The organism is Mucilaginibacter sp. (genome assembly GCF_039925265.1).
Lineage (GTDB): Bacteria > Bacteroidota > Bacteroidia > Sphingobacteriales > Sphingobacteriaceae > Mucilaginibacter.
Window position 1 is genome coordinate 1 of record NZ_JBDSZG010000026.1, and the last position, 55149, is coordinate 55149.

Sequence of the window (55149 nt, forward strand, 5' to 3'; positions counted from 1 at the left end):
CACCATCTTCTATCGCACGGATCAGCTCTTCCCGTAAACCCTTCGGGAAATGAACCCCTGCGAAGAGCCGACCCGATCTTATTAAATCTTCATCCTCTATTTTCATACACCTTTTTTTAGTGTATAGCTATTTCAGGACGGGTCACACCATAAATCTTAAAACTTTTATTATAAACCAGTATAGAAATTAAATAAATACTGCTTTCTGATGGGCTATGCTCTTGAAGGGGAGGATGGGTGTGTTAACCTATATCCATTAAGTAAAATACATCATGCAAAACGCCGATATCACAGATCCGATCTTCCACCAGGCTGTTGAAGCTATAGACGGCGGCGACGCGGTTTTGCTCCAAAAACTAATTACCGATAACCCGCGCTTAATTACCGATAGGCTTTCAACCACCGAAGAGGGCTATTTTAAAGACCCTTACCTGCTTTGGTTTGTTGCGGATAACCCCATCAGGCATGAGAAACTGCCTGCCAATATTGTAGCCATCATAAATTTACTGGTAACCGAAGTAAAGGCCAAAGCGCCGGGTATCGCGCAGCAACAACTGGATTATACCCTTGGGCTGGTAGCTACGGGTCGCATCCCGCGCGAAAGCGGCATGCAGATAGCTATGATGGACGCCCTGATAAACGCCGGCGCACAACCAGGCGGCGGCATGGGTGCCCTGGCTCATGGTAATACCGAAGCGGCCAATTATTTGATAGAACGTGGCGGAAAAATAACCCTTGGCGTTGCCATGGGCCTGCAGCGAATGCCTGATATTAACCGCCTGCTGCAAACCGCCACTACCGACGAAAAACTGGCAGCGCTAACGGCTGTCTCCTTTTATGGCAAAGCAGATATGGTGAAATTTTTGTTGGAGCAAGGCGTTGACCCCAACGGCTATCCCAACCCGGAAAGCGGCTTTCATTCGCACGCCACACCGCTGCACCAGGCGGTTTTCGCAGGTTCTTTAGAAACTGTAAAACTGCTGGTGGAATCAGGTGCCCGGCTGGATGCTCCCGACAAAATTTACGACGGCACCCCGCTTGGCTGGGCAGAATATGCGCCATCAGAGGGTGGGGATGAGGCCATTTTACAAACCTTTACGGAGATTGGTAATTACTTAAGAAGCGTAGCTAACCACAATGCAGATGGTTAATTGCTTGTTTTATATACGATGTTTTTGATAGCCTGATCCAATTCGGTTACACTGTCTACCATCATATCGGTTATGCCCTTAAGGTTGTGATCAACCTCCATACTGCCGAGTACATTGGCCAGCCCGAGGATATTGGCCAGCGGCCTGCGCACAACGTGCGATTGTATAAATCCTATGTGGTTCAGCTTGCCCGTTTTATCCTCAATTTCGGCCATGGCATCTTCTAACTGATGTGTTACGGCCACGTATTCGGTAATGTTATGGCCCATACAAAATATGCCATAAGGCTGTCCTTCGTCGTCAAATATCGCTTTAAACTCCCATTGCGTTACTACAAAACCGCCTTTGCCGTCATGTTTGCGCAGTGTGGCCGGGAAAAGCTTGCCCGGGTTCTCAAAACACTTGCCTCCAACTTCTCGGCAAATTATAATATCGTCCGGGTGCAGGGTAATGTAAAACGGCTTGCCGACTAAAGATTCTTTCAAAAAATCAAAATTCCGGTTATAATGCTGGCTAACATGAATATACCGGTTATCCATCCCTATAATAAGCGAATAATAAAAATTAGATCGTTCTAATAGGTTGATGGTTTCGGTAAATGTTTCCATATGAAGTATTGGTATATAGATCAGAGGTCAGCAGGATGCAATCAATTCTTCTCCTACCTTCTAAATAACTAACCTCTAAACTAATGCTTATCTTTAACAATCCTCATGCTTAAACTGTATATGCGTATAAAAAGAATAATTATGCTGATGGTATTGCCGCAGCTGTTAACCCTGTTGGGTTGTAAACCAAAAACGATGTATGGAAACAACCCCGAAGCCGGGCGCTATTACCAAATAAACGGCGTGAAAATGTATGTGGAAGAGTATGGCAGCGGCAAGCCCCTGCTCATGATTCACGGGAACGGCGGTGACATGGGCGCCTTTACCGAAAACGTGCCTTACTTTGCCAAAAAATACCGTGTAATACTGGCGGATAGCCGTGCACAAGGCAAAACCGTTGATGCCAGCGATTCGTTGAGCTTTGAGCAGATGGCTGATGACTTCGCCGTGCTGCTGGATACGCTGAACGTGCCAAAAGCTTATGTGATTGGCTGGAGCGATGGTGGTATAAACGCGCTGCTGATGGCCATGCGGCACCCGGATAAGGTGATCAAGCTGGCATCAACGGGTGCCAATATCTGGCCCGACTCTACGGCGCTCGATCCGCAGGGCTGGAAACAAAGCGAAAAATATTACAACCAAAATAAAAATAGGATCTGGAAAACTCCAAGGGCAAAAAACGACTGGAAAATATTTATGCTCGACTGGAACCAACCTAATATTAAATTAACCCAGCTGCAACAAATAAAATGCCCTGCATTAATCATCGCAGGCGACCATGATGTAATAGTTGATAAGCATACCCGCCTCATTCAAAGTAATATACCGGGATCGGAATTGTGGATAGTGCCTAACTCGGGGCACGGTACATTGATAGAACATGCCAATGAATTCAACAAAAAAGTAGACGGGTTTTTCGAAAAATAGCGGGTTTTGTCACCGTTGCTTCATAAGTTAAGTGTTTAAACATTTAATTGTTCTAATCCCAATCCTTTATATATCTTTGGATCGTAAAAAATATTTAAACACAATTTTAAACAAAATGAAAAAGACCTTATTATTAGCCGCTGCCGCATTATTAATGCAAACGGCTGTATTTGCACAAACCACCTGGAAGAATGATAAAGCACATTCGCATGTAACTTTCACCATCACCCACTTAGCGGTATCTGATGTTGACGGTACTTTTAAAGATTTTGATGCAACTATTGTAGCTGCAAAGCCAGATTTTAGCGATGCTAAAGTTTCTTTTGTAGCACAAACCGCATCTGTAAACACAGAGAACGATCGCCGCGACGGTCACCTGAAAAGCGAAGATTTCTTCGACGTTGCTAAATATCCAACCCTTAGCTTTGTAAGTACAGGTATTGCACCTGCAGGCACTGGCAAATACAAATTAACAGGTAACTTAACACTGCACGGTGTTACTAAACCGGTTGTTTTTGATATGGTACACCGCGGTACCATCACCAACCCAATGAGCAAAGCGCCAGCAGCAGGTTTCAAAGTTACCGGTACTATCAAACGTTCTGATTTTGGTTTCGGTAGCAAATATGGTTCGCCAATGCTGAGCGACGAAGTTGAACTAAGCGCAAGCGGCGAATTTGGCCAGGCTAAGTAATGAATTTTCAATCCACATATAAAAAGCGCCCCGGGATAACCCTGGGGCGCTTTTGTAGTTTATAGCGTTTAGTTTTGTTGCTGTTAAATACGGTTAAACGTCATGGTTTTACCAATGAATTTAAAGTGCCAATAGCCTTTTACCTTTAGTGCGCCATCCTTATTTATATAAGCTGAAGAATTCCAGTGTTTGCCGTTTTGGGCGTCGTATATCATGCCATCCTCCCAGGAGTTGCTGTCACGGTCGTAAACCAGTTTTTCCAAAACATTCATGCCTAATAATTTGCGGCTGCGCAAAGTAGGGTCGGGGTTGTGCTTATCTGTCCAGCTTTCCATTGCCTTATTGCCTTCGCCATTATTAAACCAAATGATTTTTGCTTTAAACTCGCGGTCTTCCTTATACACCTGCACCACTAAATTTTTTTCCTGGTTTTGCCATTTACCGCAGATCTGCTCGTCGGCAGCAAGTGTGGCAACCGGTGCTTTGCCGCCGTTAGCGGTGAAGAGCAGCAGGCTAAAAAAGCTTAGTAAAAACGAATTACTCATAAAAAATAGTTGGCTAAGATATATGCTGTTGCCGGTACAAAAAAAATGCCAAAGAAAGTAGTGGCGGATGCAGTTCTAAATTAAGCATTTTACGGCATTGTTTTAATACATCATACGCAGAAACGCTGCCGGGTGATACTGTTTGTTGAACAATGGTGCTGTTAATTGTACACACCTAAACAATTTTGGCCACTTGGTTTTTGCCAGGGCCTATTTCGAGGCCCGGTGCGCCATCGCAAACGTTGTAGTATAAAAAGTTTCTCGTTGAGGTACCGGCGCTTAACTTTCTTTTATATTTGAGATGTAAACCAATACATCTCCTTTTAATGAAAAAACCACTGCTGCTGCTGTTGCTGCCATTCCTATCGTTATCCGCGTCGGCCCAACAAAAAAACATATACCATAAAGGCTGGGTAGATTTTAACAAGAACGGCAAAATGGACGTTTTTGAAGACCCATCGCAAACCATCGAAAAAAGGGTGAACGATCTGCTGAGCCAGATGAACGTTGAAGAAAAAACCTGCCAGATGACTACCCTCTACGGCTATAAACGCGTATTGAAAGATGAAATGCCCGTTCCCCGTTGGAAAACCGAGATCTGGAAAGACGGTATTGCCAATATAGATGAAGAGCTGAATAACCTTACATCCACCACCGACGATGCGCCTACACAATATTCGTTCCCCTTTAGCAAACACGCATCGGCTATTAACACCGTGCAAAAATGGTTTGTAGAAGAAACCCGCATGGGCATCCCCGTAGATTTTACTAACGAAGGGATCCATGGTTTAACGCATGATCGTGCTACCCCGCTGCCCGCCCCGATATCCATAGGCGCTACCTGGAACAAACAACTGGTGCGCCGTGCGGGCCAAACTGTTGGTCGCGAAGCAAAGGCTTTGGGTTATACCAATGTATACGCGCCGATATTAGATCCCGCGCGTGATCAGCGCTGGGGCCGCGTGGTGGAATGCTACGGCGAGAGCCCATTCCATATAGCCGAGATGGGCAAGCAAATGGTATTGGGTATCCAGGAAGAGGGGGTAGCATCTACCCTGAAACATTATGCCGTTTACAGCATCCCAAAAGGTGGCCGAGATGGCAGCGCCCGTACAGACCCGCATGTGGCCCCGCGCGAAATGCACCAGGTATACCTGTACCCCTTTCGCCGGGTGATACAGGAAGCCCACCCCATTGGCGTAATGAGCAGCTATAACGATTATGATGGCGTACCTATCACCGGTAGCTATTACTTTTTAACCCAGCTGCTGCGCCAGCAATTTGGTTTTGATGGCTACGTGGTATCTGATAGCGAAGCGGTAGAGTTTTTGTACTCTAAACATAAAGTAGCGGCTGATTATAAAGAAGCGGTAAGGCAGGCGGTAGAAGCCGGGCTGAACGTGCGTACCAACTTTACCATGCCGCAAACGTTTATTTTACCCCTGCGCGAGCTGATCAAAGAGAACAAGATCTCGATGAAGGTGATAGATAGCCGTGTGGCAGATGTGCTGCGGGTGAAATTTCGCCTCGGGCTGTTTAATGATCCTTACGTAAAAGACCCTAAAGCAGCCGATAAATTGGTTCATACCGAGGCCGACGAACAAATGAGCCTGCAAATGAACCGCGAGAGCATGGTACTGCTAAAAAATGAAGGCAACCTGCTGCCGCTGGATAAAAGCAAACTGAAGAATATTTTGGTTACCGGCCCGCTGGCGGTGGAGTCTAATTACACCATCAGTCGCTATGGTCCCTCGCATAACCCTATCATCAATGTTTATGATGGCATAAAGAAATACGCGGGTAGCAGTGCCAATGTAACTTATGTAAAAGGCTGCGATATTGTTGATGCTACCTGGCCGGAGAGCGAGATCATAGAAACGCCGTTAACGGCCGCCGAACAGGCCGGTATTGACTCGGCGGTTGCCCAGGCCAGACTGTCGGACGTTGTAATTGCAGTAGTTGGCGAAGATGTGCGCAGGGTAGGCGAGAGCCTCTCCCGCACCGGGTTAAACCTGCCGGGCCGTCAGTTGAAACTGATCCAGGCACTCCAGGCAACAGGCAAGCCGGTAGTAATGGTGATGATAAACGGGCAGCCGCTTACCATTAACTGGGAAAATAAGTATGTGCCAGCCATTTTAGAGGCATGGTTCCCCAGTGTGCAAAGCGGGCAGGTAATTGCCGAAACACTTTTTGGCGATAACAACCCCGGCGGTAAACTGGCCATTACCTTCCCAAAAACCACAGGGCAGATAGAGTTTAACTTCCCCTTTAAACCAAACTCGCAGGCCGGGCAGGGCGGTCAAAACAGCTGGGGCAAAACCAGTGTGAACGGCGCGCTTTATCCCTTCGGCTACGGCTTAAGCTATACCAAATTCGAGTACAGCAACCTAACGGTATCGCCCGAGAAAGGCAACTCGCAGGGTGATGTTACAGTAACGGTAGACGTTACCAACACCGGTGCCCGCAAAGGTGATGATGTGGTGCAACTGTACCTGAAGGATAACATCAGCACCGTAACCACATACGAGTTTGATCTCCGTGGCTTCGAGCGTATTGCCCTGGCACCCGGCGAAAAGAAAACCGTACAGTTCACCCTTCACCCGGACGACCTCGCCCTGCTGGATAAAAACATGAACTGGACCGTAGAGCCAGGCACGTTTACTGTAATGATAGGCGCGTCGTCGGAAGATATTAAGTTGAAGAAGGAGTTTGTGGTGGAATAAGGGGAAGATGTTGAGGTAATATATTTATTACTTTTATTTGTTTTAAGTAATAAATATATTACCTTTGATTATTAACCCTAATTAGATGGCATCTTTATAATAATGAAAACAAAAATCAAAGAAACGAATGAAAAGCTCAGAGCTTTTAAGGATTCTCCATCGGGATGGGTGGGTAAACAAGCGGCAAAAAGGTAGTCATATAACTATGACTCACCCTACTAAACAAGGCGTAATTGTAGTAACTGACCATGGAAGCGCAGAAGTTGGTAAAGGTCTTGCGAACAGTATCTTAAAACAGGCAGGGTTGAAATAAATGTACTGTTTCTTTATTCTTATATTTTTTATCATCACAAAAGTTTGAAAAGATGAAAAAAATTAATCTTATAGTCGAAAAGACTTCAACCGGGTTCTCTGCTTATGCAGAGAACTATCCGGTTTATACTGTTGGTGCCTCAATGACAGAATTGAAATCAAATATTCTGGAGGCGATGAATTTATACCAGGAAGAAACCGGGGGAGAGCCGGTCAAAGAAAGCGATATTAATATCACGCTTGACCTCCCTCAATTCTTCGAATATTTTAAAGTTATCAATGCCAAAGCATTGTCTGAACGGGTTGGCATGAATCAAAGTCTGCTGGCACAATATGTTGGCGGGCAAAAAAAGCCATCAAGTAAACAGGTGGAGAAAATTCTACTTGGGATCAGGGAGCTTGGCAAAGAACTGTCTGAACTTCAATTGGGATAGGCAATTCACCACAAAAACATTTCTCCCCCAAATCCCTTATACAAGCATGAATAACCACTTGATACTGGAAGATAACTGGACGGGTGCCGAAGGCTCCAACGCCGAGGGGATACCCGTGATGGTGCGTTACCGCCAAAATCTCCGCGGCTTTATTGACAGCGGCGATTACCCCACAAAAATAGAGATCCATTGGAAATATGATACCGACGAAGCATCCGAAATGCCCGCGCCCGGCGAAGCAGATATCATAGATGATTTTGAAACAGCGCTGATCTACGCCCTCGAAGACGACCGGCAAAGCATCCTAACATCCGTAATAACCGGCCAGGGCGAAAAACGCTGGGCCTGGTATACCTCCAATGCCGACAGCGCGCAGGAACGCATCGATACCGTCCTGCTCGATTTTGAGCGGCTCCCCATCACCATCACCAAAACAGAAGACCCTAACTGGGATGATTATTTTGCTTTTATTGCCGATTTCGGCGGGGCGGCGTAGTTAAGTCAAAAGTCAAAAGTAAAAAGGACTACGGTGTTTACGGTGGGCTGATTATATTTGACGAAATTGGTTACAATCTGTGAAATCATAAAATAAAATCGGTGTAATCAAAAAAATCAATGAGTACTATTACTACCCGCGAGGCTACTTTGGCTGATATGGATGCGTTGCTCCAGTTTGAGCAGGGCGTTATAGAAGCCGAGCGCCCTTTCGACTCGACTATCAAACCGCATCCCACTAAATATTACGACATTGATCTGATGGTGACCGCTCCCCACATTCACCTGGTAGTGGCCGAGCTGGATGGCCAGCCCATTGGCAGCGGCTACGCCCGGATACAAACCTCCAAGCCTTTTTTAAACCACCCGCAACACTGTTATCTGGGTTTTATGTATGTATTGCCGCAGCATAGGGGCAAGGGCGTAAATAATTTAATAATGCAGGCATTAAAGGATTGGGCCATCAACCAGGGCATAACAGAGCTGCAGCTGGAAGTCTATTACGATAACGCCCCGGCTGTAAAAGCTTACGAAAAAACCGGCTTCAGCAAAAACATGATCCAGATGCGCATGGGGCTTTAAATACTGCTATTGTAAATTTACCGGGCATCAAATAGTATCAGGCTGATATGTAATATCTTTACACTACAGCACTAATTTGAACCTCACATGAACTTCGCAAAATTTGCTTTTACCGATGGTATTAAGGCCCTGCAGCAACAATACGGCAGTCGCGACTCCTACGCCCGCATGGAAAACCGCGACGATACAGACGGACTAACCGAAGCGGAAGCCGATTTTATTGAACAACGCGACAGCTTTTACATGGCCAGCATTGGCGAAAATGGTTACCCATACATTCAGCACCGCGGCGGCCCGGCGGGTTTTATCAAAGTGATAAATGCTAATACGCTTGGCGTGGTTGATTTTAAAGGGAATAAGCAATACATTTCTGTAGGGAATGTGCTTACTCACCATCAGGTTTCTTTATTCCTGATGGATTACCCGCATAAAACCCGTTTAAAAATATACGCAGATGCCCGCATTGTAGAGTTGGCTGATGAGCCGGCCCTGTTTAAATTGTTGGACCCCGCCGATTACAAGCACACGCCCGAGCGCATGATACTGTTTGATGTAAAGGCCTTCGATTGGAATTGCCCCCAGCACATTACACCCCGCTATACCGAAGACGAAATAAAACGCGCCTTTGCCCCGCAAAACGAATACGTGTTAAAACTGGAGTATGAACTGGAGAAACTAAAAAAACAACTGGCCGGCAAATAAGCGGTTTATTGCTTAACGAAATATTGCGTACGGATGTAATGCACCCGGTAGTTTTTACCGTTTATACTGTAACCTGAATTGGTAATAATAGTTCCTTTCAGTTGCAGATCGGGGCCGCTCAGGGCCACTATCTCGTAATCAGTAGGGTTTATACCTACTATTTGGGTGCTGATGTAATTGCGTCCGTTCTCGCTATGCAGGCTGTAGGTATGTACGAGCGAAGTATTATACTGGGTATCGAAGGAAGTTACCGAGCCTGCGCCATCGAAAGTAAGGTCGGTCTCCAAGCCGTGGAGGTAGCTTACCCGGGTAAGCTCAATATCTGTGGCGTTATCAAATACCACATCTGTAGTTAAGTTAGATTTCCAGGAACCTTTTAAGCTGGCATCGGTGCTTGGCGCCGCGTTTTCTTTTTTGCAGGAAAATAGGGTGCCCGATAGGATAATTACAAGAAAGATCTTCTTCATCGGGCTGCGTTTTGGCCTTAATTGGTAAAGTAAATATACCATTATTTAATTAGGCGCTATACTTATTAAAATTAGCGGTGCTAAATGGCTATGTTATCAACGATGATGTTGTACTTTACCGCATTATTTATAATTTTATCAAATTATAAACCCCTGTTAAATAAAACCCGAACATTTATACTGAATGGAAATAAAAAGTAATGGCGTTAAAAGCGGCTGGTTAAAAAATATGATCATTAAACGCTTGTATTTTGATAATGCAATGTCGTGTGCCGGCTTAAGCCTGCTTTTTGATAAAAGCATCCCCTCTATAACAAAGGCCATAAATGAACTCATAAAAGAAGGCTTTGTGGTGGAAGAAGGGTATGCGCCCTCCAGTGGTGGCCGCCGCCCGCTGATGTACAACATCAATGCCAAGGCCATGTATATTTTAGCTGTGGCGATGGACCAGCTTTCGGCACGCCTGCAACTTATAGACCTGCAAAATAACCCGGTTGCCGAAATGGCCACCGTTGATATAAAACTACTGAACAACGAAGACGCGCTGCCAACGCTTATCAGCAGCCTTAACAATTATATAGCCGAGAGCGGCATCCCAAAAAATAAAATTGCGGGTATCGGCATTGGTATGCCTGGTTTCATCAACGCGGTTGAAGGGATCAACTACACGTACCTGGATGCCGGGGGACAATCGCTAAGCGATTATATTTCGCAAAAGACCAGCGTTGCCACTTACATTGACAATGATAGCAGCCTGATTGCGCTTGCCGAGCAAAAATTTGGCATCGCCAAAACGCAGCAGGAAGTAATGGTGATAAACCTGGGCTGGGGCATAGGCCTCGGGATGATCATTGATGGTAAGATCTTCCGCGGCTATAACGGTTTCGCGGGCGAGTTAAGCCATATCCCGTTATCAGACGATGGCGCGCTTTGCACCTGCGGCAAACGCGGCTGCCTGGAGGCCGAAGCCAGTATGCTGGTAGTAGCCGAGAAAGCTGAAGAGGGCATTAAAGAAGGGCGGGTAACCAGCCTGAAAACCACGCAGGGCAACTTTAAGCTCATGGGCGATGCCCTGATGGATGCCGCCAACCAGGGCGATCAGTTTGCACTGGAACTATTGTCTGATGCAGGTTACAAAATTGGCAAAGCCTTAGCAATCCTTATCCATATCATGAACCCGGCGAACATCGTATTAAGCGGCCGGGGGGCAAAGGTTGGTAAAATACTATTGGCACCTATACAGCAGGCATTGCACAAATATTGTATTCCGCGCCTGGCATCCGGCACCGAACTGCTCATATCTTCCTTAGGTTTCGACGCCGAACTGATAGGCGCTGCCGTATTGGTGATGGAGAATTTTGATAAGGAAGTAAAGGGGAAGTAGTTGGGTGGTGAGTGGTGAGTGGTGAGTAGTGAGTGGTGAGTAGAAAGTAGTGAGTGGTGAAAGTTGCTTTATTAAACCGTTATGCTATCACCTGGTTCGTATATCTCTATAAATTCGATGCCCGATTTTGCGAAGTGTTTAGCGTAGTTTTGAAAACGCGACTTTACGAAGAATGGCTTCGCGAACCCATCATGCACAGGCAAGATCCGTTTTGGTTTTACTTTATCGCCAAAACCGGCAATCCGCAATTCGTTTGCAAAAGGGGCCATGGTCACCAGCAGTAAAAGTTCTATGCCCTCGTATTCGGTGAGTTTATTTTCCATTGAATCTACCGGGTGCAGCACTTTATCATTAATAATAAAGCCGGTCATCTGCGGTATCGGGCTATCCAGTAAAGGTTCGTGTACCACAGGAATAGCCTTTAGCTTAAAAGGCCCTATTTTGTAAATACCCTCTTCTATCAGGTTATAATTTAAGCCCGATTTTTGGATAGCGGTCCCTACTTCCATATTAGCGTATACCGGGGCCTTGCTCAGCGCTACTATTTTCTTCAGGTTTTCAATATCCAAATGATCCGGGTGGGTGTGCGTGATAATGATGCTGTTAACATCGGCAAACGTTTCAGGCGTTACAATCCCCTCTGCAAAAGTAAAGTTCCCCGGGTCGAATAGCAGTTTGTGCCCGTCCAGTTCAAATAATAAGCAGGAGTGGATGTATTTGGATATTTTCATAACAGCGTTAGCAAATTTACCCAATAAACCTGTCTACATAAAAAAGGTTTGTAGTTAAAGTATCACCTTTAATTCCTCAAAGTTGTTTATGGTGGCAACTTGCCCGCTTTCTACCACACCAAACCCATAGGATGCAAATATGAACGGCACGCCGGCTTTGGTTGCGGCATCGTAATCGCCCATGGTATCGCCCACGTATACCGGTGCTTTCAGGTTATTATCGTTCACAATATCACGGATATTATCTGCCTTGGGGTTGCCTTTAGTACCAAAACACTGGTGCGCCAAAAAGTGGCTGTGCATGTTATTCAGATCTAAAAACAACTCTATGTAGCCACTCTGGCAGTTACTTACAATGTACAGTTTGTATTTTTCTTTCAGATGAATCAAAGTTTCTTCCAGCGTAGGGTATAGCGTACCACCTTGTTTGTGCAATATTTCCAGTTCGCTTAGCGAGCATAGTTTTTGCACTTCGGCGCGCTGGTCCGCAGTTAAAAATGGGAACAGTTTTTCAAATATCGCATCGTAGGTCATCCCCGTGATAGAGCGCACCCGCTCGCGGGTCATCACCTCGTGGCTCATGTAAGGCGCTTTGTTCAGCGCGGTTTGCCAGGCGCCGGTGATGGTATCGGTACTATCCCAAAGGGTGCCGTCGAGGTCGAAAATTATGCTGTCGTATGTGTCTTTTAGTGTGCTGTCCATTTTTGCAGTTTGTGCGGCAAAAATAGAAGTTTATTTTTAGGGAGCGTTTCTTATAACGATTAATTTATTGGGAATTGGCCTAAAGTAAATAATGCGGTTAAAGCGGGCACGGCCAGTATAAAAAATACGTGCGCCATTTGTACGGTATCGGCATCGCCTTTAACTAATACACGGTAAAGGTCGCTTTTTATGGTTGATAGGGTAGTTTTCATGTTTTAGCAATTAACATTCTTGTTGTTGTATTTCTATTATTTCGACGGGAAATGGGAGGGAAGGTTTAATGAGAGTTGGGAATTTGCAGCAGGCAGTTACCCGAAAAGCGTAATTCCGTAGCTGCAATATTTGAACGCGGTTATGCTCGGAATTTTTCAAAATATTTAATAAATTTGTAATGATTTGATTAACAAAGCATCAATGGGCGATAAACTAACACTTGCTAATAACGCATTAACCACCGGTAGTAAAACGGACGGTGGTGTTAAGCCTGTTAATAAAAAATTCAAATCTCATTTTGTAAAGGTTACTATCGAAGAAATTAATTCTATCAGACCATCTGTTTACAAATACCTGCTCCCTTAAGTGTTCAATTCTTATTACATTTTTCATAAAGTAGGGGTGGTAAAGCCACTTTCCAATAAGTATCTTAAAGAAATAATTACTTACAATTTTAAGTCTGAAAGCAACTATTATTTGGTTGAAGTTGAGCATTACGAACTTGATATTTATATTATTAAGTTCTATTTGAAAAAAGACAAGCGCAACAGTGATAAATATAACATCCTAACTAATGAGAATAAGTGTTCGAGAATAATCAATACTTGTATTAAAGTAATGCTCGAAATTTATAGCAAGGATAAGCTAGCAAGTTTTGGATTTGTTGGCGCTAATACAATAAGAAGAGACATCGGCTTTGAAGAACCAAAAGAGCAAACCAAGCGGTTTACTGTTTACAAGAGGGTTATGTATGCGCTATTAGGCGTACAAACTTTTACACATTATTACGACGCCTCAAATAGTACATATTTAATGTTGAATAACAAATCGGAATCTGTAGATCAGAAATTCGAAAATGCTAAAAAGATGTTTGAAGAGATATTCCCAATTCTATCGTAACTATTGCTGTATAGTTTTGTGCGTAAGGAAGACTCCCTTTTCAACTTTTTTTTTGGCTGATAAATTTTTATAGGTTAGGTTTGAGAGAAGTTAAAATCCCTGCGAATATTTATGAGTGCTGAACTGATACTGGAAACCATATCCATCACCAAAAACTTTTTTGGCGATAAATCTACAGGGGTAAACAACATCACCATTTTTATACCTAAAGGGAAGATCACCGCTATTGTTGGCGAAAGCGGCAGCGGTAAAACAACCCTGCTTAAACTGCTCAGCGGCAGCATGAAACCCGATTCGGGAGACGTATTCTTTCACTCGCAGGTATTAAAACAGCGGAGCGAGGGCTTCGCGCCCGAACATGCCGCCATTGCCATAGTAACGCAGGATAACCGCGATATGGATATGGGCGAATCTGTTTGGTACAACGTAAGCGCGGGCCTGCCCACCGGAGATATTAACTACCAGGTGCAAAAAACTACGCAGGCGCTCAATCTATTAGGTATTTACGGACTAAAAGAGCAATCGTTCGGTAAACTGAGCGGCGGCGAAAAACAACGTGTTACCATTGCCAAAGCCCTGATAAACCGCCCCGAAGTATTGATGCTGGATGAACCTTTTAACCAGGTGGATGCCAATTACCGGGACGCGCTGCAGCACGATATTCGCCAGATTGTAAAAGAGTGGGGTGTAACTGTAATACTGGTTTCTCACGATCCGGCAGAGTTGTTATCCATGGCTGATGAACTTATCGTGATAAAAGAAGGTGAGATTGTGGAGCATGGTACGCCCGAAAAACTTTATCACTCGCCCAAACTCTTATACACTGCCAAAATATTGGCGGCTTGCAGCGAATTAACCGCTGCGGAAGCTGCGGTTTGCGGCATCAAATCAAAGCGCGGTACCGTAGTTATTTATGCCGAGAACATCAGCATAAGTGGCATCGGCGCAGTCAAAAAATGGACGATCAAGCAAGTGCTGTTCAAAGGCTTTTTTGAGGAATTGGTTATCGAGCGTGATGAAGTTTCGCTCCGTGTGCTCAATTACAACAGTGCCAGGTACAAGGTTGGCAGTAAAGTAGGCATCAAAGTAGATAAGTACTACGAATTTGGCAAATGGCTCTCTTAGGGAGATAGAGTCAAGAGATAAGAATCAAGACGCAAGAGTTAAGACACAAGAATAATGCTCGTACTATTCAAATTCGAAATTGAACATTCGAAATTCGACATCCCTTAAATCTTAATTATCCGGCCGTCTTTCTTGGGTTTTGAGGTGTGATTCTCCGGTTTGGGGATATTGCGAACAATAGTAACCAGCGCGCTGCCGATAACTGCCATAGCCTTCACCCCGAAGCTTAAAAATGGCTTCATTACTTCCAACGCGTTATGGTTGTTACTCCGTGCTGCTTGGGCCTTGCCACTACCTATTTTCTTCTTTTCCATAATGGAATAAGGCGAAAAGAGGTGGAATTGTTTTCGTTTTCTGCGTTAGCTACAGGCTTAGCGGCACCGTTTTTAATCGGCCTTGGCCTGTTCGGCAACCACAGGAACTGAAACAGCATAACCATTCATAGAACAGGGCGCAGCTGAGAGTTTTTTCTTTGGTTCGTTTCTTTTTAGCGGAAAAAAAGAAATGAACTTCCACAGGCCTGACCTTACGCACACCCGTTGCTAACGGAGCACAGCTACGCCACTTTCTTCTTCAATGTTATCACCGTAATCTCCGGCCAAATACCCAGCCTGCCCGAGAACGCTAAAAAGCCGAAGCCGCGGTTTACGTACAGATAGCGGTTTTGGTGGTTGATGAGGCCGGCCCAATCCAGGTAGCGGTATTTAACGGGGCTCCATTTAATGCCCGCCGTTTCAATACCAAACTGTGCGCCGTGGGTATGGCCCGCCAGGGTCAGGTGAATATCGGTAGGGTTGTAGCGTACTTTTTCTTCCCAGTGGGTAGGGTCGTGCGATAGGAGGACCTTAAACGCGTCTTTATCCACACCGCGCAAGGCTTTTTCCAAATCGCCCATCTGTATAAAACCTTTACCCCAGTTCTCTACACCAATGAGCGAGATCTTTTGTCCGCCTTTTTCTATTACCACGTTTTCGTTAAGTAATAAGCGGTAGCCCAGCTCGCCGTGGTGGCGTTTTAGCTTTTGCAGGTTAGCGGCTTTTTCTTCAGGACTCGCCCATGGGATGTAGTCGCCATAATCATGGTTACCCAGGATAGAGAATTGCCCGTAAGGTGCTTTTAGCTGACTAAACCTGTCTATATATTGCTCAATTTCCCAGGCGGCGTTGTTTACCAAATCGCCGGTGAATACAAACAGATCTGATTTTTGGCTTTTAGCAAGGTCTATCCCGCGTTGCATGGCCGTCACATTATCAAAACTACCGGAATGGATATCAGACAGTTGGGTAATGGTGAAACCATCAAAAGCCTCGGGCAGGTCGTCATAGTAAATGGTGGTACGGTGTACTTTATAATCGTACTTACCCCTTATCATGGCGTATAAAAAGCCGGTAAACGGTACAGCGGCTATCAGCAACGCGGCCTGCACAATAAACTTGCGCCGCTCCGGGAAGAATGGCTGGTCTTCGGGCTTATCATTCATGATGTTATCGCCAACGCCATATAAGAACCTGCCGAGATCGCCCAGTGAAATAACGATGATGAAGAATAGTTTGGTGATGAAAAACGTGAGGAGCAGGCTCAGCATCCACTCGTGGAAGGGTGTCATCCCTTTTGCAGTGCTATAACTGCCAAAGCCGGCCATAAACACCACTGTTACGCCTATGGAAATAACCGCGTAACCCCAAAGTACAATTAAGCGCCATGGGCGCGATTGCCAATCGGCTGTTAAGCTGCGCAACCCGTGGATCACATACCAATCCATCAGCAGCGTTATTGCCGCTATAATTAAAAATACATTTAAAAAACCACCTCTATGCATAGTATAACCGGGTAAGGCCGCAAGATAAACAAGCTAAGGTAATTAGGGTGTAAAATTGAGTGGCCTATTCCGGGTAAATTCCTATTTTTAACCGCCAATTTAAATTTATGAAATACAACCTGCTCATCTTGTCAGCTTTATTGCTGTTCACCTCTGCATCCATCGCGCAGCAAACCCAAAAGGATACCCTGTTTTTTGAAGACTTTAACAGCAAAACCCTCAACCGCGGCAAATGGAATGTAGAAGTTACCGGGCAAACCGTGAACGATGAGCAGCAAGCTTATGTAGATTCGACCGGTACTATTTACATGGCAGAGGGCAAAACCGAAGGCGCGGCTAATGGTGCGCTGGTATTAAAAGCGGTTTACAAACCCGGGCATACCAGCAAGCAGCAAAAGAAATATGATTTTGTATCGGGCAGGATAAACACGCGCGATAAAATGATGTTCACCTATGGCACGTTTTCGGCAAGGATGAAGATTCCGGCGGGAGCGGGCTTATGGCCGGCGTTTTGGCTGTTAGGCAAAGGCAAATGGCCCGATTGCGGTGAGATAGACATTATGGAAACCGTGGGCGACAGCAGCTGGACGAGCAACGCTCTGCACGGCCCCAACTACTTTGGCGATACACCGTTGGCATACCGCGCGTTTTTCCCTAAAGGGGTTGATGTAACCCAATGGCACGTTTATACGGTTGAATGGACCGCCGCCAGCATTGTTTTCAAGGTGGATGACGTGGTGACCTACACCGTAACCAAAGCCATGGTAGAAAAATATGGCCGCTGGGCGTTTGATAACCCCAAGTTCATTATCCTTAATTTTGCGCTTGGCGGCGGCTATCCAAATGGGGTTAATAAGGTAAAACAACCTTATTTTGGGCTGTCGCAATCATCTGTAGATAAAATAAAGAGCGGAGATGCCAAAACCTATGTAGACTGGGTGCTGGTAACCAAATAAAAAACAAAAGCGCTCCCGAATTGCTGGGAGCGCTTTTGTTTTATGTAGAGGCGCGATACTTCGCGTCTTTTTTTATGGATTCTGTTAGCAGACGCAAAACATTGCGTCTCTGCGGTTATTAATAATGCCTAACCACTACCCGTTTGTATGGACGATGGTAAGCTACGGTTCTGCGGTATGCAGGGCGTGTAACTACCACTGCGCGGCGATATGGGCGGTGATAAACCACCGGGCGGGTTGCCACTACGGTGCGGCGGTAAGCATGGCGATAAACCGGGCGCGTGGTTACTACGGTACGTTGATGAACCGGTGCGCCTGCGCGAACTCTTACTACTGCCTGGGCTTTTGCGCCTTCAAAAGCGAATAAAGCGATGATAGTTACGGCTAATATTTTAAGGTATTTCATGATGTTTTTATTTAATTGTTGAATTTATTTGGGTTGATTTATTAATAGTTGTTATGGTTGTAACCGCCGTTGTTGTTATTGTCGCGGTTATGATAGCCATCGCGGTTATTATCGCGGTTGCGGTCGTGGTGCCTGTTGTTATTATACCTGCGATGAGTGCGGGTGTTGTCTATTGCACAGCTGGATAATGCGGCGGCTCCGAATAAAAGCAGGGCCATCATTTTTACTATTTCCTTTTTCATGGCGTTTATATTTAATGTTAATTTCTGTTTCTTTTATAGGTTAAACTAAGCCCGGAAGGCAAAGTTTAGTCCACAAAAACAGTATCACATAAACGTTACAAAAGGAAATAGGGGCGCGAGCCATAATCAGGAGAGTGAAACAGCCGGGAGATTAAAGCAGATAACTATGTCCCAAAATACCTGTTTATCAGTTTGGCAATAAAGATATACAGCATATCCATTATCAGGAACACAATGAGCAGACCCCCGATATTCAGGGCAACTTTTGGGTACCCATATTTGCCTGTATCTAAAAAGAAATAGGGGTAAAGGCCGCAAATGGCACCTCGTATTAAAATATACGCCAGGTAACATGCCGGGTACCAAAGCCAGGAAAAACCATCTTTCCAATTAATGTTATCCTTGGGCACAAACGCCAGCCAATAAATAATAAACAGTGCCGGTGTTATTACATGCACCAGCTCGTTGCTCAGGCTGGCTAAACCAACCGGATGATAGGTGGAGCGTAAAACCAAATTGAAAACAAGCGCAACGATGCTGATGTTTACGGCACCCGAGGTTAGCGTACCTCTCCGTTTAAAAAAGGCCGTTTGCGAATAGCCTACAGCTATCGCAGTAAAACAGATGGCTGCCAGTATATTGGTTTGGATGGTAAAAAAGCTGAATAACTCGACCAGTGTGCCGACTAACGTGCGTCCTTTTGCGAGGTAAGCAGGCACCGAAGTATAAAACTGAGAAATAACACCAAACCAGGCAACCATGCTTAATATTGCTGCCAGTGTTTTAATGTTTTTTACGATTGCCATGCGAGGAGTTTGCGGTCCGAGGTTTACATTACTAAGATATCCAAAATTGGTATCCATAAATATTTGCAAGTGTATTTGTTACAAATAAAATTATGAGATGGGCGCTGGTGCGTGTATATTTAGCGCATAAACCACCCGTATACCCATGCTTATAACCAATCGCCCTCAAAGTTTAAAGGTAAACGCTTTTAAAGCTGTTATCATATGTGTTTTTTGCTGTTTGCCATTTATAAGCCAGGCGCAAACTACATTTAACCACGCTGCGCTTTGCTCTGCCAACTTAAAGGTGAGCAATAAGTTTTATACCGAGGTGCTGCAATTAAAGATCATCCCAAATCCTTTTAAAGATACCGTACACACCTGGTACAGTATTGGTCCCAACCTGCAAATGCATATCATCCAGGCCAATTGCCCCAAGGCAGATTACCCCCGTGGCGTGCATTTGTGCTTTAGCGTACCATCCATTACCGCATTTGTAGCCCGCCTTGGCACCATGAACATCCCCTACAGCAACTGGAAAGGCGAAACCGGTAAAACCGAGCACCGCGTAGATGGTGTAAACCAAATTTACATTAACGACCCCGACGGTTACCTCATAGAAATTAACGACGCTAAATAATTAACAGTTGCTTCACAATTAATTTCCGTGTAGCACAACCATGCGGAGTGATTGTTGCGTATACATGAGTATGAAAGGCTACGTTAACATCCCGAAGTCTGTTTATTGCAAACCTTGCCGTGAATGCGGCGCGCCCCCCCTTATTGCGCACGCGGGTATTGAAGGGTATGTAGTTAAATGCCCCAATAACGATAATCATTATCAAACCACTCCCGGCATTATTGATATTGAAGACTGGAACATCCACAACACCCTGCTGTACGATAATGATTACGACCTGAAAATGATGAGTAGGTAGTTGATATTTTATCTATTAAATAATTTTCTAATATTGATAATAAATTAATCAATATTAAACTATTCCGGTTCTGTACCGTCAGAACCACCTGATTACCAATTAATAAATAAGGTTATGAAGGGTTATATCAACGTTCCGGAATCATTTAAATGTAAAGGATGCAAGCATTGTGGCTCGGCCCCAATCATTTCCCTTGCAGAACATGGGCTGTACCAGCTTAAGTGCCCTAATAGCGACAATCATTACCAAACCAACCCTGGTGAGATTGATATAGATGACTGGAACATCCACAACACCCTGCTGTATGATCATGATTACGACCCGAAAATAATTGCTGGAGATAATAACATCAGTCTCTAATTTTTATTATTGCAGGTTTAACATTCGGCGTGCTACATTTTAAACCGATCTGTTGTATTTAGGTAACTTAATTTGTTCAGGTTGCAAACAATTTCCCTGTAAACTGCATTGTCCACATTAATCAATGTAAACCTCAAAACCATGAATAGAACAATCGGAATAGTACTTATCGTAATTGGCGCGGCCATGCTGATATGGACAGGTTTTACCTATACCAAAAAGGAAAAAATAGTAGATGCGGGCCCCATCCAAATCTCGGCCGACAAACAAAAAACTGTAAACTGGCCACCATACCTGGGCGGTATTTTATTAGTGGGTGGTATAGTTATTGTGGCTACGGCAAAAAAATCGTAACCACGCTGTATCTTAGCCGCGATGGAACCAATCTTTTTTAAAACACAGGAGGAATTTCGCGCCTGGCTACAGCATAACCACGCTAACCACACCGAACTGCTGGTAGGTTTTTATAAAACCGGCAGCGGCAAGCCCAGTATTACCTGGCCGCAATCTGTAGACCAAGCGTTGTGTTTTGGCTGGATAGATGGCGTGCGTAAAAACATCAACGAGGATAGCTATAGCATCCGTTTCACCCCGCGCAAGCCCAAAAGTATCTGGAGCGCCGTCAATATCAAAAAAGTAGCCCACCTTACCGAAAACGGCCTGATGCAGCCCGCAGGCATTGCCGCCTATGCCAAACGCGAAGAAAAGCGTTCGGCTATCTACAGCTTCGAGAACGATGAGATGCCTTTCTCGCCCGCTTACGAAAAACAGTTTAAAGCCAATAAAATGGCCTGGGAATTTTTCCAGTCGCAGGCACCCTGGTATAAAAAACAAATGCAACACAGGGTGATGAGTGCCAAACAGCAGAAAACGCAACTGAGCCGGTTGGAGAACTTAATAAAAGCAAGCGAAGAGTGGAAAAGGATCGGGTGATTTAATTGGCAGCCTTATTTACAACAACTTACCTGTTTGCATTGCCGATTGCAGGGTGCGTACGCGCAATTTTGGGGTGTACCAGTGCTCGGCCAGTTGCTTTACCCAACGGCGTTTGTAGCCAAACAACATTTTAAGCATATTCACTTTAGCAGAGCCGGTTGGGTAACCGTATTTATACCAGGTAAAACGGGTGGCGTCTATTTTAAAATGTTCGGCAAATTCGTCTATAAAGAGGTCTATTTCAATGTCGAAGATATCCAAATCAAGGTCTATACTGGTATCCTGCGAGAGGTTTTCAACATCCACGCGCTGCACCTTATACTTGCTACAGTAATCAATAATGAAATTTTTTAACTGTGGGTGTATCTGCTCCATGCATGCGTCTTATATACTATAAGATGCATTTTTTGGAAAGAGGTTGCATCTAAATTGGAAATTTTGAAAAATTTCGGTGAGGGCACCGAAATGGGGGGGCGAAATTTTCGAAAGTAAATAAAATTAAACTCGCCTTTTTTGCGGTGTCCTCACCGGAAAACCCGTAAAGTACTTATACCGCCTTTTCCAGCTTAAACATATCCAAAGGCTGTTTCAATACACCAAATCTTTCGGGGATATCCAGGGGTACTATCTCGCCGGTTTTTTGGTAACCACGTCTTTCGTACCAGGCTAACAGTTCGGTGCGCACGGTAATAACCGTCATTACTATCGTGTGTATTCCTATTTCACGAGCGTATTCTTCGCCGGCAGCCAAAAGTTTTCGACCTACACCCTGCGCCTGCAGCAGGGGTGAAACGGTAAGTGTGCCCAGGTAAATTTTTTCGTTTTGTTTTTTGAGGTAAACGCAGCCGGTTATCGCGCCGTTGTCATCAGTATGTTTTAAGATTACCGCTTCCGGATCCGTCATTTGTTCCATCAGGTCGTCAGGCCCAATGCGCTGCCCATCTATCATATGGCCCTCTGTGGTCCATCCTTTCAAGGAAGTTTCTCCACGGTAGGCGGAGTTGATGAGTGCGGTAAGTTCGGGGATATCGGTAGTAGTAGCTTTAGTAATTGTAGACATAAGGCCGCAAATTTAACTTATCGCTACAATAATTTAAAATCTTCTCGCGGTGGACTAAATAGATCTATCAGTTTACAATCAGTTATAGCCAGCCCACCGTGCGGCACATTTGGCGGGATAATGGCAAACATGCCCTTCTCCATTAATTGGGGAATGCCGTTTACGGTGAGCTGAAATTGCCCTTCCAGCACAAAAGCGCATTGCTCGTGGATATGCTGATGCGGCGGCACCTCGCTGCCTGCATCCACCTCAATAAAATTAATAGTGTTGGCAGCCGTATGAATTATTTTGGAATGATAACCAGGCGCTATTTCCTTGGTTTCGATATCGTTAAAGTGATGAAATATAGATGTATCCATAAATTATAGCTCAAAATCTCTCTTAAGGTAGAGGCTTGGTTTGAAAATTCTGTTTATTCTAAAATCCTGAAAATCCTGATTCTGAAATTACCCCACAATATACTTGCTCCCCGGCAGGTACGATAATATTTTGATGAGCACATAGGTAGTAATAAAAGTGCTTACCGCCAATACCGGTATCACCAGCATACTATTATTGTGCAACCAGTTGTTTATAGGCCCAAACAGTACCACCAGCACCAAAATGTGCGCAAGATACATCCCATAGGTAAGTCCCGATACATTGGCGAAGAATTTCTCCAGCCCCGGGTTTTTAATTTTGATCAGGCTGAACAAGAAAAATAAGCCCGTTGCCATGCAGGCCACATTAATTGTTGGAAATGCCCAGCTCAGTTCCAGTTCGGGGAGATCTTTAGCGAAGGGTAGCTGGTGCGCGAAAACGAAGTGAGTAATAACATAGCCAACCACCACCAGCAACAAGCCAATTACAGCGGTTGCCGCTTTGGATAGGCGCACATGATCTTTAATATAATGCCCCAATATTAGGTAACCTATATAGCCGGAAAAATAATGCACGGCTGAGAACTTGTTCCAGAATGCCTCGCCCATAACCTCAGAATAAACCGTGCGGATGTAGGGGATAAAAAGCGTAAATACCCACACAGCCAAAAAGAAAAGCTTAAAGTTTTTCGATGCGGTTTGCACCCAGGGAGATATTACCGGGATAAACAGGTAAATGCCGATGAGCATGTAAACAAACCACAGGTGCCCGGCAGGCCCGTTAAAGTTCAGCGGGATAATGTATAGCCCCTGCCACATCTGCTGCAGAGTAAACTCGCCTTTAAAGTAAGGTACAATTGCATACATGGCCGACCAGAATAAAAAAGGGATAAGCAGCCTGGTAAAGCGTTTTTTGTAGAACACCTCCGGTGCCTCCTTTATCGGCAGAAGCAAATAGCCCGATATCATCACAAAAAGTGGCACACAGGCCCGCATAAAACTGCCATAGTTATTTACCCAAATATGGTGCGTACGAATAATGTTGCCCACCGGGCCTATGTAGAAAAATTCGCCGCTGTGTACCGTTAGTACCATTAAGCAGGCAAAAATTCGTAAAAGGTTAAGGTAAGCAGTGGGGCTGGGTTTAAACCCGGTGCGGGAATTAGTGATCGTAGTCATTACAGGGAATTGGTGCCGTAATTTATATAATCTTACCGTAACTTGGTACAGAATTTAAAACTTACTCCGCTTTTACAGGTTTAAGTTAACAACCTTTATTGCCATGGCTTTTATAGATTATTACAAGATACTGGGTGTTGGTAAAACCGCTTCGGATAAGGACATTAAAAGTGCTTACCGTAAGCTGGCCCGCAAACACCATCCCGACCTGAACCCCGACAATACAGAATCGAACAAAATATTTCAACAGCTAAACGAGGCCAACGAAGTTTTAAGCGATCCCGAAAAGCGTAAGAAGTACGATAAGTACGGCGAAAACTGGCAGCACGGCGAAGCACATGAACAAGCCCAGCGACAACAACGCAGTCAAAATAGCTACAGCGGTGGTGGCGCGCAAGATTTTGGTGGCGGCGGCGATTTTTCTGACTTTTTTAATTCTATGTTTGGTGGCGGGCCGCCGGGGGGCGGCGCAGGCGGCGGCAGGCAACAGCAGCGCTACCGCGGGCAGGATCTGAACGCTACCTATCAAATGAGCCTCCGCGATGCTATGGAATCGAAAAAGCAAACGCTCACCGTTAACGGTAAGAACATCCGCCTAACCATCCCCGCAGGGATAGAGAACGGGCAAACCATTAAAATAGCGGGGCATGGTGCTGCCGGTACAAATGGCGCACCTGCCGGCGACTTATATATTAAGTTTACAATACCAGATGATGCCGAGTTTAAACGAACAGGCAGCGATCTGCATAAAACGATTAACCTTGACCTGTATACCGCTATTTTGGGCGGAGAAATTACTGCCGATACCCTCACGGGTAAAGTGAAACTGAAGGTAGCCGCCGGGACGCAAAGCAATACCAAGGTTAAGTTGAAGGGCAAAGGCGTGCCGGTTTATAAAAAAGACGGACAAATTGGCGACCTGTACATCACCTATAATGTACAATTACCTACCAAGCTGTCTGCAAAACAGCGCGAATTATTTGAAGAATTAGCAAAATCCTGAAAAAAAATTTAAGCCAATGAAAACCGAGAACTTAATAACCGTAACAGATTTTTGTTTGTACCACAACGTGGAGTACGACTTTATAGATCACCTGCAGGAGGCCGGACTGATAGAGGTAACCATTATTAACCAAACTACTTGTATACCAGTGGATGAGATAAGGAAGGCAGAGCGGTTGGCCCGCTTGCACACCCAACTGGATATTAACGAACCGGGCATTTTAGTGATAGACAGCCTGCTGGATAAGGTGGAAAATATGCAACAGGAATTGGCCGTTTTACGCAGCCGTTTGCGGCTTTATGAAGGCTGATCTGAAAAAAAAGTGGCATAATTTTTAAACCCTTGGGGTTGCAGAGAGTCTTACCTGCAAAACAAACAGGAATTAGTAACTAATAATTACACGTCATGAAACTAATTAAATTTTCGATAATAGCCCTTGTATTAACCGTGTCGGCTCAGTTTGCAAAAGCCCAGGTAAGGGTAGGCGCAAGTATCCATATTGGTTATAACCAACCCCGCAGGGTAGTATATCCTGCCTATTATGAAGAACCTGCACCCGTTTATTACGAACAGCCGGTGTATGTTAACCGTCCCGTTTATTATCGTCCGGCTTATCGCAGGGCGTACTACAGGCCACAATACCGCAGAGAGGTTTATCGCGAAAATTATTACGAAGGCCGTGGCCGGGGTCGCGAGGATTATTATGAAGGTCGTGGCAAAGGTCATGGCCATGGAAACGGTTGGGGCCGTGGTGGCAGAAGATGGTAGTTATAAATTAGATAAAATATGTAGCCCCTCGGTTGAGGGGCTTTTTTGTTTTAGTTTCATCCTGAGCGATAGCGAAGGATCTAATAACGAATATGCATATCGGCTACCTGCTTGTCGGCGATCAGATTCTTCACTATCGTTCAGCATGACAAAGTGGGGCGATATCGAAGCATCTAATCCACACAAGGTTGATGTGTAATTTCCTTACTTCTTCAAAAAGCCATTTAAAGCCTGTTGGGTAAACTCCGATAGCACCAGTTCGCCACTTATTGCTGCACGGTCTAATAAAAGCTGATCCCAGTTTTCGGTGCCTTCCCAGAGGATCTGTTTTAGCCCAACAAGCGCCTCAGGATGATAGGAGGCCAGTTTTTGGGTTAATGATGCTATTGCTTCGTCAAGTGTCGGGATATCGACGCAAACCTCGTTATAAAGCCCTTTTTCCTGCGCCCATTGTGCCGACTGGAAATCTACCGCGCGTATGGTCAACTGCGAAAACGCAGGTAAGCCTATTTTGCGAATCACCGCTGGCGATATCACAAAAGGGCCGATACCTATGGCCAGTTCGCTTAATTTAATGGATGCCGCCTCGGTAGCCAGGCAATAATCTGCGGCTGCCGCTAAGCCAACACCGCCGCCAACGGCTTTGCCCTGGATGCGGGCTATGATGATCTTTGGCGATTTACGGCAGGCGTTTATCACATTGGCAAAGCCCGAGAAAAACTCCGCTCCCATTTGCTTGTCTTTTATCTGTAACAACTCATCAAAACTGGCCCCGGCGCAAAATGTGCGGTCGCCCTCGCTTTTAAGGAGGATAACACGGCTTGTGGAATCGACACCTGCAAAAGTTATCATTTCTGCCAGTTCCTTAAGCAGGCTTGCGGGCAGCGAGTTTTGAGCGGGGTGGTAAAAACTGATGGTAGCTACCCCATCATCGCCCAGGGTTAACGATACATTGCCATTATCGGTGTTGCTCATAATTGTTTTTTATGAATGTGTGAGGGCAATATCAGCAAATTTATGTTGCCTGCCAATTGTTGGCCGCAAGCCGGGATGCTTCCGCAACTGCGAAGGCAAACCAGCTTATCCCACTACCAGCGGCAGCTCCACATAAAAGGTGGAGCCTTTGCCCAGTTCGCTGTCTACACCGATGCGCCCGTTGTGGTTTTGAATAATTTCGTGGGATATATACAGCCCCATGCCCAATCCGCTGGTCATGTTCTTTTTATCTTCTACGCGGTAAAAGCGTTCAAATATTTTGCTTTTTTGGTCGTTGGATAAGCCAATACCCTGGTCGGTTACTGATATGCGTACATATCCATTGCGCTGCTCGGTACCTATAATTACCGTCTTGTTGACGTAGGAGTATTTTACAGCATTGTTCACCAGGTTCATCAATACCTGTTCCAGGCGCTCCTGGTTGCCGTATATTTTGTAGTTTTTGTCGGCCTGGTTCTCAAAAGTGTATAGTGGGTACATGTGTACCGCGTTTTCCATACACTGGCCCACAAGGTCGTTAGTATTTACGTCGTCAACGGCATATTCCAACCGGCCGGCCTTTATTTTACTTACATCCAGCAGGTCGTTAATAAGCGATTGCAGTTTGTTTAAAGACCCGCCCGCCTTGGATATGTAGTTTTTTATTACAGGCGGCAACTCCTCCTTGTTATATGCCGAGATTAATTGCAGGTAACCTTTCAAGCTGGTTAACGGAGTTTTTAGCTCATGGCTGGCTATCCCTATAAATTCATCCTTGCGCTCCATTTCGCGCTTTTGGTCTTCAATATCGGTAGCTGTGCCTACCCAAAAAATAATTTCGCCATTATCATTTTTTAGCGGGTTTGCCCGGTTCAGGTGCCAGCGGTAAACACCATCATGCCTGCGATAGCGGTTCTCTACCTCAAACATTTCGCCGCTTTGTAAGGAATGGTTGAATTTTTCCACCGTTTCAGCCAGGTCGTCAGGGTGCACCACTTCTTTCCAGCCAAAGCCACCTGTTGCCGCAAAGTTAAGCCCTGTATAGTCATACCAGCGTTGGTTGTATGAGCTAAATTTACCATCGGGCAGGTTGGTCCAGGTCATCTGCACAATATTGTTGGTAAGCAACTTAAAGTGCTCGCGGCTTATGGTGAGGTCGTGTGTGCGCTCCTTAACGGTAACTTCTAATGATTCATTCATCGTTTCGGCGGCTGTTCGGGCCTCCTCTAACTGGTCGTTACGCAACTTCAGCTCCTGTTCGGTAGCCTTAAGGATAGTAAGATCAGTAATGATGAGGCTAAGCGCGGTTCCACTATCCAAATCAATGGTATTGCAACTAAACATGCAATGCATATCCTTGCCGCCACCGTCTTCTAGCGTTATCTCGTCTTTACAATCCCCGTTCCAGCTCTTATCTATAAGCTTTTGCAGCCTGTCGCGGGAATCACGTGGCACAAAGGATAGTATAGGCATACCAATAGCCTCTTCCAGCGGAGTATCGGCCATATTGGCAAAGCGGGTATTGCAATACAGCACAATGCCTTCCCTATTAACAGTAACGGCACCTTCGTTCATTTTCTCGATAAAAACGCGATAGGTTTGATCGGCGGTTTTAAGGGTATATAGCTGATGGCCACCAGTGTCTTTAACCACCAAAGCATCCACCTGCCCAGTACGGATAGCGTGTATGGTATCGGTAGCCTCTTCCAGTTGTTGGCGCAGCTCTTCAATTTCGGCTAAAAAGCTGTTATTTGAATTTTTTTGCTCCATGATGTTTAACTTATTTCGGGCAGGCCAAGCCCTTTTAAAACTTTGTTGGTATCGCTCATATCGCCAATCATGCGCCTTTCGGTGCCGGGGGCCTTTTTTATGAGCAGGGGAAGGGCTATAATATCTTCACCCTGCGCCAATTCCGGCTGCTGGTGTATATCCACAATTTTTAGCTCATAATTACCACGCAGGTACTTTTCGCAAAGGATATTCAGATTCTCTACCGCGCGGATAGAGTTGGGCGATGCGCCTATGATAAACAAACGTAATACGTAGGCCGAAGCTTCCGCATTACCCTCATAATCGGTAAAATCTTTTTCTTTATCGGCCATGGTTATTATTCGAACAACTAAGCTGGGCGAATGTTCAGCCCTACCAGTACCTTTTCTTCGTTACTCAGGTCGCCAATTATTTTACGGATAGGCTCGGGCACTTTGCGTACCAGCGTGGGGATGGCCAGGATCTGGTCGCCCTCGGCCAGTTGCGGTTGTACCAGCAGGTCTATCACTTCTATGCGGTATTGGCCCTTAAGGTGTTCCTCGCAATATTTTTTGAGGTTACTTAGCGCCGTTACCGATTTTGGGGTGTTACCAGCTACATATAGCCTCAGTTCCCATTTTTTATCTTCTTCTGTTTCAATTTCCATTTTACTTTCCTCCGGTGGTTTTAGCTTGGGCAATTCCCCCTCTGCGTATGTTAGTTATCTCTTCCCGGTTTGTTTCTAAAATTTGTTTTTTCAGTTCATCTTCCAGGTAAACTTTGTTCAGCTCTTCCTCCACCGATTCGTATTCGCTGTTCAGGCTGGCAATTTTTGCTTCCAGTACTTTGCGTTTGCGCGCTATCTCGCGGTCTTTACGGCCAATGGAGTGGGCTTGGATGGCTTCGCCGGTTTGCTCCAGCAGCATTTGCTGTTTACGTGCCGAACCAGTGAGTACACCTTCGGGGCCCAGATAAACGTCTATCAGGTTCAATCCCTCATCAGATATTACAAACTCGCGCACCTGGTTGGAGTGTTTCATGCCCCGGGCCTTCATTACGTAAAGGCCACGGTTACGCTCGCCGTTAAACTCGATATCGCGCACCAGCAGCCACGAATCTACCAGGGATGATACCCCCTCGTCGGTTTGTTCGTTTACAATTGTATTGAGCGAGAGGGCGGTAAACATTACCGAGACCTGCTCATCCTGCAGGAAATCTATCAGACGCACCAGCATGTTCTTCACCTCGCTTACCGAGCCGATATTGATAAAGTTGGTTATCGGATCCATAATAACCACCTGTGGTTTGAATTTTTTGATGATCTTGTGGATGGCCACCAAATGCATCTCCAACCCATACATGTTAGGGCGCGACGCGTTGAACAACAACAAGCCTGAATCTACGTGCTTCTGCAGATCTGCACCTATCGAGCGCATGTTGCGGATGATCTGGTTGGGGGATTCCTCCATGGCAAAATATACACAGCGCTTGCCCCTGTTGCAGGTTTCGTTTGCAAAATAGGCCGAGATGCTTGTTTTGCCGGTGCCGGCTGTGCCCGATACCAGGGTACTGCCGCCCTTGTAAAAGCCTTTGCCGCCCAGCATTTCATCTAAAGCCGGAATACCAGTAGGTACCCTTTCGGTAGATACTTGTTTGGCCAGCTTTAAAGAGGTTACCGGTAAAACCGATATGCCGTCCTCGTCGATCAGGAAGGGGTACTCGTTGGTGCCGTGTACCGTGCCGCGGTATTTGATAATGCGCAGCCTGCGGGTAGAGATCTGGTTGATCACCCGGTGATCCAGCAGGATAACGCAATCTGAGACATATTCTTCCAGCCCCTGGCGGGTAAGGGCGTTGCCATCGCCGCGCTCGCCGGTGATAATGGCTGTTACGCCTTTTTCTTTCAGCCAGTGAAAAAGCCTGCGGATCTCGGCACGTAGCACCGCCTGGTTATTAAGGCCCGAGAACAGGTTCTCCAGTGTATCCAGCACAACGCGTTTGGCGCCGATGCTGTCGATAGCATAGCCGAGGCGGATGAATAGCCCCTCGAGATCGTATTCGCCGGTTTCTTCTATTTCGCTGCGATCGATGTGTACATGATCTATGCGTATTTTTTTGTCTTCCTGTAGTTTCTTAAGGTCGAAGCCTAAGGATGCTACGTTCATGGCCAGTTCGTCGCTTTTTTCTTCAAAGGCAACAAAAACGCCGGGTTCATTAAATTTCATGGCACCGCGTACGATAAATTCTATCGACATCAGCGTTTTGCCGCAGCCAGCCTGGCCGCATATTAAAGTTGGCCTGCCCGTAGGCAAACCACCCTCGGTAATTTCATCAAGCCCTGCTATGCCCGTTGGGGTTTTTGGCAGCGCGGGATAAGCAATGCTTGTGTTTTTTTTGGTGTCGCTCATTTTATTGAGTATTGTTTTTAATTGGATAGTTTCATGAAAAAATAAAATATTCCCTATGAAGCAATCTTATGGTTTAGTATCGGCTCGTTATATGTTATAATGTTGTTAATTTCTCTTATAAATTATTGACCAATAACTTCACAGATTTGCAATTGTTTTGATAGTCATATGCTTTTTACAATAATGCTGCCCAAATTAACTACCAATAAAATAACTTAAATGAAGGTTAGGGGAGGGGAGTTGTAACGCAATTTAGCTCGCATAAAGCCTCCAGTTTTTATTTTATGGACGTATTGTACGCACATGGACACCCCGTGGCGGGCTATTTGCAACAATGTGGTATTTCTCACAAAAAAAGTCTTTTTATCGAAAAATAAATAAGACACTCATTCGTGATTATATAATTTGGGCCTTAGGCGAAACTAAAAAAGCGAAGACGCATGTTTGCATCTCCGCTTTTACTGCCTGCTTAAAGGGGCATCAAATAAGTTTGGCGTTAGCAAGCTCACGCCGGCATTATTGTTCGCCGTAAGTGCTCCATTGGGCTACGCCTTTTGGTTCAGCGTTTTTAACTTCTGCGCTCTTTACTTTACTCATTTCTTTGTTTTGGGTTTCTGTTGCTTTTAATTCCTTGTCAAAATTTTGGGGCAGTTTGGTTTGCCCTTCGGTTTCCTGCGCCTGGGCCAACGGGTTCTCTACATAAACAAAATCCTTGCCCATACCTTTTATTTCGCCTTCATTCCATGGTCCACGAACGGTACCGTCAGATAAGTTATAAGCGTTTTGCAGGTAACGGGGATCTGCTGCCAATACGCCCGGAGGGAAATTCGGTTGAATGCTTTCCAACGCCGCCTCGAACATTTTGTAATGCGTTACCTCGCGGGTCATCAAAAACGAAAGCGTTTCGTGGATGTACGGGTCGTCGGTAAATTTCATCAGGTGCTCGTAAACCAGCTTTGCCCTCGATTCGGACGCCAGGTTGGTGCGCAGGTCAACGGTAAGGTCGCCATTAGAGTTGATGTACGATGCGCACCACGGGATGCCCTGGCTGTTACGTGGTGTTGGCCCGCCGCCAGTGATGATGGGGAACTGTGGGTTGGCAGATAAAGCTGCATGGATAACGCTTTCCTTTTCAGCCTTACCGTTCATGGCAACCATTATCTCGCTTTGTTCTGCAGCGTCCTTCAGGTCGCCGTTAACACCCTTCAATAACATCTGGATGGTGGCACCCACTATCTCCAGGTGGCTAAATTCTTCGGTAGCAATATCCATCAGCATATCGTACTTGTCGGGGTGTGGTTGCTTAGCACCAAAAGCTTGTGTAAAATACTGCATCGCGGCAGCAAGTTCGCCATTTTCTCCGCCGAATTGCTCTAATAAAAGGTTAGCAAAACGTGGGTCGGGGCTTGATACCCTGGCATTAAATTGTAGTGATTTAACGTGGTGGAACATAAAATAAGTTTTAATAAGTAAATGAAACAGTTGAGGATGGGCTAAGAAAAGGCGGGATCGGGTGTTTCTAATACAACTAAAAAGGATGCGCAATGTTTCAATTATAAATTAATAATATTTCTTATTTTTCAATTAAAAAATAATTTAGTTTCTATTTAGCTGTAATTCATTAAGTTTAAAATTAACAAAAAACAATGCAGGCATGGTAGAGGTAGTGGAGGGATTTATTTTTAATGACGATAACTCATCAGTTTTGGATGTAACTAATGTTTGTTTAACCGTTAATTTTTTTGGGAAAGAAAGGCAGCGTTACCCTGGCCCGATGGACGGAACTTAAAATGCTGCATGCTTATTATTAATATCGGAAAAACGAACCGCTTGTTTACCGTGAGAAACGGTGTAAACCAACTAAAGGATAGTGATCTTGCGCGGGGCAGGCAGTGAGTTAAACAGCAGAACTGTTGAGCAATTCATTCGAAAGTGCTCAGCAGCTCTATGTTTACTTTTGCAAAAGCGGCAATGATACAAAAAATGAACAGCCCAGATTTTTGCCTTGGCTTTCGGCCCAAATTTTACCGTTGTGCAGTTCTACCAATATTTTAGCTATGGAAAGGCCAAGGCCGTTACTGGTTTCTTTATTGGTGGGGATAGCGCTTAACCGGGCAAACTTGGTAAACAGCTTTTGCATATCCTCATCGGTAAGGCCTTGGCCCTGGTCGCGGAATTCTACAATAAGGTTGCCATCCTTTTCTTCCGAACAGATGGTTATTTCGCTATCGGTGTAAGCGTATTTTATGGCGTTGCTCAGCAGGTTTTCAAATACCTCCTGTATACGGTGTTTATCAAACCGGGCGGTTTTAAGGCAGTTAAGCTGTAAGGTAATCTTCTGGCGCTTTTGATTAGCCAGTATTTGCAGTTCGCCTACCGCCTTGTTTATCAGCTCAATGGTGCTTACTTCTTCAAAATGCAGCATCATTACGCCGTTATCTATTTTGGCGAGGCTAAGCAACTCGTTCAGGTCCTCCAGGATGCGTTTGCTGGCGCTTGTTATTTTGGTCGCCATTATTTTAACGGGCTCTTCTGTACTCTTCTGCTCTATAAGCTTGGCGTACAGGGATATTGCCGTAAGCGGGTTTTTAATATCGTGCACCGCAATATTCATCAAGTCAGTTTGCACACGTACAATGTTGCGGGTGGTTTGGCGCAGCTCCAACTCGTCTATAATGATCTCGGATAGATTCTTCAGCATCTCCAGCTGCTTTTTGGTTGCAACGTGTGGCACGGCATCAACTACGCTCACCGTACCCAACAGGTGGCCATCCAATGTTTTTATAGGGGCACCGGCATAAAAACGCACCACGTTATCGGGTACAACAAGCGGTGTGTTTTTTAACATTGGCTCCTGGTGAATGTCGCTAAAAACGGTAGTATCGGCGCTTAATACGGCAAGGGTGGCTATGGTAGCTTCGGGTAATTCGGACAGGCCGGCAACGGTGCCTATTTTGGCTTTAAAAAATACGCGGTCCTGGTCCACAAAGCTTACAAAAGCGCTGGGGGTATCAAAAACTTGGGCGGCAAGAATGGCTATCTTGTCGAAGGTTTTATCGGCGGGTGTGTCAAGTATTTCATATTTATACAGTTTCCTTAGGCGCTCTTCGTCATTTAGCGGGATAAGGGATACCTGTTTTAAAAACGGGTCCATAGGGTATAATCAAAGAGTAACTAAGTAGTATAAAAAAAGGTATATAAATGTACTGTTAATAAAGTTGGTATTGTTATAATTAAATTGTTTTAAATAAATAATGATTGTTGCTTAAACATGAGCTTTGTAGTTATGTTAATTTAACATGAGCGTTTTTACTTTGCATAACCAATAGCCAAAGTTTTTTCTATCCGATAATGGACCGCCAGTTATCAGCAGAGCCTTCAAACCGGGAATGTTTTTAAACCCTGGTAGAGGAATAGCCAGGCCCGGTTGGCCTTCTACGTTGGGCGCGAGCTGGTGATACGTCTGGTAAACAAGTGGTTTTGCCCAACGGCGAAGCCCCGTCCATTATAAATCCCACAAAAAACTTTTGAAAAAATCCTTAAGTTAACGGCTATGGTGACAACCAACAACGCCCAAACACCAATAACGGCAAAAAACTCCCCCTTCAGGGGGCTGGGGGGCTACGGCTCCCTTGTCAATCCTTTATTTTTATCTTCGCTTCTCCAAGCTTCATAATTAAGGCCGGGTGTAAGCCAGTAGAGCAACACCACCCGCGAGTAGCGGTAATTAAACGGCGACAATACAAATATCACCCCCATTAAAATACCAACGTACAGCCATGGCGAATTGGAGCCGGTAAGGAGGTAAGTAGCTACCGCGAAGGTGACCATTTGGGCCACGTTAAAAGCGTAGCTTACAAACATGGCTACATACCAGTATCCCGGTTCGCGTTCGTAATGCAGGCCGCAGTGCGAGCAGTTCTCATGCATTTTTTGCCCAAAAAGCTCGTAAGTACTGGTAGCAAAGATGTCGCCGCGGCGGCACCTTGGGCATTTGGCTTTTAAACAGCCTTCAAGGGCGGAGATGGGTTTGGCGGGTTTTATATTACTGGTTTCCATGAGTCAGGGTTTGTTTGCGAAATTCTTCGGGTGTTTGCCCGGCGTATTTTTTAAAAAATTTGGTAAAGTAGGAGTTGTCGGCAAAGTTTAGCTGGTCTGCAATAGCTGTGATGTTCAGGTCGAGATTTACCAGCAGGCGTTTGGCCTCCAGTATCACCCGGTTGCGAATCACTTCGCCCGCCGGGATACCCAGCATATCGTTACAAAGCGCGTTGAGGTGATTGGGGGTGATGTACAGCATGGCGGCGTAATCTTTTGGCAGCCTCAGCGTGGCAAAATGCCTATCGGTTAGCTTGCGAAAGCTTTGCAGCAGGGTATAGTTGTAGTTGGGTGTAATAGCCGGGTTGCTGTGCTCGTTTTGCCGGGCTATTAAAATAAACAATTGCAGCATCAGCGCCTTTATCATATCCATACCCAGCCGGTTGATATTGCCGCTTTCCTGTATCAATTGCTCAAACAAGGCGGTAACCGACTGATGGATATCATGTGGTAAATTAATTACCTCATCATCTATGTTCCCGCTAAAGAAGGGCAGGTTGTCCAAATAATCGGGCCTTAGCAAAAACGATTGGAAGAAGGAAGCTGAAAAGTTGATGATGTAACCATCTACCGGACCTTCAAAGCTCCAGCTGTGCACCTGCCCGGGTACCATAAAGTAAATTTGGTAGGGCCTCACCGCGAAGGTTTTAAAATCGATAGCGTGTGTGCCGCCGCCTTCGGTAAAAAACACCACATGGTAAAAGCTATGCTTATGCGCCATGCTAAGGTTTTGATGCTTTTGCAGGTAGGGCGCAAAACGGCTTATAAGCAGGTCATCGTGCTGGTGATCGCTGAGGCTGCAAATATCATAAACCGGGAATGCCTTTTTCATGAACACAAAGATACCTAACAAACACAAGTACCAATGGTGATATACATCACTTTTGTGGTGTTTTTTACTGATTGTAATATTTTGAGTGATACTGGGCCAAAATATTTAATTTCACCGGCACAATAACCCGTTATGACAAAACCCGACAGCCTTATTTTTGATATGGATGGCACCCTTTGGGACGCCGTTGACACCTATGCACATTCCTGGAACGTAATGTTCAAAGAACTGGGCATCGATAAAAACATCGACCGCGCCCAACTGGCCGGTATGGTAGGCTGGGAAGGCAAAAAGGTGATAGAAGTAATGATGCCCGAGTTTGAACCCGATAAACGCTGGGAGATCTACGCGCAGGTGAACGAAAAGCGGAAGGTACTGATCCCCGAGATGGGCGGCATATTGTACCCGGGCGTGCTCGAAGGGCTAAAGCAGCTTGCCCAAAAGTATCAGCTGTTCATCCTGAGCAATTGCGCGGCGGGCGTTATCCGCCAGTTTATTGATTGGGCAGGGATAGATGAGCACATAAAGGATGAAATTGCCTACGGCATCAACTTTATGCCCAAGCAGCATAACATCAAATTACTGACTGGCAAATACGACCTGAAGAACCCAGTTTACGTAGGCGATACCGAAGGCGATGGCCACCAAAGCCGCCTGGCAGGCATACCATTTGTGTTTGTAAGCTATGGGTTTGGCCAAACGGATGATTACGACTTGAAGTTTGATGATTTTAACACGCTTACTGCACATTTTTTAAACTTATAAGCGGCAGATGCGTTAGCTTTACGTACACAAAAATACATCGCAATGAAAGGCCGCATACTCACCATTATAAGTTTAGTGCTGATACTCGTTTTGGTTGGGGTAGTTTACTACCGCTACTATTTTGTTTTTGGCGAAGGCACCAAAGCCGGTACGCTAAACTATTTTGTAAAGAAGGGTTATGTGTTTAAAACCTTTGAGGGCAGGCTGATCCAAAACGGGATCCGTACCCAAACGCAGGGTGGCATCGCTTCCAATGAGTTTATGTTTTCGGTAACGGACGAGAAAGTGGCGGATAAGCTTAACCACAGCGCCGGTGCGATGATGGATCTCCATTACAAAGAATACCTGCACACCCTACCATGGCGCGGTGTAAGCGTATTTGTGGTTGATAGCGTAATGTCTATCTCGCCGATAACACCACCTACCCCGTAATACTGAGTTTTCTTAATGTTGCTATAGCGTACCGTCAGTCGAAACCGACGGCAAAGAAAATCCGTTTAAAACAGCGGGTCGGCCTTGCCGGAATTTTGTACCAGTATCTTACTCAGGTTATACTGGCGCTCCGGCTCATCGTCTCCTTTTATCAAGCCTTTATTAAACAATTGCGTAAGTATTTCTTTTGCTATCTGTTGATGGGTGCTTAAGGGCAATTCCGGATCGAACTCCGCAAGTTTTTGGGCAACCTCAGGCGCGGTAGCATATTCCAGTTGCGCAAGCGCATATACTACATTATCCTGCACCGAAGCCGCTGCATCGTACTTATGCGGTACGTGCAGGGGCTTGTAATCTTTTAAAAAATCCTGATCGGGGCTATCCATAATTATGCCTCCTGTTTCTCCTTTAAGGCGGTAGAGTCGCGGAGCGCTTTAATAGCATCGTGGGCCATTTTTAGGCCGTTTAGGTGGTTGGTAAGCAAGTTAACCACCTTTTCATCTTCCCATATCAATTCTTTATCATCCAGCGCTTTGCGGTACGAGCCCTTGGCAACGTCCTCTCCATATTCGCAATCGGATAATATAGAAAGGCTGTCTTTTTTGCTGAAAGCGGATTTTACGTCTATCCAAGCATGGTAAAACTTACCAGCCAGGGTGGTGCCGTCGGCAGGTGAGCCGCCTAATAGGAGGATATAATCGTTCAGTTGGTTTACGTAGCCCTTGCTTTGGTCGGCATAGCCTTCAAAAACAGTTTTAAGGCTGAAATCCTCAATGCCCTCAATGGCTTTCTGGTAGCCGGCAATACGGTCGTTATTAATTTTTATCAGGTCGTTTAGCGCTGATATCTGGTGTTGAATATGCTGTAATGTCCCCATTGTTACGTTTGTTTTGATTAAATAACATAACGGCTTGGTTAATTGTTTTTACTTAAGGTAAAAATTAGGCGGCGTGCCTGGCCACGTGAATCACGGCGTATTTATTCACCTTTCGGGCCCGGTAAGGGGTTAAGTTTCTCACGTTAGCATCACCAGTACCAGCTTTACGGGCACGTTCGCGGATGAGGCGGCTGCGGCGTGCCTTTAAAACATACCGGTTTCCCCAATGATCATAGGTACCGGTAAGGGCGGTTATGCAGCCAACAAGAAAAGCGGCCATCATGGCAACAACAAACAAGTGGAGGGCGATTGTTAAGTAGTGTGCCATAGTTTTAATTAAGTTAATTATTCTATGACTACATGCAATAGCCGTGCCGCTTATTGCCAATTGGCAGATTAGCTCTTTATATTAAAACAACCTGTTAGCTATAAAGCGTTTGTTCTTCGGTATAATAGGTCTTCCTGGTACCTTCTTTTATGAGTATGGGAGCGCCTTTTGGGCTGTGTTTCTTTTTGGAATTATGGATGTTCATAAAATCGCGTACTTCGCCGTTGATGATATCGGGGTTGGATTTAAGGATCTCCTTTTCAGCGTCTTTTAAAACAGAATGGATAGAACTTATCAGGTCCTTTATCTTGTCCTCAGGTAGTTTATTGCTTGCCGAAAAGGGCGAGATGCCGGCGTCCCACAAAATTTCGTCGGCATAAGCATTGCCAATACCCCGGATGATCTTTTGATCGAGCAGAACGGTTTTTACGTTGGTTTTTGTTTTGCCCAATCGTTCTTTAAGATAGGCAAAGCCCGCTTTATCGTCCACTGCATCGGGCGCTTCTTTTTCTGCCGGGTTGAGGGTAGGGGTAGCAATTCCCTGGAAATCGGTTAGCACCAGCCCGCTGTCATCGGTAAATACCAGTTCAATAATGCTGTATTTATTGCTGTTCTTGCCCTCAAATAAAAACAGCTTGCCATGCAGCATCAGGTGCAGTGCTAAAATATCACCCTCGCTAAATTTGATGTAAAGTTCCTTACCGTTGCGATAAACTTCTTTCAACTTTTGTTTTTCCAGCTTCGCCCGCAGCTCATTTTCGCTCACGTTGAGTTTTTTGGCATTATGGATGATGACTTCCTTAACCGTTTTACCGGCTAATTTTTTATCGAGATTACGGCTGAAGGCCTGCAGGTCGGGTAGTTCGGGCATGGTGGTAGCGTTTATTTTACAAAAGTAACCAGCTTAAATATGATTTACTAATTTTAAAAAAATGTATATTTGATTATGGTAAGAACAATTATAAAATCTGCGACAAAAAGCATTTTAATTGAAGTGCCTCAAGAATTTGTTGGCAAAGAAGTAGAAGTTATTGCATTTACTACAGAAGAAACGAATCTGAAAGATACAGCAGATTCAATTTTAACTCATTTTGCCAGCGAAAAAGTGTTAGCTAAAGATTGGCTTACCCCCGAAGAAGATATGGCATGGCAAAATTTGTAAAGGGTGACGTAGTTATAATACCGTTTCCATTTTCTGATTTGTCAGGCTCAAAAAGACGCCCGGCCTTAGTGCTTGCAGACTTGCCGGGTGACGATGTTATTTTGTGTCAGATAACCAGCCAACAAAACACCGATGCCTTTGCCATACCCTTGGTTTCGGCCAATTTCGTTACAGGTAACTTACCCATTGCATCCAATATAAGACCAACGAGGATTTTTACAGCTGATAAAAACATCATCATTCGGAAAACAGGAACGGTAAATAATGCTATCAACACTAAAGTTTCGAAAGTACTTGGCATGATTTTTTCGTTATGATGCCCATCCAATTCAATAACATCTTCCTTAACTCTTTCGAAACCTATAAAGTGTTCGATAACTTGCTTGTGGAGGAAGCAGATCCGAAAGGTGCGCCCAAAACTATCTGGCAAATATTAAACCACCTGATAGCCTGGCAAAAATACCAGTTGGAAATGCTAAAAGGAGGTGATCAACTTAATATAAATGAGCAAGATACATGGATAGCCGAGGAACATCCTGCAAGCCAGGGGGAATTAGAAAACGCCGTTGCCGTTTTTTATAGCCTTATTGATGAAGTAAAAGCCGAAATAAAGGCTTTTGAGACAGAGCACTCCAATCTCAACCAAAAATTAACCATCGTACAGCAACTGTCTATACACCTGTCCTTCCATGTGGGTGAAGTCGTTTTGATGAGGCGCATGGCTGGTACTTATCCAATGCCACATCAAATGAGCGCTTTTTTAGCTGATTAAAAAACCTTCAACCCAACAAAAGAGCCATCCCAATTACCTCGGGATGGCTCTTTTAATACCCATAAATTCAGCTTATTGCTCCATTCGCATCAACGATGCAAACTTAGTTTCGTAAGCTTTCAATTCGGCCGTTAATGTTTTGTGCAGGGCGTCCTGATGGCCTTGCAGGGTGTATTCGGTTAAGCCGTTAAGCACCTGCATGGCTATCTGTACATCGCGCTGGTTTAACAGTCGCTGATTGTTTTGCAGGTTGTAGTAGTTAAAGTCCAGTTGGTCCTTTAGGTGATCGTTTATCTCGTTGGTGAATTTATTACCCAGCGAAATATCGCCCAAACGGTAAGCCATTTGTGCCATATACATTTTGCGGCCGGCCACATCTATATAAGGGTACAGGTTTGGCAGCTCGTCATCAAATTTATGCAGGGCTTTCAGGGCTAAATCGCCGTGGCCTTCGGCCTCCAGGTTGCGGGCCAGGTCTAAAAACGTGGTCATCATTACCGGGTAAAACATATTAACCGATTCATGATCCAAATACCTCGCCTTTTTAAAATTACCGAATTTAAACTTCGTCATCATGTTGTTGTACATCACCATGGTGTTGGTTTTGCTCAACTGATCGTGGTTGGCAGTATCGGCTTTAAAGGGGATCAGGCGGTAAGTAAAACCCTCCTTATACAGGTATGGCTGCAGGCCTATGAGGTTTTCGTTACCAATGGTGGTGGTGAAACAGATAGGGCGTTTCCAGTTGTTATGGGCCAGTATATCAAATATGGCCAGGTTCTCTTTGGTAACGTAGTTGGAGGTGTAATTCCACTTCATTACGGTATCCAGCTTGCCTATTTGGTCGGGCGTAATTACGTTGTTCTTTAAAACATCCTGGGCATTTATATTTAGCTTAAAGCTTTTGGTAGGCAGGTAGTTGGAGTATTCGCCGCCCTGCGTCTGTCCCTGCATAGCGTGGTCGTCAGATGTAATAAAGTCGAATACTTCTTTAATAGAAGTATAACCAGGGATCTTGCTGTCGCTGTAGTAGATCACATCGCGTACGCCTTCTTTATATTTATCAAAAGGCATGGTGATAGGTAGCGGGGCGCTTTGGTTCATAGGGCGCTGCATCTGGCGGATGTACCAGTCGCCGGTGAAAAGGCTCAGGTTTACTATCCGCACATCGGGGCGGATGCCTTCAACCTCCTGGTCGTACCATAAGCTGTAGGTATCGTTATCGCCGTAGGTAAACAAAATAGCGTTTGGCGGGCACGAGATAAGGTAATTGTAAGCCATATCGTGCGGCGTCATTTTAGTAGAGCGGTCGTGCGCCTTCCATTCCTGTTTGGCCATTAAAACCGGGGCAACAAGCAGGCAAACACCCGTAGCTATCAGTGCCGAGGTGCGGGCGTTTATCTTTTTGCTCAACAGGTCGGCAATGGCAATTACCGCGAGACCAATCCAAATGGCAAAGGCATAGAACGACCCTACATAGGAGTAATCCCGTTCGCGGGGCTGTACCGAGGGTTGGTTTACGTAAAGCACCACCGCAATACCGGTGAAAAACCATAGCAGGGTAATAATAAGGGCGTCGCGTTTTTTACGGTTGAAATGATATATCATACCCACCAGCCCTACAATTAAGGGCAGGGCGTAAAGTGGGGTGTAAGTGGGGTTATTCAGTACCGATTTGGGCAGGTGTTTACCGCCGTCGAACAGGCCACTGGTCCAGTTACCATCTATACCTTCGGTGCTTTGCTGGCCATCCTCATCGTTGTAGCGGCCCACATAGTTCCATAAAAAGTACCGTACGTACATCTGGTAGATCTGCCAGCTGGCCATCCAGCTGATGTTGTTGGCAAACGTTGGTTTTTGCCCTTCGGGGATCGCCAGCCATTGCTTGTAAAAATTCACATCGTTGCCATCGGTACTGTACATCCGGGGTAAAAAGGTGGTATGGTCGTACACATAGTTCGGCCTTTTTCCGGCCACTTCGTATTTCTTTTCGCCTTTGCGGTAAATAGTGTTGCCTTCGGTTTGGTCTATCACCTGGGCATCATAATATTGGCCAACCAGCAGCGGGTTTTCGCCGTACTGAATGCGGTTTAAGTAACCATACATGGTAAAGGCGTTATCCGGGTGCGAGTTGTTCAGGTCGGGGTTGGCTGTGGCGCGGATAGGAATATAAGCGAAGGAGCCGTAGCCGAAGTAAATAACTGCCACGCAAAGCATCACTAAATTCAGCGTAGGTTTCTTTTTGCGGATGCTGTAAACGATACCCGCAACGATGGCCGCTATCAGCAATACTAAAAAGAAAAGCGCGCCTGTACCAAAGCCTAAACCAAGGGTGTTTACAAAGAAAAGATCAAAGTTGGCGGCGAACTTAACCGTATAGCCACGGATACCGTATTGCACTACGCCCAAAATGACAACGCTCACCAAAAAGGCCACGATAGCGCTTTTGGTAGTAATATTTTTATACCTGCGGAAGTAGTATACCAGCGCGATAGCCGGGATAGTTAATAAATTTAATAAGTGGATCCCGATAGAAAGGCCCATCACATAAGCAATGAAAACGATCCACCTATCGGCGCCGGGCTCATCGGCGTGGGCCTCCCATTTCAATATCGCCCAAAATATAACGGCGATACAAAGCGATGATAAGGCAAATACGATGGTTTCTACAGCGGAGAACCAGAACGTATCGGTATATGTAAAAGCTAATGCGCCTACCAGGCCCGAGCCCATAATGAGCAGGGTCTGTGCATCGCCAAATTCTTTTTCGCGAGCGGCTACCAATTTTTTAGCCATAGCAGTGATGGTCCAGAACAGGAACATTACCGTAGCGCCACTGGCAATTGCCGAACCAATATTGGTAAAATAAGGCACTTTGGCGTTATTACCCATAGATAGCAGCGAGAAAACCTTGCCCAGCATGGCAAACAGAGGGTAACCCGGCTGGTGCGAAACCTGTAAACGGAAAGCGCAGGAGATAAATTCGCCGCAATCCCAAAAGCTTACGGATGGCTCTAAAGTTAAAATGTAAGTTGAAGAGGCTATAACGAAGCAAAGCCAGCCTAAAAGGTTGTTAATTTTGTTGTATTGCATGTACTAAATGGTAGCTAATTAAGCGCGGCAAATATCAGTAATTTTATAAATTATTCTAACAATAAAGGCCTTAGGTTAACAAATTTAACACAAATTAACCGTTTGGGCTTTTTGGAACCTCATCCCAACCCTTCTCCAAAGGAGAAGGGCTTAAAAATGCATAAATAACCGTTTAGTAATCCAAGTCCTCTCCTTTGGAGAGGATTTAGGTGAGGCTTACGGAACTATTAACATTTAATTGCCGCTTGTATTTTAATGTTACAATAAATAATACTTATTTTGTTGCGATGCAAAAAAACCAACCCCTGTTACCAGGCAAGTTCATACTCATAATTGGCTGCCTGTTGTTTTGCGCCGGAGCGGCTAAGGCTCAGTCGGTTTACCTGCCACAATCCTACCAGTTTTATCAAAAGTTTAACGGGGAGGTTTATTCAAAAAGTAATGGGATGCACACTTCCCTGCGGCCATTCCTGATAGACAGCTCGCTGACCACCAGGTATAATGAGCTGATGAGTGTAGGGGTAAAGAGCGACCGTAAAAATTGGTTTGGCCGTAAATTATTCAACGAGCACTTGCTTGATGTGCAAACCAAAGAGTATACTTTTTACGCCGATATATTGATAGATAACATTTTTGGTAAAGATTTTAAAGACGGCAAAAACGCGCCATCGGTATTTAAGCCATTTGGTTTTGGACTGAAAACACCCTTAGGCATCAATACACGCGGTTTCCAGGTAGGAGGTACTATTGGCAGCAAATTTTCTTTTTACACCAGCGCTTACGAAAACCAGGCCATATACCCAACCTATTATAACGACTATGTAAACGCCAGCGGCTTTGTGCCCGGCCAGGCTTATGACCGTAGCTTTGGTAAGGCACAAAAAGATTACTCATATGTAACGGCCCTGCTATCCTACACCCCATCGAAATATTTAAATATTACCATGGGGCAGGATAAAACCTTTATCGGCGATGGCTACCGTTCGTTGCTGTTATCAGATTTTTCCGCTCCCGCACCATTACTTAGGGCTACCGCCAACATTGGTCCCGTGCAATACATGATGATGTGGACCTATCTGCAGGACCTGAAAGCACCAAAGTTTGACGATTTTGGCAGCAACCGCCGCAAGTACGCGCTGTACCATTATTTAGACTGGAACGCAACCAAGAGCCTGTCCTTAGGTTTCTTTAACGCTGTAGTAACCCCCGAGGCCGACGATCAGGGCAAGCGCCACGGCTTTGATGCCAACTTTATAAATCCCTTGTTCTTTACCGGCGGTGGCAACGCGGCAACTCCTAATAATGTACTATTTGGCTTTACCGGCAAGTACAAAGTGTTTGATAAAAACGCGTTATACGCGCAGCTGATCCTCGACAATCAAAAAACGGCAGCTGGCGCAAGCAAAAGCAGCAATGGCTACCAGGTGGGTTTACGCGGCGGCGACGTGGCCGGTGTAAAAAACCTTAGCTACCTCGTAGAGTTTAACACGGTTAAACCTTACACCTATTCCGATGCGCAGCCACTAAGTAGTTACACTTTTTATGGCGATCCTCTGGCGCATCCGCTGGGCGCTAACTTCAGGGAATTTGTGGGTCTGTTGAACTATTCTATCGGCCGGTTAGATTTTCAGGGGCAGCTTAACTACGCCAAATACGGGCTGGATGCCACCACCGGCGAAAACAGCGGTAAAAATATCAACGCGCCATACACTGTTACGTCACCAGCATCAATCGTAGGGCAGGGCTTAGCTACAAATATGTATTACGCCGAGGGTACCGCATCTTTTCTCATCAACCCCAAATACAACCTACGGCTGGAACTGGGCGGCCTCTACCGCATAGAAAAGAATGCACTTGGCGAGCGAAAAAACGCCGTGCTAACTTTTGGCGTGAGGACCACCTTTAGGAATTTGTATAAGGATTTTTAAGGGACACGAATTGAGTGAACACGAATTTTACGAATTGAGCGAATTTCTCACAATTATTTGTTTTTTTGATGGTGTTCGAGAGGGCTTCGCCGTTTCACGAATTTGACTTGCAGGAACTTTATTTCACGCAAAGACGCATAAGCCGCAAAGCAAGGAAAAAGGAATTTCCCGTGGTGCCCTTGTTGGGTGTTGTCACCCACAAGCCCATGCATTTAAATTGAAACCAGCGTTTATCATCCTTTAAATAAATTTAAAATGATGCTATCGGAAATAAAAAGTATAGGAGTTTATTTGCTGTATTCGCCGAGTTATAACGAGGAGTACACGTTCTTTGAAATTGTAAAAGGGATGCCTCTGGATCTTAAAGACTATGAAGTTTCTAATTTTTGGGGAGTTGATGGTGGTATTGAAATAGTTGTTAATGGCTATTGCTCAATTCATAAAAATACCGACTTTCATTATTTAGTAGAAGCAACCAATTTTCTTATACGCTCATTATACTGGTTGCAAGGAAAAAAAAGCGATCGGTTTGATGTTGATGATGATTACCCGAATGATGTAGTGGTGCGAACAACTGGTAATAAATTACTGTTACTTAAAGATATTAATGAAAGAGAAATATCATTATCGTTCACTTCATTAGAAAATAATGATGTTAACGCAAGAGGAGTAAGATATTTCGAAAATATTTTGATAGCTAAAAGTGATTGGAGCGCCGCTGTTAAATTAGCTCTAAGTGAGTATTTTGAAGTTCTGTTAAAGGTTGTTCAAAATAATCCTAATGATAGTACCAGTAAAACTATGATGAATTATTATAACGATTGGCGGGTAGTGGCGTAGGTTCCGCATTTTGTTAATGTCGATTCTTTGCCCTTGTTGGGTGTTGTCACCAACAAGCGGTTCATTTAATAGGAGCCGACCGATTTTTATGTTAACTTGCAAATTTTAACTTATTGATTATTAAATTTTTATAAAATAAAATGATGTTTTGTGTTAACCTTTGTTAACCCATTTTTTTGCTGGTTTTACAGTTACCTAATTTCATCCTATCATTTTTTAAGCCTGTAGAAAGAAAACCACCAGGCCGGAGTAGGGGGCCGAGCGGCGGAAGAACTCGTGCCTAATCATAAACCCCAAAAAGCTAATATTTTGAGCATTTCTCCACAATGGCGGTTTTAATTCGTGATATTCGCCTTAATTCGTGAAATTCGTGTCAATTAATAATTATGGCTACAGAAGTTAAGTGCCCCAGCTGCGGACATGGTTTCCCTATTGAGGAAGTTATGGCCGAGGAATACAAGCAGCAGCTAAGGCTGAAGATGCAGGATTATACCCGCCAGAAAGAAGAAGAATACCGCAAAAAGGAAGACGATTTCAGCAACCGCGAAAAGCAGCAGGCTTTAGAGTTTGAGCAGCGCCTCACCGGCGAAAAAAAAGCCTTGCAGCTTACGTTGGAAGAGAACCTGCGCAAAAGCATCGCTTCTGATTTTGAGAACCAGCTGCTGATGCTGCAGAATTCGGTAAACGCCAGCGCCGAAAAGCTGAAAGAATCGCGCCAGAAAGAACTGGAGTTTTTGCAGCGCGAGCAATCGCTCAAGCAAAAAGAGGAAGAGCTCGAGCTGTCTACCCAGCGCAAGCTGCAGGAGCAGCGTGCCGAACTGAGCGAGCAGATCCGCAAGCAGGAAACCGAAAAATACTCCATCAAAGATACCGAGCACCAGCTAAAGGTAAAGGAGATGGAAAAACAACTGGAAGACCAAAAGCGCCTGGTTGATGAAATGAAACGCCGCGCCGAACAAGGCTCGATGCAGTTGCAGGGCGAAGCGCAGGAACTGATACTGGAAGAATTATTACGCACCTATTTCCCGTTTGATGTGATCAGCGAGGTGGGCAAAGGCGTGCGCGGGGCAGATTGCGTGCAAACCGTGCGCAACCAGTTTGGGCAGGAATGCGGGCGCATCATCTACGAAAGCAAGCGCACCACCGCTTTCGGCGGGGATTGGATAGACAAGCTGAAGAAGGATATGCGCGCCCAGGGCGTTGATGTTGCTGTAATAGTTACCCAATGCTACCCCAAAGGAATGGACTGCTTTGGCGAACGTGACGGCGTTTGGATCTGCAGTTTTGATGAGGTGAAAGCGGTAAGTTACATCCTGCGCGATGGGGTAATAAAGCTGGCCAATATGGCCAAAGCGCAGGACAATAAAGGCGATAAAATGCACCTGCTGTACGATTATTTAACCAGTAGCGAGTTTTCCGAACAATGGAAGGCTATCCGCGAAGGGTACATGAGTATGCGCCTCTCCATTCAAAAAGAGCGCGACGCTATGGAGAAACTTTGGAAGGCCCGCGAAAAGCAACTGGAAAAAGTATTGCTGAATGCCGCCCACATTAAGGGTTCGATAGAGGGGATAGCAGGCAGCGATATGATCCATTTAAGCCTCGGCGATGAGGACGACGCGCTGCTTTTAGAATAATTAGTTTTTAGAGGCAAGCAGTGGCTCAGCACCACAATTAATAACGTTGTTTATTAGTTAAAAGCTGTTGGTGTTTATTTGTATATTTGTTTGGCTGCAAAAAATAATCATCACCCGGCAAGCATTTTTATTTAGGTGTTTAAGAATTAAGAAATAAAATGCTTAGCAATACAGGTATAAATAAAGTGATATTGTTAGGTACGGCGAAGGAGCCGTTCCGGCAAAGCGCTGAAAAGGGCCAGTCTTTCCTTTGTTTCAACCTGGTTACTACTGAGTTCATCAGGAAAGGTTACGAACAAACAGAGCACCACGAATACCATAAAATTAAAGTCCCCGAGAAACTAATAACGCAGGATTCGCTGCATCTGGCAGAGGGGCAATCGCTTTTTATAGAAGGTAAGATCCAAACCAGCTCTTACTACGATGAGCAGCGTGTAAAGCGTTATTCGCTGGAGGTTATTGCTAACCGGGTAGATATTCTGAGTACGATAGACATCAACGTGCTGAAATAATTCCAGTACTGATGGTAAAATATCACGCCCCTGCCTTAACACATTCTTAACGTGCGCCCGGTTGTGCCCTGTCATAAAAAACATTAATTTTGCCAAACATCATCGGGAGTATTCACCGGCATCTATGGCAGATATAGCAACTTTGCAGCAACAGGCAGTAACACTGCTACAGCAATTAATTTCGATACCATCATTTAGTAAAGAGGAAGACCGCACAGCCGATCTGATAGAAACTACCCTGCAGCAGCACGGGGTAAAAACGCACCGTAAACTCAATAATATCTGGGCCTGGAACAAGTATTTTGATGCTTCCAAACCCACCATCCTGCTCAATTCGCATCACGATACCGTTAAACCAAACTCCGGCTACACCCGCGACCCATACGACGCTAAAATAGAAGGCGATAAACTTTTCGGCCTGGGCAGCAACGATGCCGGCGGTTGCCTGGTTTCGTTGATCTCGGTGTTTTTGTATTACTTTGAGCAGGAGAACCTTAAATATAACTTTTGCCTGGCTACTACTGCCGAGGAAGAGATTTCCGGCGTAAACGGGCTGGAATTGATCATCCCCGACCTGGGCCAGCTTGATTTCGGCATCGTAGGCGAACCCACCCTGATGGACCTCGCCGTTGCCGAACGCGGCCTGATGGTGCTGGATTGCACCGCCCACGGCAAAGCCGGCCATGCCGCCCGCGAGGAAGGCGAGAACGCTATATACAAAGCTTTAGCGGATATCGAATGGTTCCGTAATTTCAAGTTTCCGAAGGAATCAGAAGTGTTTGGGCCGATAAAAATGTCGGTAACCATTATTAACGCCGGGTCTCAGCATAACGTGGTGCCCGCTACCTGCACTTTTACGGTAGATGTACGGGTTACCGATGCTTACCGCAACGAAGAGGTGCTGGAGATCATACGCCAGCATGTGAACTGCGATGTGAAGCCACGCTCTATTCGTTTAAAACCATCCTCGATAGATAAGAACCACCCTTTTGTGCAGGCAGGTATCGCATTAGGCAGAACGCCATATGGATCGCCTACCACGTCCGACCAATCCCTGTTGGATATCCAGTCTATAAAAATCGGCCCGGGCGACAGCGCCCGCTCCCACATGGCCGATGAGTTTATTTATGTGGACGAGATAGGGAAGGGGATAGCGCTTTATATTGAGATGTTGGACAAGATAGTTTAACTTGAAAAGCAAATCCGCTCTGCTAACTGGCCACAAGCCGGGGACGCTTGCAGCAGCGAAACAATTTTTCTTAACCCTCTTTCCGAAGGAGCGAGGGTTGGGCAGCGTAGCGTACCCGGGGTGAGTCAAAATCTCCGCCCGGCTTCTCAAAACATTCCATTCGCCAAACCCCATTTAATTTTATATTTGCACCATGAGCAAGTTATGGCAAAAAACCACCAATGTAAATCAACTGGTAGAAAATTTCACCGTCGGCCGCGACCGCGTGCTGGATAGGGAAATGGCCGCTTTTGATGTGCTTGGCTCTCTTGCTCATACCACCATGCTGGAGAGCATCGGGCTGATGAGCGCGGAGGATCTCGCCCTCGTTCAGCAGGAGTTAAAGGCCATTTACGCCGATATCCAAAACAATAATTTCATTATTGAGGATGGGGTGGAGGATGTGCATTCGCAGGTGGAGATGCTGCTTACCCAGCGCATTGGCGATGCCGGTAAAAAGATCCACAGCGGCCGCTCCCGTAACGACCAGGTGCTGGTAGATCTTAAACTTTTCTTTCGTCATAAATTAAAGGAAGTTGTTGAAGAAGTAGAAAAACTTTTCCACCAGCTGATAACGCTAAGCGAACAGCACAAAGATGTTTTGCTGCCCGGCTATACGCATTTACAGGTTGCTATGCCGTCGTCATTCGGTCTTTGGTTTGGCGCTTATGCTGAAAGCCTTGCCGACGACCTGGAAATGGTGCTTGCCGCCTGGAAGATCACCAACAAAAATCCATTAGGGTCTGCGGCTGGTTATGGCTCATCGTTCCCATTAAACCGCACTTTAACAACCGAACTTTTAGGCTTCGAGAGCCTTAACTATAATGTAGTTTACGCACAGATGGGTCGCGGTAAAACCGAGCGGATCATCGCGCAGGCCTTGTCGTCGGTAGCAGCAACCATGGCTAAAATGGCTATGGATCAGTGCCTTTACCTGAGCCAGAACTTCGCTTTTGTAAGCTACCCGGAAAACTTGACCACCGGCAGTAGCATTATGCCGCATAAAAAGAATCCCGACGTATGGGAAATTATGCGGGGCAAATGTAATCGACTGCAAGCCCTGCCAAACGATGTGGTCATGATGACCACCAACCTGCCATCGGGCTATCATCGCGAACTGCAATTGCTTAAGGAACTGTTGTTCCCAGCCTTTGCAGATCTGCTGGACTGCCTCGGTATGGCCACCTTTATGCTGCAAAACATCAAAGTAAATACCAATATTTTAGACGACCCCAAATACGCCTACCTCTTCAGCGTAGAAGAAGTGAACCGCGCTGTGCTGAACGGTACCCCTTTCCGCGATGCTTACAAACAAGTAGGCCTGGCCATAGAACAGGGCGGTTTTAACCCCGATAAAAACATTAGCCACACCCACGAAGGCAGCATAGGCAACCTGCAAAACGAGCAAATAAGCGCCGCGATGCATAAAGTGCTGGGTAGTTTTGGGTTTGAGAAAGTGGAAGCGGCTATAGGCAAATTAATTCGCTAATCGGTGGAATCAAAATAATCAGTGAAATCGGTGCAATAATATGAACGGACAAAACAGGGCAGATATATATCCCGGACTCGAAGTAGACATCATCTTAAAAAAAGATCAGCGCAGCGGCAAACTAACCCGCGGCATTGTAGAAAAACTGCTTACAAGTTCCGCTTTCCATTCCCGCGGAATAAAAGTACGTTTGGAAGACGGCCAGGTAGGCCGCGTGGCGGAGATAGTTGAAGATTAGTTCATGGTTGATTGATCATAGTTCATGGCAGAAAATTAAACCTGTCTTGAACATCGAACCAAACGCTCAAATTCAGTCGTAGCTACCATGAACCATGAACTATCATCTATGAACCATTACGTAAAAGAACCCAAAAAATACCTCATCCTTCGTTTGGATGCCCATTACCGTTTGTACATCTCGTTGCTGATCGGACTCTTGGCATTCCTGTTGGCGCGGCACATCCCATCGGTTCCGGCAGTGACGTTAATTGTTTGGATAGCCGTTGCGTTGAGCATTATTATATTGGACTGGATCGTTATTTTATGGGCGCATCCCAGGGAAATCCGTAAGCTTGCCAGCCTGGAAGACAGCAGCCGCTACCTGATATTTTTGTTCGTGATGACGGCATCCCTCGTGAGCCTGGTGGCCATGTACCTGCTGCTGAAATCAACCAAAGGCCAGTCTGAAGAAACCGTGAGCGCCTACATATTTCTGGCGATGGGGGCAGTGGTAGTATCCTGGTGGATGGTGCATACGGTTTATACCATGCGCTACGCCCATTTATTTTATGCTGATGAGAGTGGCACAAACGGTACTAAAGCCGGGCTCGAATTCCCCAAAGACATCAAGGATCCGGATTACCTCGATTTTGTGTACTTCGCCTTCGTTATCGGCATGACGTTCCAGGTATCCGATGTCCAGATCACCTCCCGCCGCATCCGGCGCATTGTATGGGCACACGGGTTGATATCTTTCGCTTTCAATACGGCTATTGTTGCGCTAAGTATTAACGTAATATCGGGATTGGTGTCGAAATAAGAATCGGGATTAAACCGATTTATGCGATTTTTTGAATTTTGATTTGAATGGGAAGAGCCTCACCCTGCCCTCTCCAAAGAATAATAGCCCATCATATGACAGGCGGGTAATTCATAAGACGTTCCGCTGGAACGTTAGAGGGTTCTTTGGCATTTTCTACCCATAAAACCTCCCGAAGGGATGAAGAAAAACAAAATCGTTCCGGAGGAACGTCTCATGGGTAGAAACAATAACGGCAATTTTTACGTTCCAGCGGAACGTTTTATGGAATCTGTCTTGTGATGGGCTATTCCTCTCCAAAGGAGAGGGTTCTAAATGTATAACCATAGATCCTAACGAGAACCTTCTAAATCGGCCTTGCCCTGTTCGGCAACCACAGCAACTGCCTCGGCACAACCTTTCACAGAACAGCGCGCAGCCGGGAGTTTTTTCTTTGGTAACTTTCTTTTTTGCGGAAAAAAAGAAAGTTACATCCACAGGCTCGACATAACTTACAGCCGCACCTCACAAGGCTACAGAACAATAACCAATCACCCCTGCACTTCCTCCTCAATCTTCGAGTGCTTCTGCGTGTCATTCATCGTAATATAGATCACTAACGACACCATGATACAAAGCGTAACATACCAGTAAAACCATTCCTGGTGGCCGTTTAGTTTGAAGAGCAGGGCAATGGGCTCGGCCGTGCCGCCGAATAGGGATACCGCGATAGCATACGGGAACCCAACCCCCAACGCGCGGATATGCGCCGGAAAAAGCTCGGCCTTTACCACCGCGTTGATGGAGGTGTAACTGCTCACGATAAGCAATGCCAACATAATCAGCCCGAAAGCAACCCATTCGTTTTTGGTATGACTAAGGGCTATCATAATAGGCACAGTGGTAAGCGTACCCAAAATACCAAAGGTTTTAAGCAGCGGTTTACGGCCTATTCTATCAGATATATAGCCGTACAGGGGTTGTACCAGCATAAAAACAAACAGGGTAAGCGTTGATACCAACGTAGCCGTATTTTTGCTGAAACCGCTGGTGTTCACCAAAAACTTTTGCATGTAGGTAGTAAACGTATAAAAAGCCACCGTACCGCCCAGCGTAAGCCCCATAACGGTAATTACGGTGCGCGGATGTTGCAGCAATGCTTTGATGGTGCCGCGGCTGTCTTTCTTCTCCTTATTTTCTTTGCTTGTGAAGGTAGCAGGCTCGTGCAAGCTACGGCGCAGGTACATGGTAATTACAGCCAGTACAGCGCCAATAGCGAAAGGGATACGCCAGCCCCAAAGGCGAAGCTGCTCTTCGGTGAGGAACACACGCTGAAGCAATACCAGCACCCCAAGAGCGACCAGTTGCCCCATAATGAGCGTAACATATTGAAAGCTGGAATAAAAGCCCCGATGTTTTTTGGATGCCATTTCGCTGAGATAGGTGGCGCTGGTGCCGTATTCGCCGCCAACGCTAAGTCCTTGAACAATCCGCGCGAAAACCAGTAATATGGGTGCGGCTATGCCAATGTGGTTATAATCGGGCGTTACGGCTATAATTAATGATCCTGCGCTCATCAGCAAAACAGAGTAGGTAAGCGCTGCTTTACGGCCTTTTTTATCGGCAAAAGTACCCATCAGCCAGCCACCCAGCGGGCGCATTAAAAAGCCAATGGCAAATACCCCCGCGGCATTTAAAAGTTCCACCGTTTTATTGGCAGATGGGAAAAAGGCCGAAGCAAAATAAAGCGAAAATGCGGAGTATACATACCAGTCGTACCACTCAACCAGGTTCCCCAACGAGCCCCCCACAATAGATTTAATGCGGCTTGATGTTGTAATAGGCTGGGAGGTAGGTGCGGCGTTCATGATGCAGAATGGGTGATTTAGCTAAGCCAAGATATAAATAATAAACCGTTTTGAAAATCGGGCAGATGCCGCAGGTGCTTTAGCAACATTAATGTTATAGTATCAATATGTTAACCTTAATTATATATTTTTGAGGCAGCAGTATTATCCCCAAATGAAAAAATACAGTATCCTCGCGGCCCTCGTAATGTTTTGTTTAAACAGCCTTTGCCAGTCGGTGCCGGTTATAGACACCACGCAGAAGGTGATCGCCGGGCGTAAAAACAGCATCGCGCAGCAGCAAAAACCTTACTTAATATTAATTTCTGCCGATGGCTTTCGCTGGGATTATACCGATAAGTACGATGCGGGGAACCTGAAAAAATTCAGGGCGGCGGGCGTGGAGGCTCAGTCAATGGTGCCTTCTTATCCCTCGGTAACCTTCCCCAATCACTATGCTATGGTAAGCGGACTGTATCCATCACACTCGGGGCTGGTAAATAATACATTTTACGATAGAAACCGTAACGAGAGCTACAGCATGAGCAATAAAGTCAAAGTCGCTGATGGCACCTGGTATGGGGGCACACCACTTTGGGTACTGGCCGAGCAGCAGAAAATGCTGTCGGCAAGTTTTTATTGGGTAGCCTCAGAAGCGGCCATAAAAGATACCCGCCCAACCTACTATTACATTTACAACGAAAAGATAGAAATGAACAACCGCATTGCTGCGGTAGTTAACTGGCTCAAACTTCCCCCGGAAGAGCGCCCTCACCTTATTACTTTTTACCTGCCGCAGGTAGACCATGCCGGGCACCTCTACAGCCCCGATGCGCCCGAGACAGCGCACGAAGTGCGTTTTTTAGATTCGGCGGTGAACGAATTGTATAAAGCCGTAAAAAAAACAGGACTGAATGTGAATTTTGTTTTCGTGGCCGACCACGGTATGACCAAGGTTGATAACAAGAATCCTTTAGGCGTACCCGCTGCTATTGATACCGCCAAATTCAAGGTGTCGGGCGATGGCATCCTGGTGGAGCTGTACGCAAAAGACAAAACAGCCATCCAAAGCACATTTGAGGAGCTTACCAAAGAGGCCAAAGACTACAAGGTTTATTTAAAAACCGATATGCCGGCCAAATTCCATTACGGGGCAACGGATGACTGGCACGACCGCATAGGCGATATACTGCTGATTCCCGAGTGGCCTAAGGTGTTTAACCTCAATAACCGTAAAAACACCAACCCCGGCTGGCACGGGTACGACCCAACCGTTATAAAAGATATGCACGCCACCTTTTACGCCTGGGGCCCGGCGTTTAAAAAGCATTTAAACATTGCCGCGTTCCCCAATGTTGATGTATATAATATGATAGCCGAGGTATTGGGACTGAAGATCACCGAGAAAGTAGATGGCACGAATGCGCTGGCTAATAAGATTTTGATCAAAAAAACCGTTAGAAGAAAAAGAAGAAATGAAATTAGCTATTAAACTTACCTTATTGCTTTTATTGCCTGTCGCGCTTTACGCGCAGGATACCACTGCTGTTAAAAAACAGGCCAATATTGTAGCGGCGGCTTTAATTGCCGGTAATTACAGTACCGTAATAAATTACATGCACCCAAAGGTGTTAAAAATGGTTGGCGGTAAAG

General features: G+C 45.4%; 66 protein-coding genes (1 of these 66 only partly in view). 36 read left to right on the plus strand and 30 right to left on the minus strand.

The annotated features are described in order from the left end of the window. Positions 1-272: 272 nt before the first annotated feature. Positions 273-1151 (plus strand): ankyrin repeat domain-containing protein, encoded by an 879-nt coding sequence (locus tag ABIX36_RS12025; RefSeq protein WP_348082409.1) that lies wholly within the window; start codon positions 273-275, stop codon positions 1149-1151. Here ABIX36_RS12025 and ABIX36_RS12030 read toward each other — a convergent pair. After that, positions 1148-1759 (minus strand): PAS domain-containing protein, encoded by a 612-nt coding sequence (locus tag ABIX36_RS12030; protein ID WP_348082410.1) that lies wholly within the window; start codon positions 1757-1759, stop codon positions 1148-1150. The genes ABIX36_RS12025 and ABIX36_RS12030 overlap by 4 nt on opposite strands. A gap of 105 nt (positions 1760-1864) precedes the next feature. Here ABIX36_RS12030 and ABIX36_RS12035 point away from each other — a divergent pair, with 105 nt between their 5' ends. Both ABIX36_RS12035 and ABIX36_RS12040 read left to right on the plus strand, forming a co-directional pair. After that, positions 1865-2686: an alpha/beta hydrolase gene (locus tag ABIX36_RS12035; protein ID WP_348082411.1), complete on the plus strand. Its 822-nt coding sequence runs from the start codon at positions 1865-1867 to the stop codon at positions 2684-2686. Between the two features lie 115 nt (positions 2687-2801). Further along, positions 2802-3380: a YceI family protein gene (locus ABIX36_RS12040; RefSeq protein WP_348082412.1), complete on the plus strand. Its 579-nt coding sequence runs from the start codon at positions 2802-2804 to the stop codon at positions 3378-3380. A gap of 83 nt (positions 3381-3463) precedes the next feature. On the opposite strand, the gene ABIX36_RS12045 is transcribed toward ABIX36_RS12040, so the two are convergent. Then, positions 3464-3925, minus strand: a complete 462-nt coding sequence (locus tag ABIX36_RS12045; protein WP_348082413.1) for a DUF2147 domain-containing protein — start codon at positions 3923-3925, stop codon at positions 3464-3466. Positions 3926-4251: 326 nt separating this feature from the next. Here ABIX36_RS12045 and ABIX36_RS12050 point away from each other — a divergent pair, with 326 nt between their 5' ends. The 5 genes from ABIX36_RS12050 to ABIX36_RS12070 all read left to right on the plus strand — a co-directional run bounded on the left by ABIX36_RS12050 (position 4252) and on the right by ABIX36_RS12070 (position 9173). Then, positions 4252-6648 carry a glycoside hydrolase family 3 N-terminal domain-containing protein gene (locus ABIX36_RS12050; RefSeq protein ID WP_348082414.1) on the plus strand — a complete coding sequence of 799 codons (2397 nt, stop codon included), beginning with the start codon at positions 4252-4254 and terminating at the stop codon, positions 6646-6648. Positions 6649-7013: 365 nt separating this feature from the next. Then, positions 7014-7394, plus strand: coding sequence for a helix-turn-helix transcriptional regulator (locus tag ABIX36_RS12055; RefSeq protein WP_128534510.1), 381 nt, complete (start codon positions 7014-7016; stop codon positions 7392-7394). Positions 7395-7440: 46 nt separating this feature from the next. Continuing rightward, positions 7441-7890, plus strand: coding sequence for a DUF695 domain-containing protein (locus tag ABIX36_RS12060; RefSeq protein WP_348082415.1), 450 nt, complete (start codon positions 7441-7443; stop codon positions 7888-7890). A 119-nt stretch (positions 7891-8009) separates the two neighbouring features. Further along, the gene (locus tag ABIX36_RS12065) at positions 8010-8471 is read left to right on the plus strand and encodes a GNAT family N-acetyltransferase (protein ID WP_348082416.1); all 462 of its coding nucleotides are present in this window, start codon (positions 8010-8012) and stop codon (positions 8469-8471) included. Positions 8472-8558: 87 nt separating this feature from the next. Beyond that, positions 8559-9173: a pyridoxamine 5'-phosphate oxidase family protein gene (locus ABIX36_RS12070; protein ID WP_348082417.1), complete on the plus strand. Its 615-nt coding sequence runs from the start codon at positions 8559-8561 to the stop codon at positions 9171-9173. A gap of 5 nt (positions 9174-9178) precedes the next feature. On the opposite strand, the gene ABIX36_RS12075 is transcribed toward ABIX36_RS12070, so the two are convergent. Continuing rightward, positions 9179-9640, minus strand: coding sequence for a hypothetical protein (locus ABIX36_RS12075; protein ID WP_348082418.1), 462 nt, complete (start codon positions 9638-9640; stop codon positions 9179-9181). A gap of 184 nt (positions 9641-9824) precedes the next feature. Between ABIX36_RS12075 and ABIX36_RS12080 the strand changes: the two genes are divergently transcribed. After that, on the plus strand, positions 9825-11024 hold the full coding sequence (locus tag ABIX36_RS12080; RefSeq protein ID WP_348082419.1) for an ROK family protein: 1200 nt from the start codon (positions 9825-9827) through the stop codon (positions 11022-11024). Positions 11025-11095: 71 nt separating this feature from the next. Here the strand turns inward: ABIX36_RS12080 and ABIX36_RS12085 are convergent, their stop codons facing one another. The 3 genes from ABIX36_RS12085 to ABIX36_RS12095 are packed head-to-tail and all read right to left on the minus strand — an operon-like array spanning position 11096 to position 12669. Then, positions 11096-11755, minus strand: coding sequence for an MBL fold metallo-hydrolase (locus tag ABIX36_RS12085; RefSeq protein WP_348082420.1), 660 nt, complete (start codon positions 11753-11755; stop codon positions 11096-11098). A 54-nt stretch (positions 11756-11809) separates the two neighbouring features. Then, positions 11810-12457 carry an HAD family hydrolase gene (locus ABIX36_RS12090; RefSeq protein ID WP_348082421.1) on the minus strand — a complete coding sequence of 216 codons (648 nt, stop codon included), beginning with the start codon at positions 12455-12457 and terminating at the stop codon, positions 11810-11812. 59 nt (positions 12458-12516) lie between these two features. Continuing rightward, positions 12517-12669 carry a hypothetical protein gene (locus tag ABIX36_RS12095; RefSeq protein ID WP_348082422.1) on the minus strand — a complete coding sequence of 51 codons (153 nt, stop codon included), beginning with the start codon at positions 12667-12669 and terminating at the stop codon, positions 12517-12519. A gap of 202 nt (positions 12670-12871) precedes the next feature. On the opposite strand from ABIX36_RS12095, the gene ABIX36_RS12100 reads away from it, so the two are divergent. The 3 genes from ABIX36_RS12100 to ABIX36_RS12110 all read left to right on the plus strand — a co-directional run bounded on the left by ABIX36_RS12100 (position 12872) and on the right by ABIX36_RS12110 (position 14695). Then, the gene (locus ABIX36_RS12100) at positions 12872-13036 is read left to right on the plus strand and encodes a hypothetical protein (protein ID WP_348082423.1); all 165 of its coding nucleotides are present in this window, start codon (positions 12872-12874) and stop codon (positions 13034-13036) included. 252 nt (positions 13037-13288) lie between these two features. Further along, positions 13289-13570: a hypothetical protein gene (locus tag ABIX36_RS12105; protein ID WP_348082424.1), complete on the plus strand. Its 282-nt coding sequence runs from the start codon at positions 13289-13291 to the stop codon at positions 13568-13570. Positions 13571-13681: 111 nt separating this feature from the next. Beyond that, positions 13682-14695 carry an ABC transporter ATP-binding protein gene (locus ABIX36_RS12110; RefSeq protein ID WP_348082425.1) on the plus strand — a complete coding sequence of 338 codons (1014 nt, stop codon included), beginning with the start codon at positions 13682-13684 and terminating at the stop codon, positions 14693-14695. Between the two features lie 104 nt (positions 14696-14799). Here the strand turns inward: ABIX36_RS12110 and ABIX36_RS12115 are convergent, their stop codons facing one another. After that, positions 14800-15009, minus strand: coding sequence for a hypothetical protein (locus tag ABIX36_RS12115; RefSeq protein WP_348082426.1), 210 nt, complete (start codon positions 15007-15009; stop codon positions 14800-14802). Between the two features lie 242 nt (positions 15010-15251). Continuing rightward, positions 15252-16514: a metallophosphoesterase gene (locus tag ABIX36_RS12120; protein WP_348082427.1), complete on the minus strand. Its 1263-nt coding sequence runs from the start codon at positions 16512-16514 to the stop codon at positions 15252-15254. Positions 16515-16621: 107 nt separating this feature from the next. Between ABIX36_RS12120 and ABIX36_RS12125 the strand changes: the two genes are divergently transcribed. Beyond that, a complete protein-coding gene (locus ABIX36_RS12125; RefSeq protein WP_348082428.1) occupies positions 16622-17470 on the plus strand; it encodes a glycoside hydrolase family 16 protein in 849 nt (282 codons plus the stop codon). A 118-nt stretch (positions 17471-17588) separates the two neighbouring features. On the opposite strand, the gene ABIX36_RS12130 is transcribed toward ABIX36_RS12125, so the two are convergent. From ABIX36_RS12130 to ABIX36_RS12140, 3 genes are all read right to left on the minus strand, one after another. Beyond that, positions 17589-17876: a hypothetical protein gene (locus ABIX36_RS12130; RefSeq protein ID WP_348082429.1), complete on the minus strand. Its 288-nt coding sequence runs from the start codon at positions 17874-17876 to the stop codon at positions 17589-17591. Positions 17877-17917: 41 nt separating this feature from the next. Further along, positions 17918-18118, minus strand: coding sequence for a hypothetical protein (locus ABIX36_RS12135; protein WP_348082430.1), 201 nt, complete (start codon positions 18116-18118; stop codon positions 17918-17920). A 164-nt stretch (positions 18119-18282) separates the two neighbouring features. Further along, a complete protein-coding gene (locus tag ABIX36_RS12140) occupies positions 18283-18924 on the minus strand; it encodes a Pr6Pr family membrane protein (protein WP_348082431.1) in 642 nt (213 codons plus the stop codon). 145 nt (positions 18925-19069) lie between these two features. On the opposite strand from ABIX36_RS12140, the gene ABIX36_RS12145 reads away from it, so the two are divergent. The 5 genes from ABIX36_RS12145 to ABIX36_RS12165 all read left to right on the plus strand — a co-directional run bounded on the left by ABIX36_RS12145 (position 19070) and on the right by ABIX36_RS12165 (position 21134). Then, a complete protein-coding gene (locus ABIX36_RS12145) occupies positions 19070-19543 on the plus strand; it encodes a VOC family protein (protein ID WP_348082432.1) in 474 nt (157 codons plus the stop codon). A gap of 70 nt (positions 19544-19613) precedes the next feature. Beyond that, a complete protein-coding gene (locus ABIX36_RS12150) occupies positions 19614-19841 on the plus strand; it encodes a hypothetical protein (RefSeq protein ID WP_348082433.1) in 228 nt (75 codons plus the stop codon). A 114-nt stretch (positions 19842-19955) separates the two neighbouring features. After that, positions 19956-20201, plus strand: a complete 246-nt coding sequence (locus tag ABIX36_RS12155) for a hypothetical protein (protein WP_348082434.1) — start codon at positions 19956-19958, stop codon at positions 20199-20201. Positions 20202-20342: 141 nt separating this feature from the next. Continuing rightward, positions 20343-20555, plus strand: a complete 213-nt coding sequence (locus tag ABIX36_RS12160; RefSeq protein ID WP_128534493.1) for a hypothetical protein — start codon at positions 20343-20345, stop codon at positions 20553-20555. Between the two features lie 21 nt (positions 20556-20576). After that, complete coding sequence (locus ABIX36_RS12165) at positions 20577-21134, plus strand: YdeI/OmpD-associated family protein (protein ID WP_348082435.1); 558 nt, start codon at positions 20577-20579, stop codon at positions 21132-21134. Between the two features lie 18 nt (positions 21135-21152). Here ABIX36_RS12165 and ABIX36_RS12170 read toward each other — a convergent pair whose 3' ends face one another. The 4 genes from ABIX36_RS12170 to ABIX36_RS12185 form a co-directional block, all read right to left on the minus strand. Next, positions 21153-21512: a DUF1493 family protein gene (locus ABIX36_RS12170; protein ID WP_348082436.1), complete on the minus strand. Its 360-nt coding sequence runs from the start codon at positions 21510-21512 to the stop codon at positions 21153-21155. 172 nt (positions 21513-21684) lie between these two features. Further along, positions 21685-22197 carry a GNAT family N-acetyltransferase gene (locus tag ABIX36_RS12175; protein ID WP_348082437.1) on the minus strand — a complete coding sequence of 171 codons (513 nt, stop codon included), beginning with the start codon at positions 22195-22197 and terminating at the stop codon, positions 21685-21687. A gap of 23 nt (positions 22198-22220) precedes the next feature. Next, positions 22221-22556, minus strand: a complete 336-nt coding sequence (locus ABIX36_RS12180; RefSeq protein WP_348082438.1) for a cupin domain-containing protein — start codon at positions 22554-22556, stop codon at positions 22221-22223. A gap of 87 nt (positions 22557-22643) precedes the next feature. Then, complete coding sequence (locus ABIX36_RS12185) at positions 22644-23735, minus strand: acyltransferase family protein (protein ID WP_348082439.1); 1092 nt, start codon at positions 23733-23735, stop codon at positions 22644-22646. 103 nt (positions 23736-23838) lie between these two features. Here ABIX36_RS12185 and ABIX36_RS12190 point away from each other — a divergent pair, with 103 nt between their 5' ends. The 3 genes from ABIX36_RS12190 (at position 23839) to ABIX36_RS12200 (ending at position 25506) form a co-directional block, all read left to right on the plus strand. Beyond that, positions 23839-24738: a J domain-containing protein gene (locus ABIX36_RS12190; protein ID WP_348082440.1), complete on the plus strand. Its 900-nt coding sequence runs from the start codon at positions 23839-23841 to the stop codon at positions 24736-24738. 16 nt (positions 24739-24754) lie between these two features. Further along, positions 24755-25048 (plus strand): chaperone modulator CbpM, encoded by a 294-nt coding sequence (locus tag ABIX36_RS12195; RefSeq protein ID WP_348082441.1) that lies wholly within the window; start codon positions 24755-24757, stop codon positions 25046-25048. A 95-nt stretch (positions 25049-25143) separates the two neighbouring features. Then, positions 25144-25506: a virulence factor gene (locus tag ABIX36_RS12200; protein ID WP_128534484.1), complete on the plus strand. Its 363-nt coding sequence runs from the start codon at positions 25144-25146 to the stop codon at positions 25504-25506. Positions 25507-25710: 204 nt separating this feature from the next. Here ABIX36_RS12200 and ABIX36_RS12205 read toward each other — a convergent pair whose 3' ends face one another. The 9 genes from ABIX36_RS12205 to ABIX36_RS12245 all read right to left on the minus strand — a co-directional run bounded on the left by ABIX36_RS12205 (position 25711) and on the right by ABIX36_RS12245 (position 35568). Next, on the minus strand, positions 25711-26481 hold the full coding sequence (locus tag ABIX36_RS12205) for an enoyl-CoA hydratase/isomerase family protein (protein ID WP_348082442.1): 771 nt from the start codon (positions 26479-26481) through the stop codon (positions 25711-25713). Positions 26482-26586: 105 nt separating this feature from the next. Next, complete coding sequence (locus ABIX36_RS12210; protein WP_348082443.1) at positions 26587-28251, minus strand: ATP-binding protein; 1665 nt, start codon at positions 28249-28251, stop codon at positions 26587-26589. A 5-nt stretch (positions 28252-28256) separates the two neighbouring features. Next, on the minus strand, positions 28257-28583 hold the full coding sequence (locus ABIX36_RS12215) for a circadian clock KaiB family protein (protein ID WP_348082444.1): 327 nt from the start codon (positions 28581-28583) through the stop codon (positions 28257-28259). 17 nt (positions 28584-28600) lie between these two features. Then, a complete protein-coding gene (gene kaiB / locus ABIX36_RS12220) occupies positions 28601-28897 on the minus strand; it encodes a circadian clock protein KaiB (RefSeq protein ID WP_348082445.1) in 297 nt (98 codons plus the stop codon). A 1-nt stretch (position 28898) separates the two neighbouring features. Further along, positions 28899-30638: a circadian clock protein KaiC gene (gene kaiC, locus ABIX36_RS12225; protein ID WP_348082446.1), complete on the minus strand. Its 1740-nt coding sequence runs from the start codon at positions 30636-30638 to the stop codon at positions 28899-28901. 516 nt (positions 30639-31154) lie between these two features. After that, a complete protein-coding gene (locus tag ABIX36_RS12230) occupies positions 31155-32090 on the minus strand; it encodes a manganese catalase family protein (protein WP_348082447.1) in 936 nt (311 codons plus the stop codon). Between the two features lie 499 nt (positions 32091-32589). Beyond that, on the minus strand, positions 32590-33792 hold the full coding sequence (locus ABIX36_RS12235; RefSeq protein ID WP_348082448.1) for a HAMP domain-containing sensor histidine kinase: 1203 nt from the start codon (positions 33790-33792) through the stop codon (positions 32590-32592). Between the two features lie 467 nt (positions 33793-34259). Continuing rightward, positions 34260-34697 (minus strand): DUF983 domain-containing protein, encoded by a 438-nt coding sequence (locus tag ABIX36_RS12240; RefSeq protein ID WP_348082449.1) that lies wholly within the window; start codon positions 34695-34697, stop codon positions 34260-34262. Then, positions 34684-35568 carry a helix-turn-helix transcriptional regulator gene (locus ABIX36_RS12245; RefSeq protein WP_348082450.1) on the minus strand — a complete coding sequence of 295 codons (885 nt, stop codon included), beginning with the start codon at positions 35566-35568 and terminating at the stop codon, positions 34684-34686. Before ABIX36_RS12245 ends, ABIX36_RS12240 begins: the two co-directional genes overlap by 14 nt. 132 nt (positions 35569-35700) lie before the next feature. Here ABIX36_RS12245 and ABIX36_RS12250 point away from each other — a divergent pair, with 132 nt between their 5' ends. Further along, positions 35701-36333: an HAD family hydrolase gene (locus tag ABIX36_RS12250; protein ID WP_348082451.1), complete on the plus strand. Its 633-nt coding sequence runs from the start codon at positions 35701-35703 to the stop codon at positions 36331-36333. Between the two features lie 42 nt (positions 36334-36375). Further along, entirely contained in the window at positions 36376-36765 is a 390-nt protein-coding gene (locus ABIX36_RS12255; protein ID WP_348082452.1) for a hypothetical protein, read from the plus strand. 65 nt (positions 36766-36830) lie between these two features. On the opposite strand, the gene ABIX36_RS12260 is transcribed toward ABIX36_RS12255, so the two are convergent. The 4 genes from ABIX36_RS12260 to ABIX36_RS12275 all read right to left on the minus strand — a co-directional run bounded on the left by ABIX36_RS12260 (position 36831) and on the right by ABIX36_RS12275 (position 38841). Continuing rightward, the gene (locus ABIX36_RS12260; protein WP_348082453.1) at positions 36831-37151 is read right to left on the minus strand and encodes a hypothetical protein; all 321 of its coding nucleotides are present in this window, start codon (positions 37149-37151) and stop codon (positions 36831-36833) included. A 2-nt stretch (positions 37152-37153) separates the two neighbouring features. After that, complete coding sequence (locus ABIX36_RS12265; RefSeq protein WP_348082454.1) at positions 37154-37642, minus strand: PA2169 family four-helix-bundle protein; 489 nt, start codon at positions 37640-37642, stop codon at positions 37154-37156. 64 nt (positions 37643-37706) lie between these two features. Continuing rightward, positions 37707-37970 (minus strand): hypothetical protein, encoded by a 264-nt coding sequence (locus ABIX36_RS12270; protein WP_348082455.1) that lies wholly within the window; start codon positions 37968-37970, stop codon positions 37707-37709. Between the two features lie 94 nt (positions 37971-38064). After that, on the minus strand, positions 38065-38841 hold the full coding sequence (locus ABIX36_RS12275) for a DNA-formamidopyrimidine glycosylase family protein (protein WP_348082456.1): 777 nt from the start codon (positions 38839-38841) through the stop codon (positions 38065-38067). Positions 38842-38916: 75 nt separating this feature from the next. Here ABIX36_RS12275 and ABIX36_RS12280 point away from each other — a divergent pair, with 75 nt between their 5' ends. Genes ABIX36_RS12280 through ABIX36_RS12290 form a run of 3 tightly spaced genes read left to right on the plus strand, consistent with a single transcriptional unit; the run spans position 38917 to position 39904 of the window. Next, complete coding sequence (locus ABIX36_RS12280) at positions 38917-39132, plus strand: hypothetical protein (protein WP_348082457.1); 216 nt, start codon at positions 38917-38919, stop codon at positions 39130-39132. After that, positions 39117-39449: a type II toxin-antitoxin system PemK/MazF family toxin gene (locus tag ABIX36_RS12285; RefSeq protein ID WP_348082458.1), complete on the plus strand. Its 333-nt coding sequence runs from the start codon at positions 39117-39119 to the stop codon at positions 39447-39449. The genes ABIX36_RS12280 and ABIX36_RS12285 overlap by 16 nt, the downstream gene beginning before the upstream one ends. Continuing rightward, positions 39446-39904, plus strand: coding sequence for a DinB family protein (locus ABIX36_RS12290; RefSeq protein WP_348082459.1), 459 nt, complete (start codon positions 39446-39448; stop codon positions 39902-39904). The genes ABIX36_RS12285 and ABIX36_RS12290 overlap by 4 nt, the downstream gene beginning before the upstream one ends. A gap of 72 nt (positions 39905-39976) precedes the next feature. On the opposite strand, the gene ABIX36_RS12295 is transcribed toward ABIX36_RS12290, so the two are convergent. After that, positions 39977-42997 carry a DUF2723 domain-containing protein gene (locus ABIX36_RS12295; protein WP_348082460.1) on the minus strand — a complete coding sequence of 1007 codons (3021 nt, stop codon included), beginning with the start codon at positions 42995-42997 and terminating at the stop codon, positions 39977-39979. A gap of 287 nt (positions 42998-43284) precedes the next feature. On the opposite strand from ABIX36_RS12295, the gene ABIX36_RS12300 reads away from it, so the two are divergent. The 8 genes from ABIX36_RS12300 to ABIX36_RS12335 all read left to right on the plus strand — a co-directional run bounded on the left by ABIX36_RS12300 (position 43285) and on the right by ABIX36_RS12335 (position 51670). Then, complete coding sequence (locus ABIX36_RS12300; RefSeq protein ID WP_348082461.1) at positions 43285-44925, plus strand: gliding motility protein RemB; 1641 nt, start codon at positions 43285-43287, stop codon at positions 44923-44925. Between the two features lie 255 nt (positions 44926-45180). Beyond that, complete coding sequence (locus tag ABIX36_RS12305; RefSeq protein ID WP_348082462.1) at positions 45181-45765, plus strand: hypothetical protein; 585 nt, start codon at positions 45181-45183, stop codon at positions 45763-45765. Positions 45766-46151: 386 nt separating this feature from the next. Continuing rightward, positions 46152-47402, plus strand: a complete 1251-nt coding sequence (locus tag ABIX36_RS12310) for a DUF2130 domain-containing protein (protein WP_348082463.1) — start codon at positions 46152-46154, stop codon at positions 47400-47402. A 158-nt stretch (positions 47403-47560) separates the two neighbouring features. Then, a complete protein-coding gene (locus ABIX36_RS12315) occupies positions 47561-47914 on the plus strand; it encodes a single-stranded DNA-binding protein (protein WP_348082464.1) in 354 nt (117 codons plus the stop codon). A 124-nt stretch (positions 47915-48038) separates the two neighbouring features. Next, positions 48039-49103 carry a M20 family metallo-hydrolase gene (locus ABIX36_RS12320; protein ID WP_348082465.1) on the plus strand — a complete coding sequence of 355 codons (1065 nt, stop codon included), beginning with the start codon at positions 48039-48041 and terminating at the stop codon, positions 49101-49103. A gap of 193 nt (positions 49104-49296) precedes the next feature. Further along, entirely contained in the window at positions 49297-50631 is a 1335-nt protein-coding gene (argH, locus tag ABIX36_RS12325; RefSeq protein ID WP_348082466.1) for an argininosuccinate lyase, read from the plus strand. A 40-nt stretch (positions 50632-50671) separates the two neighbouring features. Next, positions 50672-50869 (plus strand): YwbE family protein, encoded by a 198-nt coding sequence (locus ABIX36_RS12330; protein ID WP_128534462.1) that lies wholly within the window; start codon positions 50672-50674, stop codon positions 50867-50869. An 87-nt stretch (positions 50870-50956) separates the two neighbouring features. Further along, on the plus strand, positions 50957-51670 hold the full coding sequence (locus ABIX36_RS12335) for a DUF1345 domain-containing protein (protein ID WP_348082467.1): 714 nt from the start codon (positions 50957-50959) through the stop codon (positions 51668-51670). A gap of 530 nt (positions 51671-52200) precedes the next feature. Here ABIX36_RS12335 and ABIX36_RS12340 read toward each other — a convergent pair. Continuing rightward, a complete protein-coding gene (locus ABIX36_RS12340; RefSeq protein ID WP_348082468.1) occupies positions 52201-53517 on the minus strand; it encodes an MFS transporter in 1317 nt (438 codons plus the stop codon). A gap of 154 nt (positions 53518-53671) precedes the next feature. On the opposite strand from ABIX36_RS12340, the gene ABIX36_RS12345 reads away from it, so the two are divergent. Both ABIX36_RS12345 and ABIX36_RS12350 read left to right on the plus strand, forming a co-directional pair. Continuing rightward, positions 53672-54988, plus strand: a complete 1317-nt coding sequence (locus tag ABIX36_RS12345; RefSeq protein WP_348082469.1) for an ectonucleotide pyrophosphatase/phosphodiesterase — start codon at positions 53672-53674, stop codon at positions 54986-54988. Beyond that, positions 54972-55149 carry the 5' portion of a hypothetical protein gene (locus tag ABIX36_RS12350; RefSeq protein ID WP_348082470.1) on the plus strand. Its footprint extends 323 nt past the window's final position, so 178 of the gene's 501 nt are visible here — the first part of the coding sequence; the start codon lies at positions 54972-54974; the stop codon falls past the right edge of the window. The genes ABIX36_RS12345 and ABIX36_RS12350 overlap by 17 nt, the downstream gene beginning before the upstream one ends.

Coding starts and splice junctions, on each gene's coding strand:
- ABIX36_RS12025 (WP_348082409.1), top strand. CDS start 273: ATGCAAAACGCCGATATCACAGATCCGATCTTCCACCAGGCTGTTGAA.
- ABIX36_RS12030 (WP_348082410.1), bottom strand. CDS start 1,759: ATGGAAACATTTACCGAAACCATCAACCTATTAGAACGATCTAATTTT.
- ABIX36_RS12035 (WP_348082411.1), top strand. CDS start 1,865: ATGCTTAAACTGTATATGCGTATAAAAAGAATAATTATGCTGATGGTA.
- ABIX36_RS12040 (WP_348082412.1), top strand. CDS start 2,802: ATGAAAAAGACCTTATTATTAGCCGCTGCCGCATTATTAATGCAAACG.
- ABIX36_RS12045 (WP_348082413.1), bottom strand. CDS start 3,925: ATGAGTAATTCGTTTTTACTAAGCTTTTTTAGCCTGCTGCTCTTCACC.
- ABIX36_RS12050 (WP_348082414.1), top strand. CDS start 4,252: ATGAAAAAACCACTGCTGCTGCTGTTGCTGCCATTCCTATCGTTATCC.
- ABIX36_RS12055 (WP_128534510.1), top strand. CDS start 7,014: ATGAAAAAAATTAATCTTATAGTCGAAAAGACTTCAACCGGGTTCTCT.
- ABIX36_RS12060 (WP_348082415.1), top strand. CDS start 7,441: ATGAATAACCACTTGATACTGGAAGATAACTGGACGGGTGCCGAAGGC.
- ABIX36_RS12065 (WP_348082416.1), top strand. CDS start 8,010: ATGAGTACTATTACTACCCGCGAGGCTACTTTGGCTGATATGGATGCG.
- ABIX36_RS12070 (WP_348082417.1), top strand. CDS start 8,559: ATGAACTTCGCAAAATTTGCTTTTACCGATGGTATTAAGGCCCTGCAG.
- ABIX36_RS12075 (WP_348082418.1), bottom strand. CDS start 9,640: ATGAAGAAGATCTTTCTTGTAATTATCCTATCGGGCACCCTATTTTCC.
- ABIX36_RS12080 (WP_348082419.1), top strand. CDS start 9,825: ATGGAAATAAAAAGTAATGGCGTTAAAAGCGGCTGGTTAAAAAATATG.
- ABIX36_RS12085 (WP_348082420.1), bottom strand. CDS start 11,755: ATGAAAATATCCAAATACATCCACTCCTGCTTATTATTTGAACTGGAC.
- ABIX36_RS12090 (WP_348082421.1), bottom strand. CDS start 12,457: ATGGACAGCACACTAAAAGACACATACGACAGCATAATTTTCGACCTC.
- ABIX36_RS12095 (WP_348082422.1), bottom strand. CDS start 12,669: ATGAAAACTACCCTATCAACCATAAAAAGCGACCTTTACCGTGTATTA.
- ABIX36_RS12100 (WP_348082423.1), top strand. CDS start 12,872: ATGGGCGATAAACTAACACTTGCTAATAACGCATTAACCACCGGTAGT.
- ABIX36_RS12105 (WP_348082424.1), top strand. CDS start 13,289: ATGCTCGAAATTTATAGCAAGGATAAGCTAGCAAGTTTTGGATTTGTT.
- ABIX36_RS12110 (WP_348082425.1), top strand. CDS start 13,682: ATGAGTGCTGAACTGATACTGGAAACCATATCCATCACCAAAAACTTT.
- ABIX36_RS12115 (WP_348082426.1), bottom strand. CDS start 15,009: ATGGAAAAGAAGAAAATAGGTAGTGGCAAGGCCCAAGCAGCACGGAGT.
- ABIX36_RS12120 (WP_348082427.1), bottom strand. CDS start 16,514: ATGCATAGAGGTGGTTTTTTAAATGTATTTTTAATTATAGCGGCAATA.
- ABIX36_RS12125 (WP_348082428.1), top strand. CDS start 16,622: ATGAAATACAACCTGCTCATCTTGTCAGCTTTATTGCTGTTCACCTCT.
- ABIX36_RS12130 (WP_348082429.1), bottom strand. CDS start 17,876: ATGAAATACCTTAAAATATTAGCCGTAACTATCATCGCTTTATTCGCT.
- ABIX36_RS12135 (WP_348082430.1), bottom strand. CDS start 18,118: ATGAAAAAGGAAATAGTAAAAATGATGGCCCTGCTTTTATTCGGAGCC.
- ABIX36_RS12140 (WP_348082431.1), bottom strand. CDS start 18,924: ATGGCAATCGTAAAAAACATTAAAACACTGGCAGCAATATTAAGCATG.
- ABIX36_RS12145 (WP_348082432.1), top strand. CDS start 19,070: ATGCTTATAACCAATCGCCCTCAAAGTTTAAAGGTAAACGCTTTTAAA.
- ABIX36_RS12150 (WP_348082433.1), top strand. CDS start 19,614: ATGAAAGGCTACGTTAACATCCCGAAGTCTGTTTATTGCAAACCTTGC.
- ABIX36_RS12155 (WP_348082434.1), top strand. CDS start 19,956: ATGAAGGGTTATATCAACGTTCCGGAATCATTTAAATGTAAAGGATGC.
- ABIX36_RS12160 (WP_128534493.1), top strand. CDS start 20,343: ATGAATAGAACAATCGGAATAGTACTTATCGTAATTGGCGCGGCCATG.
- ABIX36_RS12165 (WP_348082435.1), top strand. CDS start 20,577: ATGGAACCAATCTTTTTTAAAACACAGGAGGAATTTCGCGCCTGGCTA.
- ABIX36_RS12170 (WP_348082436.1), bottom strand. CDS start 21,512: ATGGAGCAGATACACCCACAGTTAAAAAATTTCATTATTGATTACTGT.
- ABIX36_RS12175 (WP_348082437.1), bottom strand. CDS start 22,197: ATGTCTACAATTACTAAAGCTACTACTACCGATATCCCCGAACTTACC.
- ABIX36_RS12180 (WP_348082438.1), bottom strand. CDS start 22,556: ATGGATACATCTATATTTCATCACTTTAACGATATCGAAACCAAGGAA.
- ABIX36_RS12185 (WP_348082439.1), bottom strand. CDS start 23,735: ATGACTACGATCACTAATTCCCGCACCGGGTTTAAACCCAGCCCCACT.
- ABIX36_RS12190 (WP_348082440.1), top strand. CDS start 23,839: ATGGCTTTTATAGATTATTACAAGATACTGGGTGTTGGTAAAACCGCT.
- ABIX36_RS12195 (WP_348082441.1), top strand. CDS start 24,755: ATGAAAACCGAGAACTTAATAACCGTAACAGATTTTTGTTTGTACCAC.
- ABIX36_RS12200 (WP_128534484.1), top strand. CDS start 25,144: ATGAAACTAATTAAATTTTCGATAATAGCCCTTGTATTAACCGTGTCG.
- ABIX36_RS12205 (WP_348082442.1), bottom strand. CDS start 26,481: ATGAGCAACACCGATAATGGCAATGTATCGTTAACCCTGGGCGATGAT.
- ABIX36_RS12210 (WP_348082443.1), bottom strand. CDS start 28,251: ATGGAGCAAAAAAATTCAAATAACAGCTTTTTAGCCGAAATTGAAGAG.
- ABIX36_RS12215 (WP_348082444.1), bottom strand. CDS start 28,583: ATGGCCGATAAAGAAAAAGATTTTACCGATTATGAGGGTAATGCGGAA.
- kaiB (WP_348082445.1), bottom strand. CDS start 28,897: ATGGAAATTGAAACAGAAGAAGATAAAAAATGGGAACTGAGGCTATAT.
- kaiC (WP_348082446.1), bottom strand. CDS start 30,638: ATGAGCGACACCAAAAAAAACACAAGCATTGCTTATCCCGCGCTGCCA.
- ABIX36_RS12230 (WP_348082447.1), bottom strand. CDS start 32,090: ATGTTCCACCACGTTAAATCACTACAATTTAATGCCAGGGTATCAAGC.
- ABIX36_RS12235 (WP_348082448.1), bottom strand. CDS start 33,792: ATGGACCCGTTTTTAAAACAGGTATCCCTTATCCCGCTAAATGACGAA.
- ABIX36_RS12240 (WP_348082449.1), bottom strand. CDS start 34,697: ATGGAAACCAGTAATATAAAACCCGCCAAACCCATCTCCGCCCTTGAA.
- ABIX36_RS12245 (WP_348082450.1), bottom strand. CDS start 35,568: ATGAAAAAGGCATTCCCGGTTTATGATATTTGCAGCCTCAGCGATCAC.
- ABIX36_RS12250 (WP_348082451.1), top strand. CDS start 35,701: ATGACAAAACCCGACAGCCTTATTTTTGATATGGATGGCACCCTTTGG.
- ABIX36_RS12255 (WP_348082452.1), top strand. CDS start 36,376: ATGAAAGGCCGCATACTCACCATTATAAGTTTAGTGCTGATACTCGTT.
- ABIX36_RS12260 (WP_348082453.1), bottom strand. CDS start 37,151: ATGGATAGCCCCGATCAGGATTTTTTAAAAGATTACAAGCCCCTGCAC.
- ABIX36_RS12265 (WP_348082454.1), bottom strand. CDS start 37,642: ATGGGGACATTACAGCATATTCAACACCAGATATCAGCGCTAAACGAC.
- ABIX36_RS12270 (WP_348082455.1), bottom strand. CDS start 37,970: ATGGCACACTACTTAACAATCGCCCTCCACTTGTTTGTTGTTGCCATG.
- ABIX36_RS12275 (WP_348082456.1), bottom strand. CDS start 38,841: ATGCCCGAACTACCCGACCTGCAGGCCTTCAGCCGTAATCTCGATAAA.
- ABIX36_RS12280 (WP_348082457.1), top strand. CDS start 38,917: ATGGTAAGAACAATTATAAAATCTGCGACAAAAAGCATTTTAATTGAA.
- ABIX36_RS12285 (WP_348082458.1), top strand. CDS start 39,117: ATGGCAAAATTTGTAAAGGGTGACGTAGTTATAATACCGTTTCCATTT.
- ABIX36_RS12290 (WP_348082459.1), top strand. CDS start 39,446: ATGATGCCCATCCAATTCAATAACATCTTCCTTAACTCTTTCGAAACC.
- ABIX36_RS12295 (WP_348082460.1), bottom strand. CDS start 42,997: ATGCAATACAACAAAATTAACAACCTTTTAGGCTGGCTTTGCTTCGTT.
- ABIX36_RS12300 (WP_348082461.1), top strand. CDS start 43,285: ATGCAAAAAAACCAACCCCTGTTACCAGGCAAGTTCATACTCATAATT.
- ABIX36_RS12305 (WP_348082462.1), top strand. CDS start 45,181: ATGATGCTATCGGAAATAAAAAGTATAGGAGTTTATTTGCTGTATTCG.
- ABIX36_RS12310 (WP_348082463.1), top strand. CDS start 46,152: ATGGCTACAGAAGTTAAGTGCCCCAGCTGCGGACATGGTTTCCCTATT.
- ABIX36_RS12315 (WP_348082464.1), top strand. CDS start 47,561: ATGCTTAGCAATACAGGTATAAATAAAGTGATATTGTTAGGTACGGCG.
- ABIX36_RS12320 (WP_348082465.1), top strand. CDS start 48,039: ATGGCAGATATAGCAACTTTGCAGCAACAGGCAGTAACACTGCTACAG.
- argH (WP_348082466.1), top strand. CDS start 49,297: ATGAGCAAGTTATGGCAAAAAACCACCAATGTAAATCAACTGGTAGAA.
- ABIX36_RS12330 (WP_128534462.1), top strand. CDS start 50,672: ATGAACGGACAAAACAGGGCAGATATATATCCCGGACTCGAAGTAGAC.
- ABIX36_RS12335 (WP_348082467.1), top strand. CDS start 50,957: ATGAACCATGAACTATCATCTATGAACCATTACGTAAAAGAACCCAAA.
- ABIX36_RS12340 (WP_348082468.1), bottom strand. CDS start 53,517: ATGAACGCCGCACCTACCTCCCAGCCTATTACAACATCAAGCCGCATT.
- ABIX36_RS12345 (WP_348082469.1), top strand. CDS start 53,672: ATGAAAAAATACAGTATCCTCGCGGCCCTCGTAATGTTTTGTTTAAAC.